Source organism: Sphingobacterium sp. SGL-16 (genome assembly GCF_011043515.1).
GTDB lineage: Bacteria > Bacteroidota > Bacteroidia > Sphingobacteriales > Sphingobacteriaceae > Sphingobacterium > Sphingobacterium litopenaei.
In genome coordinates this window covers 1-57,671 of sequence record NZ_JAAKGQ010000012.1, presented here as the reverse complement: position 1 = coordinate 57,671, position 57,671 = coordinate 1, and the positions used below count along the sequence as shown (strand labels likewise).

Below are 57,671 nucleotides of genomic sequence, written 5' to 3'. Positions count from 1 at the left end.
GCGTGTCACAATAGGCGCGTTGTCTATTGCCATAATAGCTATTCTATTATCTGTCGCTATCCTTCGAGGGTTCAAAGAAGAAATTACCACGAAGCAACGTGGTTTTTTTGGTGATATTGTGGTAACTAAACAGACATTGGCGGATTATGAGCTGATGCCAGTCTTCTTGAGTGATTCCCAAACTACTCAAATACTTTCTATTCCAAATATCGAATCCATAAACGGTTTTGCGACTAAAGTAGGTATAATCAATGTCAATTCAGAGGTCGAAGGAGTGATGTTAAAAGGCGTTGAACCGAACTATGATCAGCGTTTTTTGAAAAGCTCTTTAGTTGACGGCGAAATTTTAGATTTGAATGCAGAAAATGCTGAACAACAACTTTTAGTATCTTATTACTTAGCTAATCGCTTAAATTTAAAAGTTGGTGATGATGTCATCATGTCCTTTGTTCAGGAGAATAGAACGCGTAAGCGCAAATTTCTGATAAAGGGAATTTATCGTACTAATTCTGATGATTGGGACAAAAATTATGTGGTAGGTTCTATCGAAATTATTCGGAAGATGAATCATCTGCTTGTGAATGAAACAGGCGCCTATGAGATTCGCGTAAAAGATTTTAAGCAGCTCGAGCACTCCACTGAAGCAGTGAATGAGGCATTGCCGGTATCATTGAAAGCGACAAATGTCATAGAATATTGGGCGGATGTGTTCAATTGGCTTGAAATGCTAGATATGAATGATGATATCATATTTGTACTGATGGTAATAGTGGCAGTTATTAATATGATTTCCTCTTTGCTGATCACGATTTTGGAACGTACCAATATGATAGGAATTTTGAAAGCTTTAGGTATGAATAATACAGCCTTGCGTAAAGTGTTTATGATGAATTCTTTGTATATCATTGGGTATGGTCTTTTGATTGGAAATGTAGTGGCGATGGTAGCTTATTTTTTCCAACGAACAACACACTTTTTCAAACTAGATCCAAGTATTTATTACTTAGAGTTTGTTCCTATGCATATTGATTTTCTAACAGTAGTTATCTTAAATATATCTGTTATTGTATTGGTTTTCTTGACCACGATCATTCCTTCGATGTTAATTACGCGAATATCTCCTATAAAAACTATTCAGTTTAAATAAATACTCGATCGTTGTATTCCGAAATGCCGTCTTTTTTTTGTATTTTAACTGCGGAGAATACTTCTTCAAAGTTGAATAGAAAAAATTATAGCAGATATCGATGAATAACAAAGTATTAGACCATTTAATTCATGCTTTTCAGGCTCCGCTTACCAATCCCGTTTTAATTTTTTCTTTAGTATTACTTATTATTCTATTATCGCCTATTTTACTAAGACCGATTCGCGTTCCTGGGATTATTGGTTTGATTATAGCTGGGGTAATTATTGGTCCTCATGGTTTAAATTGGTTAGAAAAGAATTCAGCTGTTAATTTATTCTCTACCATAGGTCTGCTTTATATTATGTTTATTGCCGGACTTGAATTAGATATGAATGAATTCAAGAAAACCAAACATAAAAGCGGTCTTTTTGGATTTTTCACCTTTATAATCCCGATAATAATCGGTTTTCCTGTGTGTTTTTACGGGTTAGGGTATGATCTGTTGCCTAGCATTCTGATAGCGAGTATGTTTGCTACACATACCTTGGTTTCCTATCCAATTGTGAATCGCTATGGTATTTCGAAACACGAAGCGGTAGCCATTACTATAGGTGGAACCATTCTTACAGACACTGCAGTGTTGATTATTTTGGCTGTTATCACAGGGGCTTCACAAGGAAATATTAATCAAGAGTTTTGGGTTACATTGGGTGTATCATTTGCTGTTTTTCTTCTGATTATGTTTGGTGTAATTCCCCGCATTGCCAAATGGTTTTTCCAACGAGTAGAATCAGAGAAGACCGGACATTATATTTTTGTACTTACTGTAGTTTTCTTCTCCGCATTTATGGCCGAAATGGCAGGACTAGAGCCGATTATTGGAGCATTCGTAGCAGGTTTAGCATTAAATAAGTTAATACCGCATTCTTCAGCTTTGATGAATCGTATTGAATTTATTGGAAACGCTATTTTTATTCCTTTCTTCTTGATATCGGTAGGGATGATTGTAGATATCAGTGTACTTACCAAGGGTCCAATGGCATTGATAGTGGCAGGTACACTTACTGTCGTGGCTGTTTTAGGAAAGTTTCTTGCTGCCACCGCTACGCAATTAACCTTCAAATATTCTTCCAGTCAGCGCAATCTAATTTTCGGATTGAGCAATGCGCACGCTGCAGCTACATTAGCCGTGATCATGGTGGGGCACAGCAATGGCTTAATTGATGAAAATGTCTTGAATGGTACGATTGTATTAATATTGATAACCTGTATTATAGCCTCTATGGTGACTGAAAGTGCTTCTAAAAAAGTTGTACGAGAAGGACATCAGGATGATGAGCATATCGAGCATGTCGAAGAATCAGAAGAACAAATCATGATTCCATTGGCTAATATGAACAATATGGAACCTATATTGGATTTTGCGGCATTGATACGTTCCAAAAAATCGCACTATCCAATAAGTATAGTTAGTGTGGTGAAAGACAATGAACAGGCCGAAATAAATGTACAGGAAGCTAAACGCAATTTGGAAAGTACGGCTAAATATGCTTCTGGTTCAGAAACGGAAGTCGAATTGCTAACCACTGTAGATATTAATATTCCGGCAGGTATCGCCCGCATGTCGAAAAAAGTATTGGCTGACTGTATTATAATGGGTTGGCCTAGTGTTGCTTCCTTTGTTGAAAAAATCGTAGGAGAAAAAGCAGAAAGTATCCTGAATAATACTGATACCACGCTCTTTATGTGTAAAATTGAGAAACCTTTAATTTCTCATCGTTCCATTACTGTTTTTGTTCCGCCTTTGGCAGAGTCTGAGGTCGGTTTTGAATATTGGATGGACAAAATTTTAAAATTGGCTCGAGAATTGTCCCTTCCAATTTGCTTTGTGTGTGATTCGCGTACAGAAGAATATATTCAACAGCTGAAAAAAAGCCTTAAATCTTCTGTGAAAATGACATTTGGAAACTACGAAGATTGGGATAATATTTATGGTGTAGCTACTTATAGTAACTCCGATTCTTTACTTGTTTTTGTATCTTCAAGACAAGGTGAAGTTTCCTACAGGGATTCATTAGATGGCTTAGCAAAACGTGTAGGTCGTTATTATAAAAACCAGAATTTGATATTGATTTTCCCAAGTCGACAAGAAAATCAACATATCGACGAGTACGAATCTATTCAAACTTCGCCATTATTCCGCAAAATCACACGCGAAATTGGTAATATATTTAATAAAGAGAAATCCAACTAAAACTATTTATTATGGGCGAAAAAATCACAATGGGAAACAATGGTGTGTTAAATGTTCCTAATACACCAATAATACCTTTTATTATAGGAGATGGAATAGGACCAGACATTTGGAATGCTGCCGTTCGTGTATTTGATGAAGCAGTACAGAAAGTCTATTCTGGAGAAAGAGCGATTGAATGGAAAGAAGTTTTAGCTGGTGAAAAGGCTTTTAATACAACAGGAAGTTGGCTTCCCGAAGAAACATTAGCTACTTTCAAAGAATATTTAGTCGGAATTAAAGGACCGTTGACTACGCCGATTGGAGGAGGTATTCGTTCGTTGAATGTTGCTTTGCGCAAAGAGTTGGATTTATATGTATGTCTTCGTCCCACAAAATGGTACGAAGGAGTTCCTTCTCCCGTTAAACGACCGCAAGATGTGAATATGGTGATCTTTCGTGAGAATACAGAAGATATTTATGCAGGAATTGAGTTTGCTGCAGGTACCTCGGAGTCAAAGCAATTACAGCATTACCTCTTGAACGATTTAAATGTTGATTATTCTTTCAATGAAAATACAGGTGTAGGTATTAAAATCGTTTCGGAAGAAGGTTCAAAACGTTTAGTTCGCTCGGCAATTGAATATGCTATTACGCATAAATTACCGTCAGTGACAATTGTTCATAAGGGTAATATTATGAAATATACCGAAGGGGCTTTCAAGAATTGGGGTTTTGAGGTAGCGGAAACAGAATTTGCAGAGTATACCTATACATGGGGACAGTGGGAGAGAACTAAAACGGAAAAGGGTCAAGAAGTTGCCAACACTGAACAAAAAGAGGCTGAATTAGCTGGCAAAATCATTATTAAAGATATCATTGCGGATAATTTTTTACAACAAATATTATTAGCGCCGAAAGATTATGCTGTTGTTGCGACATTAAATTTAAATGGAGATTATATTTCGGATGCTTTGGCAGCAATGGTAGGGGGTATAGGTATTGCTCCTGGAGCAAATATCAATTACAAAACTGGTCACGCTATTTTCGAAGCTACACATGGTACGGCTCCTCGATTTGCTAATACCAATACGATGAATCCTTCATCAGTGATATTGAGTGGAGTTATGATGCTGGAATATTTGGGTTGGCAAGAAGCGGCAGATAAGATTGTTGAAGCTCTGTCTCAAACAATAAAGGATAAAACCGTTACAATAGATTTTTATAACTTGATGGAGAATGCAACCTTATTGAAAACAAGTGAGTTTGCAGATAAAATAATAGCGAAGCTTTAAAATGTTATACGAAGAATTACCTGCTTTTGTACGTGAGTCAACGGTATTAAGTGAAGAGGAAAAAATAAAACTGACAACTGTAGATTCACTTCCTTCGGAATTGGAAGTAGATTCATTTCGAATGCTTTCGAATATACAAGAATTAACAAATGCCTTTATTGGAGATGAGAGTACCAGAAATGTACATTTACAAGAAAAGGCAAAAGAATTTATTGCGGTAAATGATATTCTTTCGGCATGGAAAGTGATTTTACTATAATAATAGTAAAATCACTTTTATTAGCTAAACATATTGTCTGAATCTCTAAAGAAGAAATAATAGATAATAGCCAATATTATAATAGCAATTATAATCACGAGAATAATATTCTTACCAGCTGGCTTATCACCCTCTTCTTCATTCACAACATCAGGGACTTTTCCTTCCCAATCTTTTTGTTCATTTTTTTCTTCTTGCATAGTAGTATATAATTGTTGCTATAAATAGAACAATCTTTATGCTAAGAAGTTTGATTTGTGCTAAAAAAGAAAAAGCTCAACCTTTGAAAGATTGAGCTATATTTTTATACTTTTTTAGAATCTTAGCTTTCTTTGAAATAATGTCTTATCTCGTTTCTCAAGTTATAGTTTGAAGCCATTACTTCACCGTATGCACCAGCAGTACGGATAGCCATTAAATCACCACGTTTGCTAACTGGTAATTTTACTTCTTTGCCAAAGCAATCCGAACTTTCGCAGATAGGTCCCACCACATCGTAGTTTAGTACTTTATCTTCTGAAGATATTTCTCCAATTTTCTCAATTTTGTGGTAAGCTTGATATAAAGCAGGACGCATTAATTCAGTCATACCTGCATCCAGGATTAAGAAGTTTTTCTTTTGACCACTTTTCGTATAAAGGACTTTGCTGACTAATGTGCCACATTGTGCTACCAAGGCTCTTCCTAATTCGAAATGCACTTCATGCTGTGCGGTACGTTCCAAGAATTTGTCGAAGACGTCAAAGTAAGCTTCAAAATCAGGAATCGGATTTTCATCAGGATTTTTGTAATCTACACCTAATCCACCGCCGACATTGATTACTTTGATGTAAGTACCACGTTCTTCAAAGAAGTTTTTCCATTCGTTAACTTTCACACAAAGGCTTTTGAAAACATTCATATCTGTAATCTGAGAACCCACATGGAAATGCAATCCAATTAAATTGATATTCGCACAGTTTTTAATTACTGCAGCGGCCTTTTCCAATTCCGAATTAGGTACACCAAATTTATTCTCGTCCAATCCTGTAGTAATGTAATGGTGTGTATGTGCATCGACATTTGGATTGATGCGCAACGAAACATTTGCTTTTTCGCCAACTTGCTCTGCCAATTCATTGATCACCTCCAGCTCTTGGATAGATTCTACATTGAAAGCAAAGATTTGATGCTTTAAAGCGGAAATAATCTCTTTGTCAGATTTTCCAACACCAGCAAAAGTAATTTTATCAGCTGAAAATCCGAGCTCAATAGACTTTTCTACTTCATTACCACTTACACAATCTGCCCCAAAACCTTTGGATTGAATAACGGATAAAATTCTGTCATTGAAATTTGCTTTCAATGCATAATGAATGTGAAAATTACGTTTGTCCGCAGCTTTTTTGGCTATTTCAAGCGTACGTTCTAACAATGTTAAATCGTAGAAATAAAACGGTGTCTCTTGCTGAGAAAGACTTTCTTGTATGTGTTTATTTTGAAACATATGGTAGATCTTCAGCTATTAAAATAATCTATTGTGTAATGAACGTAAAGCTTCAGTTTTGTGTTTTGAATCTAATAAGATAGAAACATTGTAATCCGAACCACCATATGAAATCATACGGATAGGCAAGTGTTTTACAGCATCTAACACGCGCGCTGCATAACCGTGCGTATTTGCTCCAAAATCACCAACCACGCAAATGATAGTTTGTCCTTCATCTACACCTACTTTACCAAAAACTTCTACTTCTTTGATAATTTCCAATAAATTGCTTGTGTCGTCAATTGACATCGAAACAGCCACTTCGGAAGTTGTGATCATATCAATTGGAGTTTTGTAACGCTCGAAGATTTCAAATACTTTACGTAAGAAACCGTAAGCTAATAACATACGTGAAGAGTGGATGTGAATAGCTGTAATACCATCTTTAGCGGCGATAGCACGAATAGAACCTTTTTCAGCCCCATTTTTAGAAATCAAAGTTCCTTGGGCTGTAGGATCCATAGTATTTAAAAGACGTACAGGTACATTGTATTTTTGAGCAGGGAATACCGATTGTGGATGTAAGATTTTTGCACCAAAATAAGCTAATTCGGCAGCTTCATCAAAACTCAAATTCGCAATGGGTTTTGTGCCCGAAACTACGCGAGGGTCATTATTGTGCATGCCGTCGATATCTGTCCATATTTGAACTTCTTCGGCTTTGATAGCTGCTCCGATTAATGATGCTGTATAGTCAGAACCACCACGACGCAAGTTGTCAATTTCGCCGAAAGAATTTCTACATATATACCCTTGCGTAATGAAAAGTGTGTTTTCAGAGTTCTGTTCTAAGAACGGAGTTATTTTTTCTGTGATGTATTCAACAATAGGTTCGTTATCCTCGTCAATTTTCATGAAATCCAATGCTGGCAATAAAACCGATGGTACGTTGATCTCCGTAAGGTGCAAATGCCACAGGGTAGTGGACAACAATTCACCTTGCGCCAGAATGATTTTTTCTTCTGTCGGCGTGAATACGTCGTGATTTCCAAAATCCGAGATTAAGTTAAAGTGATAATCAATTAATTCTTTACCTTTTTGAAGACCTTCAGGAGTAGTGAATAATTCTTTGATTAAATCTTCGTATTTATCCTTATGTGCCTTTATTAATTCTAAAGCTTTTGACTTATCTCTATCCGAAAATGCTTGAGAAATCTCTACCAATGCATTTGTTGTGCCTGACACTGCAGACAACACAACGATCTGACGCTCATTAGGGTTTACTATATCCAACAACCCTTTGATGCGTGCTGCACTTCCTACCGAAGTACCACCAAATTTTAAAACTTTCATGTTATAATTAGTAAGTATTTTTTGAATCTGTTAAAAATATTGCGACAAATATACATATACAAAAATGCGGCACAAAATGCTAATAAGCCCTTGTGCCGCATAAGTTTTATGCGGAAGAATTACTTCTTCAGATTATCAATAAGCAATTGAGCAAGCTCTTCACCGATACGCTCTTGCGCTTCGTTAGTAGCAGCACCAATATGTGGCGTCAAAGACACCTTAGGGTGTTTCAGCAAATCAACACGTGGAGTAGGTTCGTCATCAAATACATCCAAACCTGCGAAAGCAACTTTACCCGAATTTAACGCATTGATTAATTCTAATTCATCAATTACACCACCGCGAGAAGCGTTTACTAAACCAACACCATCTTTCAATAATGCAAATTCTTCTTTACCTATTGCTGGTTTATCCAAGAAAGGAACGTGCAATGATATAAAATCAGAAACAGCGAACAAGTCGTTCAATTCCACTTGTTTTACTGGAATATCAACAGTTACATTACCTGAGAAATCTAATGTCAACGCTTTAGGTCCTTCGAACAAATCGTAGTACACTACGTCCATTCCCATACCTAAAGCAATTTTAGCTGTTTCGCGACCGATACGACCAAAACCTACAACACCTAAAGTTTTACCTTTCAACTCTACACCAGCAGCGTATTGTTTTTTCAAAGCAGCAAAATTTACATTACCATCAACCGGCATTTTGCGATTTGAATCGTGTAAGAAACGTACACCTGTTAATAAGTGTGCGAATACTAATTCTGCTACAGAGTGAGAAGAAGCTGCAGGCGTATTGACAACTGCTATACCTTTAGAGCGAGCATATTCTACATCGATATTGTCCATACCTACACCACCACGGCCAATAGCTTTGATATTTGGACACGCATCGATTAATTCTTTACGAACTTTAGTCGCGCTACGTACAGTAATAGCGTCGTATTCGTTTAATCTGTCTGCTAATTCTGCCTGAGGGATATGGTTAGTATCTACAGTGAAACCAGCATTTTCTAATATTGTTTTACCGATAGGATCAATCCCATCATTGGCTAATATTTTCATTTAATTTAGTTTTATTATTTGTGACTCTCTTCAAACTCGCGCATAGTATCCACTAAAGCATTGATTGATGTAATGCTCAACGCATTGTAAATCGAAGCTCTAAAACCACCTACCGAACGGTGACCTTTGATACCGATCAAGTTACGTTGTTTAGCCAAAGCTAAGAATTCTGCTTCTAATTCTGGTGTATCCATTACAAAAGTAACATTCATTCTAGAGCGGTCTTCTACAGCAGCAGTACCTGTGAAGAATGGATTTCTTTCTATTTCATCGTACAAAGTACGTGCTTTAATAATGTTTTCTTGCTCGATAACTTTGATACCACCTTTAGCTTTCAACCAACGTAAATTCAACATAGAAACATAGATGGAATAAACAGGAGGCGTGTTGTACATTGAGCCAGCTTTAGCGTGTTCTTGGTAGTTGAATATAGTAGGGATAGTACGGCCTGATTTACCTAATAGATCGTTTTTAACGATTACTAAAGTAACACCCGCAGGTCCCATATTTTTTTGCGCACCTGCATAGATTAAATCATATTCAGCTACATTGATTTCTCTACTCAAAATATCCGAAGACATATCAACTACTGTAGGAATAGATGTTTCTGGTTTTTCAAAAACTTCCGTTCCGTAGATTGTATTATTTGACGTAAAATGGAAATAAGTAGCATCCGAAGGAATTTCGAAATTTTTTGGAACATAGGTATAGTTGCTATCTTTTGAAGAGGCAACAATCTCAATTTGTCCAAAGTTCTTTGCTTCTTTAGCGGCTTTACTAGCCCACACACCTGTATCCAAGTATGCAGCTTTACCACCTTCAGGCAATAAGTTCATCGGTACCATCGCAAATTGTTGGCTTGCACCACCTTGCAAAAATAGAACCGAATAGTCTTCTGGAACATTTAATAATTCGCGAACTAAGCTTTCAGTCTCTGCTACAACCTCTTCAAACTCTTTAGAGCGGTGAGAGATCTCTAATATCGATAAACCTGTATTATTGAAGTCAAGAACTGCCTTTGCAGCCTCTTGAAATACCTCTTGAGGTAAGATACATGGTCCTGCTCCAAAATTATGTTTCATTACTATTTGTGTTTGTTTTAATTTTTATCGGCAAATATAACAGCTTTTTTAATTAATTGTCAAAATAAAATGGTATTCTTTGTGAAAAATTCATCAATTAATAGTTTTTTGTAAAATTAAAACATCAAAATGACAAATTGATTAGTGGACTAACTGTCCCCTAAGGAGTTATAAAACACGAAATTAGAACTGCGAAGAATATCTAAATTTCAGGCTAAATCAAAGGAAGTTTTATTACCTCAAAAGTCCTTATTGTCGATAAAAAATTGTAACTTCGCGAGGTATCGTATTATAGTAATTCGTATCAAAAAATTAGTTTTACAGATTCCTATTTAAAATATGGCTGAAGAAACAGAAAATGACAATAATTTAGTTCCTGCTAACGACAGGATCGTAAAAATCAATATCGAAGACCAAATGAAATCTGCCTACATCGATTACTCGATGTCGGTTATTGTGTCTCGTGCTTTGCCTGATGCAAGAGATGGTCTTAAACCTGTACACAGACGTGTATTATATGGTATGGATGGACTAGGAGTAACTTCTGGAAAACCATATAAAAAGTCTGCCCGTATCGTAGGGGAAGTATTAGGTAAGTACCACCCACATGGTGACTCTTCGGTCTATGATACCATGGTACGTATGGCGCAACACTGGTCTATGCGCTACCCAATGGTAGATGGTCAAGGTAACTATGGTTCCTTGGATGGTGATCCACCAGCAGCTATGCGCTATACAGAAGCACGTCTTCGCAAGGTTGCGGAAGAGATGTTAGCCGATCTGAAAAAAGATACGGTTGATTTCCAACTAAACTTTGATGACTCCGAACAAGAGCCTACTGTATTACCAACACGTATTCCTAACTTATTGGTGAATGGTGCTTCGGGTATCGCTGTAGGTATGGCGACTAACATGGCTCCGCACAATTTGACAGAAGTAATCGATGGAACTATTGCTTATATAGATAATAGAGATATTGAGATTTCTGAGTTAATGAAACACATTAAAGCGCCAGATTTCCCAACAGGAGGTGTAATTTATGGTCACTATGGTGTACGCGAAGCTTTCGAGACTGGTAGAGGTCGTATTGTAATGCGTGCCAAAGCAGAGATCGAAACTACGAAATCAGGTCGCGAAATTATTGTCGTAACAGAAATACCTTATTTGATTAATAAAGCAGATATGATTAAACGTACTGCAGAGTTGATCAATGAGAAAAAATTAGAAGGTATCTCAGAAATACGTGATGAATCGGCTAAAGATGTTCGTATTGTATACGAAGTAAAACGTGATGCAAATGCTAACGTGGTACTGAATAATCTATTCAAACATACTTCATTGCAATCCTCTTTCTCTGTGAATAACATTGCCTTAGTAAAAGGACGTCCAATGTTAATGAACTTGAAAGATATGATTCAAGCTTTCGTAGAACACAGACATGATGTAGTTGTACGTCGTACGAAATTTGAATTAGCAGAAGCTGAAAAGCGTGCACATATCTTAGAAGGATATTTGATCGCTTTGGATCATTTGGATGAAGTAATTAAGTTGATTCGTAATTCCGAAACACCAGAAGAAGCTCGTGTGGGCTTGATGGAGAAATTCGGTTTATCAGATATTCAGGCTCGCGCCATCCTTGATATGACGTTACGTCGTTTGACAGGACTAGAACGCGAGAAAATCAAAGAAGAATATGCTGAATTGATGAAGACTATCGATTACTTGAAACAAGTATTAGCGGACGAAGGTTTGCGTTATCAAATTATCAAAGACGAATTAATCGAAGTAAAAGAGAAATTTGGTGATGAGCGTCGTTCAGTTATTGTACATTCAGCTGAAGATATGACAATGGAAGACTTCATCGATGATGAAGAAGTCGTAATTACCATTTCGCATAATAGCTACGTAAAACGTACGCCACTTTCTGAGTACAAACGTCAGGGTCGTGGTGGTAAAGGTTCTATCGGATCGAATACACGTGACGAAGACTTTACAGAACATATTATTACAGCTACGGCTCACAACTATATGTTGTTGTTCACGGAATCAGGACGTTGTTTCTGGTTGCGTGCATTCGAGATTCCTGAGGGAAGCCGTACTTCTCGCGGTCGTGCATTGCAAAACATCATTAACGTACCCAAAGAGGAGAAAATAAAAGCGTACATATTGGTGAAAAACTTGAAAGACCAAGAATACTTGGAAAACAACTTCATCATCATGTGTACTAAGCAAGGTACTATTAAGAAAACTTCACTAGAAGCTTATTCTCGTCCTCGTGCTAATGGTATCAATGCTATCAATATCAACGAAGGAGATCAGTTGATCGAAGCTTGTTTGACTAGCGGAAATAGTGAAATTGTAATGGCATTACGTTCTGGTAGAGCTATTCGTTTTAATGAATCTACGGTACGTCCAATGGGTAGAACGGCTACAGGTGTTCGTGGTGTGACTTTAGCACACGAAAAAGATGAAGTAGTTGGCATGATTAGTGTTAATAGTTCTGAAGTATCTGTTTTGGTGGTTTCCGAAAAGGGCTATGGTAAACGTACGGATCTTGATGATTACCGTATCACCAACCGTGGAGGTAAAGGAGTCAAAACCATTAACGTAACAGAGAAAACAGGTGAATTGGTTGCAATTAAAGATGTGACGGATAATGATGACTTAATGATTATCAACAAATCTGGTATTGTGATTCGTATAGGTGTGGATACATTACGTGTAATGGGACGTGCAACACAAGGTGTTCGTTTGATTACATTGAAAGAAAACGATGAAATTGCATCTATCACGAAAGTTGCCCGCGAAGAAGAGGAAGAATTAGAAATAGAAGGAGAGGAAAGCGTAGAAGGCACAGAAGATTCAGCTGCAGATCAAGATAATAATTCGGTTTCAGAGGAATAAAAAAATATGAAAGCACTTACAGCTTCAATATTATTTGCATGCTTAAGTACAACTGTTGTAGCTCAATCCAATTACAAGGAGAGCTCCAACAGTTTTGCTAAGTATACTATCAAAGGTGAGTTCAAGGATTTGGAAAATGCTAAAAAATTCATTGATGCTGCCTACAAAACAAAACGTGATTCTTCATCGACAAAGAATAATATTCTTCGTGCGATGGTGTATAGCTCATTGGCTTATGCGGATTCGACACGTAAATTAAAAGGCGACAAAGACCATATCGATGCATCAATTGATGCCGTAAATCGTATTCGACAAAAAGATCGTTCTCATTACGAAAATGAGCTCAATTATGTGAATCAAAATCTTATTGCAGCTTATATTTATAAAGCAAATAAGGAGATTGAGAAAAACGAATACGAAAAAGCATACAACAGTTTTTTGGAAGTTGAACGTCTGGGATCCCAATCCGAAGATGTGTTACGTAATCTGGCATACCTATCAGCTCAAGCTGGCAAAACAGAGGAAGCTATCAATTATTACAAAAAATTAATAGTAGGTACGGAAGTAAATGCCTTGACGTACATCTCGCTTGCTAAACTTTATAAGACAAATAAGGACAACCAATCTTATTTGAGCACCTTACAAAAAGCAAGAGAACTTTATCCTGAAGACAAAACTATTCTTTTTCTTTTAGTAGAAGCATTTGCGGAAAACAAAAGCTATCAAGCAATTACACCAATCATTGCGGAAGCTATTAATTATGAGCCAGATAATATTGAATTGTATTATTTAGCAGGATTCTCCAACGAAAATGTTGGAAATATTGCGGAGGCTAAAAAATATTATAGAAAAGTTTTAGATTTGGATGATAACAATTACGATGCTAACTTAGCATTAGGTTTGATTCATTTGAATGAGTTTCTGAAAGATAAAAATAATTTGGAGGCCCAATATTCTGCTCAAGATTATTTGTTGAAAGCGAATGGTATTAAGCCTTATGCTGAAAATGCCTTAAAAGGATTAGCTTTGTTTTACGAAACATCCGATGACCAAGAACAATTAGATAGAGTGAAAACACTCTTGAATCAATTATCGAATAATTAAATACTAAACATATGAACATTAAAAAAGGAATTATTTTTACAGCCATATTCGTTTCGGCAGGTTCATTATTTGCCCAAACTGGAAATATCAAAAAGGCGCAAACTAATTTTCAAAAGTATTTTGAAGTTAAACAAGCAGGCACACCTCAATTAGGAACAACATATATCACGACAGCAAAAGAAGCTATTGATGCAGCTGTAGTACATGAAAAGACTAAAGAGTCTGCAGAAGCATGGACAATTTATTCATTAGTGTACGGTAACCTTGGCGCTGACAACAACAGCGAAGAGGATATCAATAAAGCAAAAGAGGCTATTGCAAAAGCAAGATCTTTAGATACGGATAAGAAAAACGAAGAAAACATCAAAAATAGTGAGCACAACTTATATGCTTACAATTTTAACAAAGGTGTAGCTGCCTGGGACAAACAAGATTATCCTGGCGCATACAATGCTTTCTCTGATGCATTAACCTACATGCCAGGTGATACGACATTGACTTACTATGCAGGTATCGCAGCGGTGCAAAGTCAAGACTATCAAAAAGGCTTGGAGAAATACTTAGCTTTAGTAGATAGAAAAGATTATTCAGAGCACAAAAAAATCGTTAAAGACATTCCTAACTTATATTTGTCTTTAAGCGATACTACAAATGCGTTGAAATATGCTAGAGAAGCTGCTAAAATGTATCCTGAAGATAATGAGATTGCAAATCAAAATATCAACTACAATATTGCTTTAGGTAATACTACGGGTATAATGAGTGAGTTAAAATCTCAAATAGAAAAAGAGCCAACTAACAAAACATTGTATTTCTATTTAGGTATTGCAGAATCTTCTTTGGGTAATAATGAAACAGCATTAGAAGCCTATAAAAAAGCGCTTGAAATTGATCCAAACTACGTAGATGCTAACATCAATGCAGGTGTATCTTTAGTTAATATTATCAAAGATGAACTTTCTGTAATTAATGCAGATAAAACATTGAGTAACAATCAATACAATTCAAAAGTAACTGCTCTAAAGGAAAAGGTGAAACCTGCTGAAGCTTATTTTGCTAAAGTGGTAGAAATCGAGCCAAATAACGAAAGTGCTTTGAGAGGTTTGAAAAGTGTTTACGACTTTTTACAATTAGAAGATAAAGCGAAAGCAATTCAAGATAAATTAAATGCATTGTAATACTTACATGCAGGAATAAAAAAATCGGCTTAACAAATTGTTAAGCCGATTTTTTTTTATATCTCATTAAGAAGAGATTTAGTTCAATATAATAATCTCAACACGTCTATTTTTCTGACGACCATCTGCAGTTTTATTGTCTGCAATAGGTTTGCTTGGACCATGACCTTTAGTCGAAATACGCGCACCTGCTACACCACCATCTTCTAAGAATTTCTTCACTGAAGCAGCTCTTTTTTCTGATAACCAAATATTGTAATCTTTTTCACCTGTAGCGTCGGTATGACCATCTACACGGATTTTTTTATCGCGTTGTTGATTTAATATTTTGATCAGTTTCGTTAACTCTGTTTTAGCTTTATCAGTCAGATAAGAGGAATTGGTAGGGAACAATACATCCGAAGATAAAGAAAATTTAATCCCTTCATCTGTACGCGTTGCATCGTCAAATTCTGATTTTACATTTTTTAATCCATCATCTGTACCGTCTTTGCTTACCACGGCTCCAGGTAGAATAGTTAATTGCTGTTGCTTACAGGCTTGGAAAGAAATTATACCGGCTAAAACGGGCAGTAGGAGTAATTTTTTCATATTAAATCTAACATATTATGTTCGATACTAAGATATAATTTAATTTTATAAAATTATTGCTTTTTATTTCCGAATAAGCTTTCACGAGCAGGTTTTAGTTCTGGAATTTTTTCATATAAATCCCAAATAAATCCAGTCTTTGCATTTTCGATCATCACAGCAATAGCCGCTTGATTCGAAGAAATATATTCATCCGAAACATCATCATTGCGAAGGTCTAACCACGATCTAAACCCAAATTCTGAGAACAACAAATCGCCGTATTGCTTATATAAATTAATAATAGACTGCATGCCTAAATTCTTGTCTACAAAGATCGAAGAAGCACCAATCGCTGGGTTTATTCGTGAATTACCACTGTTGTCAAAATTTTTGTAATATCCCCAGATGTCGCTGTTGGTTGCGCCTAGACCCAATTCGTTATCACGACGTTTTATATATAGCGTATAATTAGTCAATACCTCATTCCAATTTGTAAGCGAATCATTAATCGAAGATGGTCTTACTGTCATGAAAGGCTTATACAATTCCAGCAGGCTGTTACCCAGTTTGCCAAAAGCTAAATTAACACCATATTCTTGTTTAGGAGAGAAAACAGGTACTTTGATTGTTGTGTCGACAATGTGCTCTTTTCTTAGAGTTTGGAAATCTTCCTGTTCAATCTCTTCATCAAAATAATAAGGATTGATCGATTGGGTGGTATCTACCGTAATATTTTCAAATTTGTGATACACTGCATCCGTGTACGTTTCTACAGGTAGTGCATATTTATTATTACCTACAGCGAGTAGATACGTATTGATAGCCTGATGAGTGCCGCTGAGCGCTTTGTTTTTGACACCATCATTATCTAATAAAGCCAATTTAGATTTTAAGAGATTATTGCTTTCGGTAATCTCATTCCATTTTATCTGCTGATAAAGTTGCGAAATACGTGTGCGTAAATCTTTTTCTGAATCATCGTCTTCATTAAAAAATTCTCTTGCAATAAGCAAGGCTTCCATGATAGCACCTGTAGCTTTTACGTCGTAAATAGCCAATTCATTTCTATATTCAGGCACACCTTTACGCGCATCATAGAAAGAAGGGAAGAAGCCATTTTTATTTTGTGAACGCATCAAAAAGAATGTTATTTTTGATATTCTGTTCAATGCATTCTGTCGAGTCAAAAACTCATTTTTTACTCCAACTATCAACGATAAGATAGCACCTGCGGTTTCTTCGGTAGAAACAATAACTTTATTCTTACTGCGGAAAGGCATGTACATACCGCTATTGATGTCAAAATTTTCTACAAAATAATTGACATTGGCCAGTTGTACTAATTTCAAAATCTCATCGTTGCCCAATGCTGAAGTTTCCACTTCCTTAGCTGTCGATAAAGGTGATTCCTGGTAATTATAATCTACCCATGAGATTTGGTATTGATATTTTTGTCCTATTACGGGAACCATATCTAAACAAGATTGCATAGGAACTGGACGAATACCAATAGCTTTGAAATTCTTACCATCCGTAGCTCTATAAATTTTGATATAACGAATACTTGGCGAAAGTGGAAGTTGCCATTTTAAGTGAACCGCGCGATCGTAGGCTGTTGCCTCACTCAGAATTGCTGCTGAACGTAATGGAATCTCCGAATATTTAAGAGGTAAAAACTCCAATTGATCCAGTAATAAATGATGAGTGTTTGCAGAACTTGCATTTTGCGTAAATCCGACACCCAAGACGATAGCTTGTTTATTTCGTATATTGAATTTCTTCACCGGAACTTTTATATGCAACCATTTTTTGTGTTCTAATTTTACCACATAAGGTTCCAAACTGAGTGTGTCCGAAGAAGCATGTTGTTGTCTGATAATGACACGAGGCAAATCTTTGACAGTCGTATTGGGAGAGTTTACATAAATTCTTATACTCAAAAAATCTGATTCGTCAACGGTATAATTAAATTTCTGACGGTTGTAATTGATACTCGTTTCCCAATTTCCTTCATTGGAGGAAATGTATTTCAAAGATAAAGCATTTCCTGGTGTAAAGAATAGAGTATCAGATACTAAGAGATGTTTATTTACATTTTCAACCCAACTTTGTCCCGAATAAGATACCTGGCTTTTAGCATACGAGCCTTTTACAATACTATTATCAAATACTACTTCTGGATACGTATCTGCGAGCGCAGCTACAGGTAATAAAGCAAGGAATAAAATTACTTTTCTAAGAAAATGCATATACAACTGAATTATACTGAATTACAAAAATAGTTAAATCAACTGTATTAGATTGTAAAGACCTTGTTAGGTTTAATGTTTGTATTGGAAAACGATAATTCATTTTCTTAAACTATGTTAGTACCTTTGTGGCTATGTCAGTAAGTACTTCCAATACGCAAGATACTATCGTAGCATTAGCTACTTCTCCAGGTTCGCAAGGTGCCATTGCCGTGATTCGTGTTTCGGGAACAGATGCTATTAGTTTAGTCAATTCCGTTTTCAAAGGTAAAGATCTCAAAAAGCAGGCTTCGCATACCATTCATTTTGGTACAATCCGCGAAGGCGAGGAGATTATAGATGAGGTGTTAGTGTCACTTTTTGTAGGTCCTAATTCTTATACAAAAGAAAATTCAGTTGAGATATCTACGCACAATTCGAAATATATCATCGAGCGTGTAATCAATTTATTGATTCGCAAAGGGGCACGAGCAGCACGTCCAGGAGAATTTACTTTACGTGCTTTCTTGAATGGTGGACTGGATTTATCACAGGCGGAAGCTGTAGCGGATTTGATCGCTTCTAATTCGGCAGCATCTCACCAAATTGCAATGCAACAAATGCGTGGAGGCTTTTCCAATCAGTTGAAAAAGCTTCGGGAAGATTTAGTGCACTTTGCATCGTTGATTGAGTTAGAATTAGATTTCTCCGAAGAAGATGTAGAATTTGCAAACCGTGATCAACTGAAAGCGCTGATTCAGAAGATATATTCGGTAATCAATAAGTTAATAGCTTCTTTCGAACAAGGAAATGTACTGAAGAATGGTGTTCCTGTAGTCATAGCGGGTAAACCGAATGTTGGGAAATCAACACTATTAAATGCATTGTTGAACGAAGAACGTGCTATTGTATCAGATATTGCCGGTACGACACGTGATACGATTGAGGATGAAATCAATATCAAAGGGATTACTTTCCGTTTCATCGACACAGCAGGTATACGTCATACAGAAGACGTGATTGAGGCAAAAGGAGTGGAGCGCACACGCGAAAAAATGAAGCAAGCACGTTTGATTATTTACCTTTTTGATCCTACACAAGATAAAATTGAGGCTGTTCAGGAACAGATCCAGGAAGTCAAAGATTTGAATATTCCTTTTGTAACTATTATCAATAAATCAGATTTAATTACGGAATCACAACGTGCAGAATATCAGGTGTTAAATCCATTATATATCTCTGCTAAAGAGCAACTTGGTATAGAGGAGTTAAAGGATGAATTGCTAAATCAAGTGAATCTTTCTAATATCAATACGGATGATGTGATGGTGACGAACATTCGCCACGTCGAAGCGTTACAACATACCCAAACTGCTTTGGAAAAGGTATTATATGGTATTGATAATCCTGTAACCTCGGATTTTCTGGCCATGGATATCCGCCAAGCGTTGCACCACCTCGGAGAAATCACTGGGACAGTTACCACAGACGACTTATTGGATAATATATTCTCGAAATTTTGTATCGGCAAATAAATCGTAATTAACGGTAATAACGGATAATTACTAACAATATATAAACCCCTTAAAACTAATGTTTTAAGGGGTTTTTTGTTTATTTTTACTTATATTTGGTTTGTGTTCTTTGTTATGGATTTGTACGGATTTTGTACGTCGAAATTGAAAAATACAAAATCCGTACAAATTTAAATAGTGTGGTGGAATTATGAAACATCAGGAAACATCAGGAAACATCAGGAAACACGAGGAAACATCGCGAGGTGATTTCATGAAACATTATAAATTTAAATAAACATGTCAAGTAATATCAAAATTAGTCGTATCTGCGATTTTTGCGGAAATGCTTTTTTAGCAAGGACAACAGTAACTAGATTTTGTAGTAAAACTTGTAATAGTAGATTTTATAAGAAGGAAATTCGTGATAAAAAACTATTAAAATCTCTTGAAGAAACACATGAGAAATTAAAAACTCCTAAAACAAATGATTTAGGATCAAATAGACCAGTTCTCAATGTAGTTGAAACATGCCAACTTTTAGGAATTAGCCGTAGTACATTATGGAGACTAATTAAGCAAGGAAGAATAAAAACCATAATGATTGGTAGGCGTGTAATTATAGCTAGAGCAGATATTTATGAATTTATAAAATTATAACCATGATAAACGTTAAATTAAGAGAAAGTCAATTGAAAGATGGTCGTGTAAGTCTGTATTTAGACTATTATCCCCCAATTGTCAACCCAAAAAGTGGTAAATCTACCCGTAGAGAGTATTTAAAACTTTATTATAATAAGAAAACTAAAGATCCATTAGAAAGGCAAAAAAATGAAATAATAAAAGCTGCAGCAGATAAAATTAGAATAGAAAGAACTAATAGTTTACTTACTGGTGCATTTGAAGAGGGCTCTTTTTTTTCACAAGAAGAAAGCTTTTTAGATTTCTTTAAAAATGAATCTAAAAAACGCGCTACTTCAGATGGTAATTATAATACATGGAAAAGTTCATATACATATTTTAGTAGATTCACCAATAACCACTGTAAGTTTAAAGATATAACAGAAAAATTGTGTAGAGATTTCAAAATGTATTTAGAAAGAACAACTACACTTAAAAGCGAAATGAACAAATTAAGTGCTAATTCTAAGCATATGTATTACAATAAATTCAAAGCCGCTATTAAAGAGGCTTATTTGCAAGGACTAATTTCTAAAACATTTACATCAAGGATTCAATCTCCTAAGTCAGAAAAGCCATTTCGTGAGTTTTTAGAAGAGGATGAGATTAAAAGTTTAATGGAAACTCCCTGTGAAGTTGATACTATAAAAAGAGCAGCACTATTTTGTATTGTAACGGGTTTAAGGGTGAGTGATGTTTTTCCTTTAGCATGGAGTTCTTACTCTTACGATTCAATAAATAAACATAGTTTAAGATTGAAAAGCGCAAAAATGGGAGAGTATATTTATCATCCTATTTCCGAGCAAGCATTTGAACTTATGGGTAAAATAGGAAAAAGTAATGAGCAGGTGTTTAGGGGTTTAAAGTATTCTGCTAATAACAATAAATTATTGGAAAGATGGTTACATCTTGCTGGAATAAAGAAAAAAATAACTTGGCATAATTTCAGACATACTTATGCAGTAATAGTAATCGAAAAGTATGGTATTTATGCAGGAAAAGAAATGTTGCATCATAAAAATCTTAAAACAACCGAGATTTATAGCCATATGAAAATTGGTCAGCGTGTAAAAATAGCTAACAGTATAATTATATGAGCTTAACTAAGTTTTATTGCGATACTGGGAGAAATTTTATAAATATATCCATGGATCTTTGGAATGATTTTAAAAATTTTTACAACGAATATGAACCTAATGTACAATATGAGATAGTATATAAATATGTAGATCATCTGAAGTTTATATTAAAAGGATCAAATGTCATAAACGATTTTTTACAAGGTCAATTAGAAGTTGTACGCATGTTACTTGGAAAAGATGACTGGCTAGATGTTCATGAAAAGTTAATTTCCTTGAAGCAGTCTGTTTCTGAATTTGCAATAATTAAACATCTTATAACGGGGAATGATCATGTAATAGTACGAGGATATTTAGATTTTATAAATAATAATATTTTGCCTCTGTATACAATTAAAAATGATCTTTATGAGACAGAATTAAATATTAGGCATCACAGAAGTTTTGTGCGCTCAACTCCTGAAGAATTTGGTAAAGTCCAGTTTAATATGAATAACGTTATATCTCAAGATTTAGTGATCATAAAGCGATATTTAGATGTTTTAATTCCTGATTTGGGGCAAAGACTAGAATTTGAGCAAGAGTTCTTTAAAGGGAGAGTAAATAATGTTATTTATAATATTGATGTTAAAGAATCCAGAAAGTTTTGCGAGTTTTTTAAATTTTTAATTGGGGCTGGTTATTTAAACGTTGAAAAGAAATCTTTAGCAAAATGGATGCATCGAAAGTTTATAAGACTAGATAACGGTAAGAGTATTGGTACAGTAGAAACATTGAAAAAGTATCTTAATGGAGATTATGATAATCGATTTTTGAATAAATTAATTTTTTAGTTCCTTTTTGGCATTAAGGAATTTGATTAAAAGTAATTTTGTCTCATTGATTATTTGTACTTAATAATATAATATGGAACAAGTATTGATTACTAATATTAACAAGCAAGAATTTATTGATTTAATTGAACAAATTGTAAAAAGGGCAGTAGGTTCAAGAAATCCTCAAATAACTGAGATTAAAGAAAGACCTATAGGTGTATCTAAAGCGGCTCAAATATTATTGCTTTCAATACCCAGTATCTACCGTAAATCTAAAAATTTAGAAATCCCGCATTTCAAAAGGGGAAACAGACTATATTTTTATGAGACTGAATTAGAATCGTGGCTCAAAGCAGGTCAGAGACTAACCAAAGATCAACTGGATTATTTATCAGAAATTTATTTACAAAAGTAAAACAGCTGAGATTTAAAAAACATTAATATTGTTTAAATAAAGTTCGAACATTTTGATTCACATATCCAGCATAAATGCTTGTAATATAATTATTTCCATTTATTTATTAAGTTTCGTATTATAATCTATGCTTGAAAATTAAAAATATTCTTCTGATAGGTTACTCCATTTTTACAAATCAAATTAAGACTCTAATTACTATATTTCATCTATTAGCCAATAAACATTTTCTTACGCAATCTTTTGTTTATTTCGTAATAACACATTGTTTTGGCGTGTTAAAATTATAATATAAATATTTAATAGTGTTAAGTATTATTAAAATTATAATGCATGGTTCTTTCTAATAATTTTTCAACCTAATTTTGAGGAATAAATTTACCAATTATAGATGAACAACATGTTAACAGATTGCTTGACTCAATTCGAGAAACAACAAGAGGAATGCCTAACCATCACACTTTTAGCAAATAGCCTATGGAAAGACCGTAAGGTACTTTGTTTGTATCATGGATATAGCTTAGTAGATGAGAAAGTAGAATATCTGCTAAATTTTCACCGGCAATCCGTAGCTGAACTTACTCCATATAAGCTGCATAACATATTGGAGATAATAAAAGATTTAATGTGCCTACCGGAATTACCTGCTGTAATTGATATTGGACTATTAAAGGATAGTTTTGATGAAAGTCAGCTAATTAACAAAGAGTCTTTAATCGCTAAATTATGGTCTATACACTTGCAGCATACTCTGAAGTAAAGGATGTTGTTTTATATGGATTTGGACGTATTGGTAGGATTTTAGCGCGTGAATTATGTACTGATCCAGCTTTAAAAGTACAGCTTAAATTATGTGCTGTAGTGACGCGTGATCCCATAAATTTAAATACGCTGCAAAAAAGAGCATCCTTACTTGCTAAAGACTCTATACATGGTGCATTTAGAGGTAGAATTGACATAGATGAACAGTCTCATAGTTTAATTATTAATGGCTTGCAGGTGCGATTTATAGCTGCACAGCATCCTAATGAAATAAATTATAAAGATTATGGTATTGAAAATGCCTTATTAATTGATAACACAGGTATATGTAGAGATAAGAAAAATTTAGCAAAGCATCTTACTTGCGGAAGTATCGCCAAAGTAATTGTTACAGCTCCAGCAAAAGATATACCTAATGTAGTTTATGGTGTTAATCACAAGCAAAGTAAGATGACTGATCAACAATTATATTCGACAGCTTCCTGCACCACAAATGCAATAGCACCGGTGTTAGAGGTTTTGGAAAAGCAATATGGTATTCTTAAAGTGCACATTGAAACGATTCATGCGTATACAAATGATCAAAACTTGGTAGATAACATGCATGCAAAAGCGAGAAGGGGACGTGCAGCTGCTTTAAATATGGTGATAACTGAAACAGGTGCTGGGTCGGCTATAGCAAAGATTATTCCGCAGCTTAAAGATAAGATAACAGCGAATGCTATCCGTGTGCCTATACCCAATGGTTCTTTGGCTATACTTGTAGTCGAACTTAATAAGAATATAGCAATACCAGATGTTCATCAGTTGTTTATGGGGTTTTCATTAAAGCCAGCTAAACATAAACAGATAGGCTTGTGTTTTGATGAAGATCTCGTTTCATCCGATATTTTAGGTAATCCTGCAACAGGTATAATTGATGCTTCTTCAACTTCTTTATCATCAGATGGCCGAACATTAACACTCTATGTATGGTATGATAATGAATATGGTTACACTATGCAGGTGCTTGGATTTGCTGGGTATTTAGCAAAGCAGCATATGGATCCTAAGCCTGTTCATGATTTAAAAGGTAAACAGCTAGGTTTAATGACGTATTCTAACTAGTTACTGTATAGTATGATATGTGATACAATTAGCCAGCACTTGAACAAGGATGTTCAAGATGCGGTAATTACCCCAAATTTATCATCTATGTTAATGGATATTGTTTCTGCATCGAAAGTCATTAGTGGATTGATAAATAGAAATATTTTTGATACACTGTCTAATAGCGTTGAAACCTTAAATACGCACGGAGAGAAGCAACACAGGCTTGATATAGAAGCGCATAATGTGTTTTTGTCTTTTCTCCAAAAGGGAAATCAATGTCATTATTTAATTTCTGAAGAATGTGAAGATACATTAGAGCTCAATAATATAAATCATCAAGGGACCATATACACCGTATGTATGGATCCTTTAGATGGCTCCTCTAATATTGATGTTAATGTGTCTGTTGGTTCTGTATTTTCAATTTATAGCCAGGAACGCAAATTATATGATGGTTATCCTTGTATAAAGTCTGGACGTGAGCAGAAGTTAGCTGGGTACGTTATTTATGGTACTTCCACCATGCTGGTAATAGCTTATGGTACTTGTGTGTATGGCTTCACTTTGGATAGTATCTCAGGAGAATATATGCTTACACACCCCAATATAAGACTTAGCAAATCGGGTAATACGTATGCAATAAATGAGGGGAACTGTGAAGATTTTCCATACCAGATTCGTGATTTTCTAGCATTTTGTAAGCAATCTGACTCTGAGAATAATTTTCCCTATAAGTCTAGGTATGTAGGTTCTATGGTTGCTGATATGCACCGTACCCTTATGCAAGGTGGAATATTTCTATACCCCTCAACACGCAAGCACCCTAAAGGAAAACTTAGATTGCTTTATGAATGTAATCCAATGGCTTATATAATAGAGCAGGCAGGGGGATTAGCGATTGATGGTATGCGCCCTATACTGAGTGTTCCTGTTGTAAAGACGCATCAAAAAGTTCCTTTTATAGCAGGTAGCTATAATATAGTGAAGTATGTACTTAGCCTTTATAAAAATGAGAGTATTAATAACCATGTATTTTATAGCTGTTAGCTTATTTAAAGAATAAGATTATTGTTTAATTTTTGTTTAGTTTGGTCCAGACTTGTGCTGGGCCTTTAGTGTAAAATGAATTAATTGTGCACAAAATAAAACTGCAAATGATTTTGTTGGTATAAAAGTTTTGAATTTGTTTATGATGCATTATGCTATTTAATTGGTGATAATAGTCAATTCTCTTTCTGCATACGATAATAATTTGGTTGGATTAAAGTTAAAGATATGGGCTATATTTAACTAAAATCATAATTTGATCACTCATTTTAATACAATCCCATATGAAAAAAATGGATCTAACAAGAAAAGAACTGTATAGTCTTATTTGGGAAAAGCCGCTTAAATATATTATTGATACTTATGGTGGAACATATCAAGATGTTAAGGATTTACTCAAAAAATATGATATTCCGTCCCCTGAAAATGGTTATTGGTCAAGAGTAAGATCTGGACATACTATTGAAATACCATCACTCCCCATTCTAATACGAGAAGATGCAGAAAAAGTCAGTTATGAACCAAAAGAAGTAAAGAAAAGGGTAAAATTTAAAGATATTACTAATGCTAATGTAAACCTACCTATTCGAAAGGTTGGAAAGTTAGATGAATTGGTCATTGATGCAAAGAAGGCTTTTCAGAATCAAAGTAAGGGGAATACGGATAATAAGCTCATCAGTATTGCTTATGACGTATTGAATATCAATGTTAGTCCAAAGATGATAGATAGAGCGCTGTCGTTTTTCAATATGCTAATCTTAGGAGTTAGACGTATAGGAGGGAAGGTCGAAGTAAAACAGCAACATTCTACGATAATATATAGTGGCGAAAGATTGGAAATATCGCTGCGAGAAAGGCAAAATCGTATTGAAAAGCAAAATCCAAAATACTCTTGGGAATCTTATGACTACATTCCATCAGGTAACCTCTATTTTAAATTGGGAGAGAATTCTTGGAGTTCAAAGGAGTGGAAAGATACAGCTTATACCATATTAGAAGATAAAATAGAAGATATTCTGGAGTATATTCCAACTGTAGTGCTTAAAATACAGGAGTTAAAAAGAGAAATTGAACAACGTAGAATAGCGCAAGAAAAAGAACGTCAACGGCAACTAGAGATAGAAAAACAACAAACCACTGAAATAAACAATTTTTTAGCAATTAAAACCAATGCTGAATTATGGCAAAAAGCTACTTTAATGAGAGCATATTTAACAGCTATGGAAGAAAATGCTATAAAGAACGAAACTTTTGATGATCAGATGAAACAGTATCTAATTTGGGCTAGAAGAAAAGTGGATTGGTATGATCCTCTTGTTGAGCTTGAGGATGAACTGTTTGAGAAATTAGATAAAATAACCTTGACTTTACCGAAAAAATATGGATGGTAGAGTTTTTTTCCTGTTCTTATTGGGGTAGGGTATATGTTGCAAGCTCTTATTGAAATGAGGATTTACAGGGCAATCCCTCACGCAGATTTAGTTAAGATAAACCTAGTAACTGCATTGGTTAATTTTAGTCGCAAGTGTGTATTATAGAAATAGTTGCTTTCAAAATGGGGGATGGTTTTTATATAGAGAAAATTACATATCTTAGTTAGTATGTTATACGTACCTTTTGAGCAATTGACACATAAATTATTCAATGATTTAATAACACGAGGATACAAAGACTATGTACTGCAAAAATTTGATTGGCCAGGTGTAAACCATGGTAAAGGCTTTCTATTGTCAGCTTATGAAAATAAAGAACGCGCAAATCAACATGCTGTAGAATTAGACGTGAAAGAAGGAAAGGCATTACATCTTCCGGAGGACTTTGAAAAAATAGAGAAGCTTCTTGAAGTAAATTCAGGCTACCGGATTTTTCTAAATAAGATTCGAGATTTGGATTGGGAAAAGCGTATGCTAAAGTATTATAAAGTAAATATTGTTAATTATTTAAGGTTTAATACAAGATTCAAGCGAAAGGATCCAGTCGATATCTTATTTACCTTAGAACATGGCCGTGTAAAGGCTGTTATAGAAAGTGCCGGACTTCGCAAAGAAGTGAAGGCTTATGATTTAATTAAAAACTAGAATTATGTGTTGGGATATTTCATTGCATACAGACATAGAATTGGTTAAGGTTTCTTATCCAAAAATTAGAGATGAGCGTAAGAAAAAGGATTATAATTATGATTATTTTGAAAACGTTCAAGCTATTACATTTCCAGAATATCCGATTATCATGAAAGATAAGGACAGTGATGGATTAGCTTTGGTTGATATGGAATGGGGTGTTTTGCCAACATATATCCAGGATCCGAAACTACAAGATAATAGACGCAGAAGTATGGTGAATGCGCGCAGTGAAAGAATTCTAGATGATAAAAAATCTTATTGGTATAGACTTCGAAATCAGCGTTGCTTAATTCCCGTTTCGGGAACGTATGAGCACCGAAAAATAAACGGTTGGAAAAAGAAAGTGCCTTATTACATCGCTGAAAAAGGAAGAGATATTTTTTATATACCAGGTTTGTATCAATGGCATGAAACTGTTGATCAGGATGGTGTAGTAGAAAAATTAGGAAGCTTTGGGATGCTTACGCGTGCTGCAAATGATGTAATGGCTCAGATCCATAATGATGGTCCAAACAAACATCGAATGCCATTATTCTTGCCTGAAGATTTGGAGAAACTTTGGATTTCACATAACATAAGTGAGGACGATATGCGTGCTATATTTCATTTTGAAATGCCAAAGGATAGTTTAATATATCATCCAGTTTATACATTGAGAGGCTATCCCAATAGACCTGATGATAAGCACCGTTATGAGCCATTCAACTGGGATGGTTTACCACCATTAGGTAAGGATAAACCTGTAGAGAATACCTTATTTTAGTTATTGAATATTGCTGTTAATTTATTCAAAATTATAAATTTAAATTTTTGACATTCATTTTGCTAATATTTTTAGTAAAATTGCAGAATGAAAATTGAGTTATATACTGTAGACATCCTTAAATCTTTATTTCTTCCTTATGTAGAAAGTGGAATTAGTGCGGGTTTTCCAAGTCCTGCATTAGATTTTGAGGATACTAAAATAGATCTCAACAAAGAAATTATTAAACATCCACTATCTACTTATTATGGGCGTGTGCGTGGTGTATCCATGAAAAATGCAGGTATTGATGATGGAGATATCATGGTCATAGACAAAAGCATTAAGCCTACCGATGGATGTATCGCTATATGTTTTATTGATGGTGAATTTACAGCAAAACGACTTCTAATTCGAAAAGATGAAATTATCTTGATGCCGGAGAATGAGGATTACAAACCAATTTGTGTTACAAAGGATAATGAGTTTATTGTTTGGGGTGTGGTAACACATGTGATTAAAGCATTCTAGTTATGTATGCGCTTATTGATTGTAATAATTTCTATGCTTCCTGTGAGCGTGTCTTTCGGCCTGACCTCATTGGTTTACCTATTGTTGTTCTTTCCAACAATGATGGTTGCGTGATAGCGCGGAGTAATGAAGCGAAAGCTTGTGGTATTCCTATGGGCGCACCAGCATTCCATTATAGTGAATTATTCAAAAAGCATAATGTCCAGGTATTCTCGGCCAACTTTGCTTTATACGGTGACATGAGTAATCGGGTTATGCAGACACTTTCAAATTACTGTATCGATCAGGAAATATACAGTATTGATGAGTGCTTTATGAAGCTTGACGGATATGATTATGTAGATCTGAAAGAATATGGGATTAAAATGCGTCAGGAAGTAATCGATAATACAGGGATTCACGTGAGTGTCGGCATAGCACCGACTAAATCACTGGCAAAAGTGGCCAATCGTATTGCAAAGAAATATCCTGATGAATCTAATGGATGTCATGTCATGCGTACAACTGTTCAAATTGAAAAAGCATTAAAGTGGTTAGATATTGAAGATGTATGGGGTATTGGTCGTCAGCATGCCAAGCGTTTATTTCAGCTTGGTGTAGATTCAGCTTATGACTTTACTCGGCTTAATGATCAGTGGGTGCAAAAGCATTTGTCTATAGTAGGGTTGCGGTTAAAAAGGGATTTGTCGGGCATTCCAACTCTAGATTTAGAAGGGCTGGAGAACAAAAAGAATATAGCGAGCACGCGTAGCTTTGATGTGAATTACACCAAGTTTGAAGAGGTGCAAGAACGTGTGTCTACATTTTCGAGTTCCTGCGCTGAAAAGTTAAGAAAGCAAAATTCTTTTTGTCGGTCCATTACCGTATTTCTGATGACCAATAGGTTTAGAGCGGAACAGCAGCAGTATCAAAATTCAATAACTATTGACCTACCTTTTGCCACGAACTCGGCTATTGAACTATCCAAGTATGCTACTATTGCATTGCGTCGTATATTTAAAGAGGGCTATGCCTATAAAAAGGCGGGCGTCATTGTTGCTGATTTCTTACCAGCAGATGTGGAGCAAATGTCTTTATTTGAGGCTCGTGATAAAAGACACGATGCACTGATGAAGGCTTTGGATAGTATGAATAAGCAGTATGGACAGCATACCATTCGATTAGCTTCTCAAGGTAAAAAGAAATGGACTATGCGCCAAGAGAAGTTATCTCCCTGCTATACCACAAAGCTACAGGATATCATTACCATTAAACTGTAAACAAAGGTCGATGTGTGTTGTTATTAACAAAACACTTCATTATGATCTTTGTAAAATTAAATCATCCCATTTTGATGAAGCTGAAAATGCAGGGGTATACCATTCTGCGTTCTAATACTCCCTTAACAGATGATAATCCAACATGGATACCGGAGAAGGTAGATATGGATAAATTCTTTGATTTAGATTCCAAATGGATTGCGAATGCTTGTATTCCTATGGAAGAATTACATCTATTAGTTATTGAGGATGCGTTGTATAATATACGAAATGGAGATTTATTTGGTGAGGTATTGTTAGGGTAGATGTTATGTGTATGGGTAGTTTAATTATGTTATTATAATTTCTTGATTAGTAAAGTGTTAATACTTTTTAGTTTAAGTGGTTGTTAGGATGTTTGTGTTTAAATGTCTTAGTCCTTCTAAAAGGAAAATCAAATAGCTAATAATCTTTAGTTTGCTTGTAGCTAATGATTATCAACTTATCATTTTTTTAGTTTGCATCTAACAGGAAAATATATGTAAGGTTTTAGCTTTGGCGTGCCCTTTCAAGGACGGGCTTTTTGTTTCAATCTCTTCTGGATTAGAGGATTTTCACGGCAATCCCTCACGCGTTATAATTACATTAGTTTAATTTTATGGTATTCTTACATCTGGGATAACAACTACAGCCTAAGAAGTTTCCGTACTTTCCACTTTTTCTAATCATATATCCACTTTGACATGAAGAACACATAATGCTATTATTAAGTATTTCTAAATCTTTAAATGTTTGATTACACATAGGATAATGTGAACAACCTAAAAATTGTGATGCATTGGATGTATTCTTTCTGATAATAAGTTTTCCTGATTTACAATACGGACATGTCGTAGTTTTAAGTGATTCGCCATTTGATGTAATCACATAATTGTTATCCATGAGTAGTTCTTCGACAAATAGAGACGTATCTGAAGGAGTTAGTAATATTACTTCATTCTTAGTCCGTGTTAGTGCTACATAGAATAACCTACGTTCTTCTGCAAACTTATATTCTTCATTATCACTAAGTAATAGAGATATGATGGGGTCGTCTGTCATTTTGTTAGGGAAACCTAGTAGGTCATTTTGAAGTTTTAAAACAATGACATTATCTGCTTCTGTACCTTTAGATTTGTGAACAGTTAGATATTTTATGTCCATTTGCTCGAAGCCTTTGATTTCTAATTTTCCTGAACTTTCATAATATTTTATAGTGTTAGCTGAAGTTAGTGTGATAATTTCATTGATGTCAAAGCTATGTCTTCCGAGAATTAATATGGATTTATTTCCGTATTTATGAACTAATGAGCTTATTTCATCAATTAATACATTTTTAATATCTCCTTCATTATAATTTACAAATTTTATAGGATTTGCTAAGTTCTCTTTTTGAGATTTAGGTTTCTTTTTAAGTTGTATTGGATTTTTAAGTATGTATTTTGAGGTAATATCGATTAGACTTTGTGAATTTCTATAAGTTTGTTCTATTAATAACTGCTGATACTCTCCAACATATTTGCCAAAATTACTAAACAGAGATATGTCACTACCAGCAAATCTATAAATTGATTGCCAATCATCTCCCACACATATCAATCTCGCATTGCATAAATCCCTAATTTCTTTAATTAAATTAAACCTAGAAAATGATATGTCTTGATATTCATCTATAATAATATGTTTGTACTTATATCTTGGTTTATTTGCTATTATTAAATCTGTAGCTAGGTTTATCATATCATTGAAATCTAGTTCATTCCTTTCCTTCAATGTGTTGTTGTATTTTTCAAGAATGGGGAGAACAAATTGTAAGAACATGCCTTGACGTTCGTACATAAAATCATTCTTTTTGCTTTTTTTATTTAAAAATATACTTACTAATTCATTGCTGCTTAACCTTCTAGATTTACTCAGGTTGATAAAACTTTCAATTAATCTTATTATTTCGTCTCCTAAATGCTGATCATTACTCGTCACTTTAGCATAGATATCTTTTACGTCTCTAGGCCTTAATGTCACTTGCTCGGCTGTCAACATTTCTTGTAGCTTCTGTAGCAAGATTTTGTCTCTATTATAGTAAGAATATGTTTCTATGAGCTTGGTGTTGTAGGTTTTGTGCGTTTCCCTTTTTAAATGCATTTCATCCACGTACTTTTGCTCATTTAAAGGTGTAAGCCATTGTGCACGATTGTGTTCATTTACACCAAAATGTTCTAGATAAATATCATAATCTTTAAGGTAGAAATCTGGACGATACATGGTGTCACCATGTGGGTAAGGTTTCTCATATTCATAATTTATTCCATGAAGATAGAAGAAATTAGCTATCATGAGCTCTTCTACACTTTTAACCCTTTCTCCCTGAATTGTGTCGTGTTTTGCTTTGGCGACAATATTTAGCGGTTCACATTTTGATTTTAATGTTTGGAAATCAATGCCCTTCTCCATGTCAATTTTTTCACCTAAGGAGTCATAATTATCATACTCTTCAGGAATATTCATATAACAAGTTACATATTGAATAAAGGATTGTAGGGCAGTAGTATTCTCCAGAATATCTTTTTGCAAATAGGATTTTATCACATTAGTCAACGTGTTTTCATTCGTAACAGCAGGTGTATTTGAAAGATGGGTTTTTATAGTGTCAAATCCTAATTTATGAAAGGTGGTTGCTTGCGTGCTAATATTTATATTCTTTAATCTTTCGTTGAGTTCTGAAACAGTTTTTTGTGTAAAGGACAATAGCAAAATCTCATTTTCAGGAATATTTTTCTGCTCAATAAGGTATTGAACTTTACCAAGAATAGTTAATGTTTTGCCAGATCCGGCCCCTGCAATTATTAAATTTGAATATTCATCAGTTATTACTGCATTACGCTGTTGAACATCTAGCTTTTTACCCTCTATATTATCAAAATAATCTTTTAGCTGTATTTGTTTAGTTTTAACGTAATTCTGGTTATACTCAACAATATAGTTATCAAAATCTTCAAATATCTCGTTAAAATTTTTGACAGTACTCTCTTTCTTATAGTAATTGGTTTTATTCCGAAAGAACTTGCCAACTTTAGCATATTCTGCTTTTAAATGATCACGATGCACCCAAGTAACATAATCATTTAATGAATGAATTATATCAAGAAATGACTTAATTATTTCTAGATTTTTTTGGTATACAACATTCTCATATTTTTTTCTGTCTGTAAAATGTTTGTATACAATTCCAGCAATAATTATTACGAATAAAATGATAAGTCTCAAACTCATATCGAATTATTTATAGTAATATATAGCTAATAATTTCCTTTACTAGGAATGACATGTCTTACACCACCTCTTGGGTTTTCCATGTCTCCTTTGTAGCGTGGAATTAAATGGCAATGAAAATGAAATACTGTTTGACCTGCATATTCTCCACAATTCATTCCGATATTAAAGCCATCTGGAACATAGTCCTTTATAATTATTTCTTTTGCATTGTTTATTGCTATTGGTAAAGCCAATTTTTCTTCTTCAGTTAGAGCAAAATAGTCGCTTCGTACTTCATTTGATATGATTAAAAGATGGCCTGGATTAACTGGAAATCCATCATAGATCATAAAGAAATAATCGTCTCTGTAGATTATAAGTTCTTGTGCAATTTTTGTAAAATCTTTCATTAGAAAAGTGGCTCGTGTTCAACTTTTGGAATCCATTTCTGAATGGATAAATTTAATGATAAATCATATTGTTTTTGCAAAAAGTTACGTCTTTGCTGCGGGGTATTACCTGTTTGGTTTACGATGGTTTCACCTAAAGGATGTTTACTGGCTATATAAAAGTCATTTCTTTTATATATTCTTTCTAGGTATTTCAACTCCGGAATTTTTGCACTTTTATCCAAGTTGACAAGCTTATCTGCTAAAACTAAGTTCCAAATACCATTAACATTTGAACCCGATTGATGTATACTAATCTTGTGTACATGTGGAAAGAAATGATTTACAGCACAAAGGTTTTCATCACCCGTAACAATGGAAATATCCTGAAATGAATAGAAACATTTACCTTTTTGATATCCATTCAAAGAGGCTCTGGCTGTTGTTATATCCTTCCTTTTCATAAAATCATGTTCTATGAAAAGAGTTTGTAAATTATCATCAATTTTAACCTCTAGAAGATTCGGATTGATCTGTAAATTCCATGCTGTCTCTACTAAATTCCATCTTGCATCAACTTCTTTATTTAAATTCAAGAATTGGTAGCTTTCTTTTAAGCGTAATAAATCATCCGTGATTATTATATTTTTTGAATTTCCATTATAATCCTTATGGTAGAACTTATTTGGAATGATTCCTCCATTTACATTTTGAAATGCATCTACAACATTATTAAATCCATGCTTTTCGGTAATACTTAAAAGGTTATCATAGGTTATTTCTTCCTTATTATATTTCCTGCATGCTTCCAAAAATGTACTTGAATTAGAATTACTTTGTTTGTCGTTCGTTTTTAGATGTTCTAAAATACTTTGAACGAAAATAGGAGATAATTCTTTGATTGATATTGAATTTGATTCTTTTGAAACTAGTTCTAATAAAGCTTTCCCAAAAGCAAATTTGTAGCTAGCAGAATTCTTTCCAAATAGAATAATTGCTCTCCATTGGGATTCTAAACTAAGGTCGTTTTCTTGGAAATGGATAGACATTTAGAATTTTTTAGTAGCTAAACTTATTAAATGAATTCTTATTGTCTGAAAATTAATATCATTATTTTAGTTTTAAATCCTTAGTAATTGTCAAGTTATTTTTATAGTTTATTACACATTAGGAAATTATTTTTTAATTAATTCTAACTTTAAACACTAAATTCTTTGTAATTAAGAGACTTAAAAATCTGTTGAGATAGGAATCAAAAAAATGTTATTTTTGTTACCTATGGTGGATGAGAAAAATAGTAATTTATTACCCTCAGAGTATGCAGATGAGTTGGGAAAGAAGTATACAGAGACAGTGGAAAAGGAACACAAAAAGAAGTTGGGTCAATACTTTACGCCTCGAGAAATTGCTATTTATCTGGCTACTTTTTATAAACTACCTACAGATAAGACATCATTGCGAATTCTCGACCCCGGTTGTGGACTTGGAGTACTTTCTTGTGGCTTGTGTGAATATGTTGCTTTAGAGAGTTCGATTAGGGAGATTCATTTAGATGTATTTGAAATGGATTTGAAGTTAATTGAAATGACAAAAGATGTGCTTAATTATTTGCAAGAATGGTTACAACACAAAGGTGTACAATTCAATTATCATGTATGCGTTAATGATTTTGTCCTACATAATACTTCCATATTACAAGGTGGAACGCCTCCTGATACTTACGATGTAGCAATTTCCAACCCTCCATATTTTAAGATTTCGAAGGAAGATCCGTTACGGAAATTAACTAAATCCATTTTACATGGTCAACAAAATATTTATAGTATTTTTGTTTTTTTGATGGTCAGATTGCTAAGAGATAATGGTAGAATTATTTTTATTTCTCCACGAAGCTTTACTTCTGGAGGTTATTTTAAAACGTTTAGAGATTTCATTTTTACAGAATTGAAAATTGAAAAAATGCATCTATTCCATTCTAGAAAAAATCTCTTTAAAAGAGACAAAGTGCTACAAGAAAATATTATTGTGAGTGCAAAAAAAAGGGTGACAAATTCGAAATATCAAGCAGATTTATTTTTAGAAATGGACCAAATAGTTGTATGTCAGTCTGCAGGAATGCAAGATATAAATACTAGAACATCTAAAGTGTACTCAATTGCAGATTTGGTAAATCTATCATCTAATCAAAAAATTCTTCATATTCCAATGTCTGATGAAGACGAAGAGGCTATATCTATATTTAAAAAATGGACAAATACTTTTAGCGATATTGGAATAAAAGTATCAACAGGACCTGTTGTATCTTTTCGAGCCAATAATTATATTGTAAAAAATCAAACGGAAAACACTGTACCTCTTATTTGGCTTAATAATGTCAATAAAATGGATTTAAAATGGCCATTGTTCGATATTAATGAGGTTAGACCACAATATTTAGTTCAAGATTGTGATGCTAAGTCTCTTTTTGTCGATAATCAAAATATGGTTATTATAAGAAGATTTAGTTCAAAAGATGATAATAGTAAGTTAATAGCAGCACCATTTTTTAAAAAGGATTTCAAATATAAATGCATTGGCTTGGAAAACCATGTAAATTATATTTATGGTAAAGAAGAGCAATTAAGCATATTTAGTGTTTGGGGTGTCGCAGCATTACTTAATAGTACTCTATTCGACGTATATTTTCGTACATTTAATGGTAATATTAATGTTAGCGCTACAGAACTTAGAGATTTACCTTTGCCAGATATTGATATTATACTAAATTTGGGGAAATCAATTAGCAAAGTAACCAATCTAGACCAGTATAAACTGGATAAAATTGTTAATAAGACTTTTAAAGTAAAAAATAAGAATAATTAGTAATGAGTATTGAATCTCGTCTGGACGAATGTGAAATCATTTTAACAGATTTGGGTCTACCTGAGTCTGTTTGTAAAAGAAAAGTCGCTAAACTAACCTTTCTTGCGCTTTGTAATATCAAGCCTGATTCTGAATGGCTGTATGCTACAAAGAAGAGTATGACGTTGAGTAAGGATATCATGAATTTTGTTAATGAATATTATGAAGAAAGGTATGCTACAAACTCTAGAGAGTCTTTTCGTAAACTTGCTTTAAAAATTTTCCTTGATCAAAATATTATTCAATTGAATCCAGATGATTCATCGCTTAAACCAAGTAGTTCTAATACACATTATGCGATTACTGATTTGGTCTTAGACACTGTAAAGCAATTCAATACAAAGAGTTGGTCACAAGCTGTAGGAAATTTTAAGTATAAACAATTTCCTGAAAATGAAAAAAATAATTTTCTTATCAATGGCTTGAAAATCAATAATTTTAAGTCTATTATTGATGCAGATATAGAGTTGGGTCTAATTAATGTATTTATTGGAGAAAATGGTTGCGGAAAATCTAATATACTAGAAGCCGTGGCTTTAATTTCAGCAAGTAAATCAGATGATTTAAATTTTGATGGACTATATAGCAAAGGAGTTCGTATTGCTAGACCAGATTTAATGGTAAGTTCATTTTTAGAGAAAAAACAAAAAGACTCAATTGATTTATTTATCTCTCTGAAAATTAATGAGACCAACATTGAATATAAAATTGAATTAGAACCAAGTGATCCAAACGACATATATACAAAATGGGTAGACAAGAGTCAATCTAATTCTTTAAACACAAAGCTTTCGAAAATAATTGGAGATTATATTAGTAATGATATAGATTTTCAAAAGGGATTTGAAGAGTTTAATGTTTTAATCGATAAACTTAAAATGAATCCAGATGCCTTTAAGTCTACTGATAGCGAACTAATCAATAAAATACTTTCAGAATATGGAATTTTCGATTTAAACACCAAATCTTTGCGTGGAATTGTTCCAGTGGACAGTAGGAAGACGCCATTAGGACTTAATGGTGAAGGCTTAGATTTACTTATTTCCTCACTTAATTCATTTGAAAAGGCAGAGTTACTAAGTTGTGTGGATTTATTTTCTTGGTTAGAAGATATTAAATCTGATAAAAATGAAAAGTATAAGATGGATGGTTTAAAACCTGGGCGTAGTTTATCGACGTTATATTTTTCAGATAGGTTTATGCAGAAGCAGAATAACATTTTATCTGCTGAGAATTCAAACGAGGGCATTCTACATGTATTGTTTTATTTAACTTTATTTATAAGTAATAAAACACCAAATTTTTTTGCTATCGATAATATAGAGACTGCATTGAATCCAAAACTTTGTCAAAAACTTATTAAAATATTGGTAATACTGGCTAAGAAAAGAGGTAAACAAGTGCTTATAACTACCCATAATCCTGCGATTTTAGATGGACTTAATTTAACTGACGATGATCAACGCTTATTTGAAGTTTATAGGACATCAGAAGGAAGTACTCGTATAAGAAGAATAAAATTCAAGTCTGATTTGAGTGACAAAAACCTTAAACTTTCCGAGATGTGGATGAATGGAGCTTTGGGGGCTGTTCCAACGAATTTTTAAAATCAGCTATGAATGATAATACTATTATTGGAGTTATTTCTGAAGGTCCAGCTGATCGAGCGGTTATTACTAATGTTTTAAAATGCACATTAGGTATAGATGATGCTAATATTCGAGCATTATTACCAATTAACAAAACAGATGAAACAGATCGAGCTAGGATTAAGGGTAATGATGAATTTGGAGGTTGGAGTTCAGTTAAGAATGAATGTATAGAGAAAAAGATAATCAATCAGTTTCTAGCAATTGATGGTCAAGATTTTATTATCATCCATTTAGATACTGCTGAAGCCAGTCAATATGGGGTTCTTAGAATTCCCGAAAAAAATGATAATTATGCTGTTAATTTGAGAGAATTAGTTGTGGAAATAATTGATGGTTGGTTAGAAAATCAAGAGGTTATTGATAGTACTTTACATGCAGTCGCTGTGGAAGAGATTGATGCTTGGCTATTAACCATATATGATGTGGGTAAAGATTCGTGCAAATCAACTGATCCCAAAAAAAAACTAGGATTTATTTTAGGTAAAAATCAGATAAATTCCACTTCAGATTATGATAATTATCTTAAATTGAGTAAACCTTTTTCAAAACCAAAAGAGGTTAAAAGAAATAAATTTTCTGATTTTAACGCTAGTCTTAAAGAATTTATTAATGAAGTTATAACGAAAACAAAAAGTTAAGGAATGACTATAGTTGAACAAAATGAATTGCTTCTTAAAGAAATTGAAATAGTTCGTAAAGAGATTAAAACAGATAATTTTAGTATGGCTATCCGGGAACTTGTACAAGTGTATCGTGATGGTGATTTAGAGTTATTTCCTTCATATCAAAGACTTTTCAGATGGGATGATAATCAGAAAACAAGATTTATTGAGTCATTATTAATGGGGATGCCTACACCACCAATATTTATTGCTCAAACCAAAGGTTCCAAATGGACTATTGTTGACGGTTTACAGCGTATGTGTACTGTTTTAGAAACAATGGGACTTCTTAAAAAAAGCAAGCATGAAGAGTCGGTACTAGCACCTTTAAATTTTACTCATACAGAAAAGTTACCCTCAATCGAAGGCTTAAATTGGATTACATTGAATGCCGATGCGCAAAGAATAATCAAAATGTCCAAGTTAGACCTAAAAATTATACTAGTAGAAGATAATGTCCAAGCTCAATATGAGCTATTTAAAAGATTAAATACAGGAGCAGTAGTATTGCAACCTCAGGAAATTAGAAATTGCCTAATTATAATGGTAAATGAAGATTTTTACAATCATATTGAGGACTTAAAGACATTTCCACCATTTGTTAAAGCAATTAATATTTCGGACGCAAAAACAATTGTTGAATTTCCAATGGAGTTAATTTTAAGGTATTTTATATCAAAAAAACAAAATCTAGACTTTTCTGAATATAATATATCAAATGAATTATTGTCTGACTTCATTGATAAGGAGACAATCAAGCTATTAAATGATAAGAATTTTAATATTATTGATGAAATAGCTCTTTTTAAAAGAGTATTTAAATTATTAAATCAATTATTGGGAGAAAAGACATTTAAGAAATATGTAGAGGACAAAGACGAGTTTGAAGGTGCTTTTCTACAGTCAAGTTTTGAAGCTATTTTACCAGGCCTAAGTCATAATATTGAATTTTATGAGAATGAGGGAAAGGTTTTGTTGCTTGATAGAATCAAGAAAATGTACAGTCAACCACAATTTATTCAGGGGGCATTAAGAGGTAAAAAAGCTTTAGTACGGATTAAAGAGTTGAAGGATTTTTCACAGAATTATTTTGCAAATGACAATTGAAAACTTTGAAGACCATTTAATTAATGATTGGCTTTGGAGAAAAAGAGAAATTTCAGAATTAATATTAATAGCTGAGCAGTCAGAAAACTCCGTGATATACAAAAGTTTTCTTCTACTATTGTATGCACATTGGGAAGGATATATAAAGAAAAGCTGTAAAACATATCTTTATTATCTAAGTAAGAGTGAATATAAGTTCTGTGATTTAACTGATAATTTTAAAGCACTATTGGTTAAAGAGATGGGAAAGGTTTTAGATGCTTCAAAGTATTCATTAACAATTGAGAATGAGCTTAGTTTAATTAGTAAACTAAATTCACTTTCCAATTTGAAAATTTCAAAAAAACTAAAAATTAATCTGAATAATGAAAAAGACAAATCCTATATAAATACTCAAGATAATTTAAGTACGAATGTGCTAAAGAATATTCTAAAATTAGTTGGTTTAGAATATAAAGAACAATATGATTTAAAAAAAAGCCTAATCGATATAAAATTTTTAGGTAATCGTAATTCTATAGGACATGGAAGCATAGAAATAGATGAAGAGGATTTTGAATTAGAAATAGTCACAATGAAAAAACTTAGAGATACAGTTGTATTAATATTGGAATCTCTTAGGGACGAATTATTGGAATTCGTAAGAAATGAGTTTTTTCTTAACACAAAAGGTGAAGAACGTGTTGTATGTATGGAAAAATTTAATGAAGAGCTTAGAGTCGGCTTTGCCGAAATAGAATCTAGGTATTCTTAAATACTATCATATTATGTCTACTTACTCCTTTTTTATTAAAATTTATTTAGTTGACTGCCGTTAAAATTATCTTTTGTTGATATATTATTCACTTATTTAGATTATTTATTTCCGGATGTTAAAGGTGTGGTCTTAGCATTAGGGTTTTTAAGTTGATTTTTTAAGTATTTTTCTCTTTAATTGATAGCCTTTGTTTGTAAAAGTTAAGACATTGATCAGCATAGATGTCGAATTCGTAAATTTCTGTTTTTAACTTGTCATGATTTTTTAAGTAATCTCAGGCAAAGTCCCATGCTTCCTCATCGCGTTTTAAGATGATTTCATTTGTTAAATCTATCCTTTTAATCGTTCAAGACAAGTGATGGCCAAATTCATGTAGAATTGTCCAGATGATTTCTTTAGGATTTTGTGTAAATCTTTTTAGTGGAATTCTTATAATGCATTGTCCATTATTATTCTGAAATTCGTGTATAGAGGGACCATTATCATATCTTGCACAAATCTTGCAATTGTTACTTTGAATAGTTGAAAAAATCTCATGAAGTGTAGATCTATATTTTTCAAGGTTGCCTTCAAAACAAAATTAGTTTACTTTTTTTTAGTATCATCCATTATTTTAACGTTTCTATTCTTTTTTTAATTATCTATATAAGCTTTTATGTTATGTAAGAGCTCTTTGTACAAATTCTTTATAATAGCTTTTATAATACGCTATTCTTGTATATAATATATTATTGATAAATCTTATTTACATAGTTTATCTTAGTAAATAAGATCTTTGAACATTAATTCCACCAGCTAATAAGTTTTTTACTAGTCTTCGATCTTTAGATTTCCAAGCACTAATATTTAAAATTTGATTTAATTTAAAACTATTAATTTTGAGTATATAATTGTTTTTTCGCCATAATAAATTACTTTCCCAAAATATCTGTGGATATTACGGTTTGAATAGGTTCTTCTTCAATTTTGGTGAAAGTATGTTAATTAATTACACTTTACGAACTAAACCTTTTTTCTTTTCAAATACAATTCCAACCTTTTCGAGCAAGTTATAGACTTGTGCCTTTTGATATGATAAGCCATATTCTTTATCAATCCATTGAGCCAAAATAGGACCTGTCCACTTTACAGGTTTATATCCATGATCCGAGGGTTTTTCGTTTATGACCAAGTTTTTGATTCTTTCGAGTTGTTCGTTTGATAAATTGCTCCGTCTACCGCGCCCTTTCTTGTCTTTCAATCCTTCAATACCTTCTTTTTCAAATCTATGAACCCAATTTGTTATCTGCTTGAAGCTGATATTATGTAGTTCAGACAGGCGTCTGCTCGAATAACCTAATGCAACAAGATATACCATGTATAGCCTTATACCAACAGTATAAGCATCATTTGTATTTAATAACTTCTTTATCTCTGATGCGTCGGATCGCTGAATTTGTAAGACTGATTTTCCCACTGTAATTTATTTTTTAAAACAACAAATATATAAATTATTATGTGTAATTTAATATTATACTTTTAATTATGATTCCAGAATTTATACTTCCTCACAATTTACAGTTAAAAGCTGAAACAATGTATACCTCTCTAGGAGAGCTTTATATTAGTACGTACGCTTATCAAAAACACTCAACATGTCCTATTTGTGGCATTACGAGTAAACGGGTTCATAGTAGATATTTCCGAACTCTTTTAGACCTTCCTGTTTCCGGATATATAGTAAAAGTCAAGCTCAGGGCTAGGAAGTATTTTTGTGATAATTCAATCTGTCATCGAAAGGTTTTTACTGAACGCTTCGATTGTGAAATCAGACCATATTATAGAAGAATGATTCGTTCAAATGATCTTCTTTTTAAAATGGGACTTGAATTGGGAGGAAATAGAGGTTCAGCAATTAGTCGCTATGTTGGACTGCCGGTTAGCTCCTCCACTATGTTAAGAGTGATTCACGGAGTAGATATACAACCTAAGGCTTTGACATCTGGGGTAATTGGCGTAGATGATTGGGCATTCAAAAAAGGAAGTACCTACGGAACCGTTATTGTTGATTTAGAACGGAAAGAAGTGATAGATTTACTTCCGGATCGTGAATCGGATACACTGGCAGAGTGGCTGAAGAATCATCCAGAAATAAGAGTAGTATCCAGAGATCGCTATGGTCCATATGCTTTGGGTATAAAAACAGGGGCCCCTGATGCCATTCAGGTAGCCGACCGCTTTCACCTAATTATGAACTTAGGGGAAGCAGCTAAAAAAGTCATACAATCAAAAGCAAAAGAATTGAAGGAAATATTTAAACTTTATAATGATCCCAAAAGGAAAGCCCCTACATTAACGGAAGTTAGCGGGCCTGTTGAAGCAAATTTAGAAGTTGTAGCACCAACGATTTCTACAGCAAACATTGGTGCTCATAAACAATATCTATTCGACAAGGTTAAAGAGCTATATGCCAATGGTATTACGCTAAGACAAATTGCCAGAATTACAAAGCTGGATCGAAAAACAGTCGCAAGGTATGTGTCCATGGAAAAACTTGAGAAAAGACAATCCAGAAACTCCACCAATCTGGAATCCTTCATTAATTATCTTTTGAGCGAAGAGAACAACGGAAAAACATATCGAGAACTGCATAACACTATTGTTCAGATGGGGTTCAATGGTAAGTATACCCAGTTTTGCCACAAGATGAATGAAGTTTATAATATGCCTGGGCTTAGGAGAATGAAATATGAGGCGCAGGTGGTGGTAGCAAAAACTTGGTCACCAACCAAATTATCCTTACTGCTCTATAGGGAGTCAAAACACCTTAAGGAAGATGATAAAGAATTTTTAGAATTATTATTTGAAAAGCTTCCTAAAATAAAACAAATGGAGCAGTTGATAAAGGACTTTAAACAATTGTTTCTTATCAAGAAAGACGGAATGTTACAAAAATGGATTCAGGAGGCATCAACATCTGAATGCGGCCTTAAAAATTTTGCTAAAAACCTTTTAAGGGACTATGAAGCAGTGAATAATGCCGTAGTAACAATGGTAAGTAACGGCCAGGTTGAAGGACAAGTGAATCGAATAAAAAATATAAAAAGAAAAATGTACGGAAGGGCAGGATTTCAGCTGTTGAGGAAAATGATACTTGCAAAATCAGCTTAATTCACCAAAATTGAAGAAGAACCCATCCCTACGAAATACCCAATCTGAACTTATTATATCTTTCGACATGGTCATTTGATAGATATTTTTTGTAATATTTTAGCTAGTAATATATTTGAAAAATCATTTTTGAAATTCTTACTGAATTAATTTCTATTGAAGCTTTGGAATTTCGGATTAAAAATTTAATAATTCTGGTATACTCAACTTTAAATTATCAGCTATTTTTTTTAAAAGAGAAATTGATGAATTGGTTTCGGCTTTCTCAATACGTCTTAGTTGTCTACGATCCAATCCACATAGCTTAGCAAAATCATCATATGATTTTCCGCTTTTTACTCTATATGATTCAATGTGCTTCCCCAATTTAATTAAATATTCTTGATCTTTGTATTGTGTATTAGACATATAAGCGAAAATTTATTTGGACATATTTGTCCATATTGTAATTATTTATTATCTTTGAAATAGTTATATAAGCGACAGTTATTTATGTGAGATTTTCTCACTTTTTACGGTGTCACTCATGAAAGAAAACCGTCAAAATTTCCACATGAGACAGCCGTGGGTTCGCCATTTCTATTAGATTTTTATATCTTCGTGATATAGTCTAATAGGGCGAACTTCATGTAGGTCTTTTGTGGAACTATAACTTAGGTTATAGGGGTCTTGACGGTACCGCTTTCAAAAGCATTGAAGTTCGCCCTATTGGTTTTACCTGCCAACAGTGCTTTCCTCTTTACTTCTTGAGTTTCATCGTTTTCCAAATAACCATTTTAAACAAATGATCTATGAGAACGAACAACGGTACCACCAAAATCCATCCTTTGATATTTGATCAAAGTGAGATTTCAATCCAATTTTTGTATAAGAACGTAATTCGCTCGCCTGAATAGCATTTTTTAATAATACAGCTTATAAACAGCCATGGGCATAGCTGTCCAGACTATTGTCTAAACAGTAAAACCTCAGGATTTTAATCCTGAGCTCATTTGTAGCTGTAACCGACTCATTGTACCTTATGGTATTATAAATTAGATTGTATAAGTTATGTAGAATCGGTTTGTGCTTTTTAAGCTTGTCACTCTAAAGATACAACTCTTTTTATATATCTGAAAGATGATTTACGTCATTATCGTTATCTATTTTCCATAGGTGCAAGGTCGGTTTTTCCTGAATTTGATACTCATTTGATGTATTAGTTAATTGAGACAGTAGATATAGCTCTTATACAATGTGGCAGTCTCATTCTAATTGATATTAATAGCCTTTAAAATGAAGAATTTTTAGGGTGATGGGTAAGCTATGTTTTGATTTTTGAGACCTAATTAATAACCAATTTGTATTACTGTGTAGGATATTGTTGTAGGTAATGCCATTGATAGTCTCCAAAAATCATATAATAAATTTAAAAATTATTGACTTTATAAAATTATGATTTACCTAAAAAAGATATTGAAACTTATGTTGAGCGTATTATTGAAGATACCAATATTTCACGTTTTATTAGTGAATATAGAACAAATTCTGCTGTTTATTAAATCAAAATGTGATAGTGATAAGTTAGTTAATAAGAAGGAAATTGAAGCCTATACTAAATATTTAGCCTCTCTAATTTATGAACATCAATTGCGATTGAAGTATGAAAGTGGTCAGTATAAGGAGGCTTTAGACTCGGAAAAGAAATCAAAATATTTTAAAATCATAGCAACAGTCTTAGTTATTTATCTTCTTAAAATAGTTATTACTGTACCTAGAGTTTATAATAAATTTACTTTTAAGCCTTGTACACTCTTTTTATTGTTGACCTTATTTATTACGAATATTCAAGGTCAGGTTGTCGAAAATAAAGAGGTTATTTTTGGTGGTAAAAAGTTGGATGAAGAGAAGTTTAAAAATGTTGATTTAACATTTGATGTATCTTACCACTACCATTTTGAGCCTGAAAATTATAAACATACCCTTAAAATATACCCATGGGCTGATTTAGTTCGCTATCCGCTGATAAGCTACAATTTAAATTATGAAAAAACACCAAATGTTCGAATTGGTGACAGTATACCATTTATTGTTGGGTCTCTACCGTTTCAGTATGTAGATGCGAAAGGTGTGGTAAATATTGGGACATTATCAGATTTTTCAAACAATAAACTTTTGATATTAGATTTTTGGGCGACTTGGTGTGCTCCTTGTGTAAAGTCAATGGATAAGTGGAACGAAATTGTTAAAGAGCTACCTCAAGAGGTGGCTGTTATAGGTGTCATGCTAGACTTTGATTATAAAGCTCAGCAATTTGGGGTACAACGAAATTGGCATTCTCCAATTATGTTTGGACCACAGGCTTATATTTTTAATAGCTTTTTCTTTAGCCAGCAAACAGTAAGCCGAATAGCCTGGGTCAAAGATGGAAAACTAATTACAATAACTGGAACTCAGGGCTATGATATTCAACTCATTAAAGATTTCCTTTCTGGAAATAAAGTGAATTTACCTACGGAATTAGACTGGACTTATTCTGTTCATACCAATTAACTTATGAAGATAAATTTTATTTTTTTATTGCTGCTTCTATCAATTTCTGTAAAGGGGCAAATTACAGGTGTAGTTTATAATGAACAAAATGAACTTATTCCTGGCGTGACCGTGACTTTAAAGAAAGCAAATAGAGTTACTATCACCAATCACATTGGAGCTTTTAATTTTAAAGATATTCCTAGTGGAGATACCTTATTATTTGAACATGTAGGGTATCAAAAGCTACAATTGTTTAAAGGATTAGATATTGGACCTCTAGAAATTATTCTATTAAGAAATGATAGAATGATTCAAGAGGTAGAAATAATTAATACCGGATTTTATCAAATTCCTAAGGAACGTGCAACGGGTGCTTTCGAGGTGATAGATAATAAACTATTGAATAGAGCTATTGGCGGAAATATTTTGCAACGTATGGAAGGAGTGATCTCTGGGGTTCAATTTGTTAATGCAGGAGGCAAGAATGCCTCAGATATACGTGTACGTGGATTAGCAACAATATTATCTGATTCATCACCTTTAATAGTTATAGATAACTTTCCTTACGAGGGTGATATTAATAGCATTAATCCAAATGATATAGAAAATATTTCAATTCTTAAAGATGCAGCAGCAGCTAGTATTTGGGGAGCACGGGCAGGAAATGGGGTAATCGTTATTACTACCAAACAAGGCGGCTATAAACAAAAAGGAAAGTTATCGTTTAACAATAATTATACTGTTGGTATGAAACCTGATTTATTGTATAGCCGCAATCGTTTACCTTCTGATGTTGTAATGCAGATTGAAAAGAATAAATATGATCTTGCAAGTTTTTATCGTGATGACACCCGACAATTTGCTTTTCCGTTATATGTAGAAATGTTAATCGACCTTAATAAAGGTACAATATCAAAAGATGAATTTGATATAAAAGAATCTGAGTTGCGAAATACAGAGGTAAGGGAGGAGGCAATGAATTATTTGTACCAAGAGTCATTGTATAAACAATATGCAATAAATGCAATGGGAGGAGGAGATAGTTTTACCTATTTTATTTCTGCTGGATATGACAGAAATCGAATGGATGTTATAGGTAATAACAACACGCGGTTAAATCTTAATATGCAGAATACATATATGCCCGCTAAAGGATTTGAAATACGTAGTAGTATTTGGTACAGCGAACAAAGTAATTTAAATAATGGGGTAAATATTGATGATATTAAAGGTCACACCACTCACGTTGGTCTTTCTCCTTATACGAAGCTTGCTGACATAAATGGTAATGCCCTTTCTATAATCAAAGATTTACGTTATCCTTATGTTTCGAATGCACAAAATAATGGTTTACTTGACTGGGATTACCGTCCTCTTGAAGATAGAAATTTAGTAAAAAAAACTGGTCGTATGAAGGAGATGCGAGTTAATCTAGGTATAAACTATCAATTCCTAAATTACTTTACTTTCAATGGTTCATATCAGTATATCAAAGGAGATGGAACTAATTCAGTTCAATATGATAAAGATAGTTTTTATGTTAGAGATCTGGTAAATCGTTATACACAAACAAACGGTACTCAGGTAATTCCATACGGTGGTATAGATATGCTCCTAAATCCGAATGAATCGAATACACATTCAGCTAGGATGCAACTAAATTATAACCAGAATTTTGGTCAACATCACCAAGTGGTAGGATTGATAGGAGGCGAGAAACGTGAATTTGTGCAAGAATCTTTACCTGGGTATACGCTCTACAATTATGATCCAGATTTATTAACAGGGACAAATCTATTTTCTTATACTGAATTTTATCCTACACGTCCATCTGGTGGAAGATTGCGAATTCCACAGCCTGATTATGTGAAAAGAAAATTTACTGATCGTTATCTTTCTTATTTCGGAAATTCAAGTTATACCTTTAAAAGAAGATATGTAGCCTCTGCTTCTATACGATGGGATGGTTCAAACCTTTTTGGGGTGAAAACCAATCAAAAAGGAACACCATTATGGTCAATTGGCGGTAGCTGGAACCTTGGAATGGAGGATTGGTTCAATGTATATTCTTTAAATCACTTGCGTCTTAAAGCTACCTATGGTTCTGCCGGTAATGTAAATAAGTCTGTCAGTGCTTACCCCACAATTAGACATTTGGGAATAGATGAATTTAAAAACATGAATTATTCTATTGTAAACAGTATAGGAAACCCTTCGCTACAATGGGAAAAGGTTAATACAGTTAATTTTGGATTAGAGAGCAAATGGTTTCAAAATCGATTATCACTTGAATTAGATTATTATATCAAAAATGCAAATGACTTAATTGGTGCAGAAATACTTCCTCCTAGTACAGGTATTTACATAGGAAGTTCAGCAGAGCGTTCCAATTTAGTGAATTATGCTGATTTACAAACGAAAGGCATAGATGCTCAGTTATCAACCAAAAATTTAACGGGTGATTTTGTATGGAATACAGTTCTACTTCTGAATTTTGCAAAAAATGAAGTAAAAGCTTATAAGGCGAATAATTTACTAAAAGCTTTTGAATACCTTGATGGTAAAACACCTGTAGTTGGGCAAAGTAGGGATATGCTTTTCTCATTGCCGTGGTTTGGCTTAAATCCAGAAAATGGTGACCCTGTGATTTATCAAAATGGAGAGATTAGTCAAGATTATACTAACTATTATAATAACCTAAAATTTAGTGATTTGGTCGCTTCAGGAATGAAAGTTCCTCCATTTTATGGTTCATTGCGTAATGAATTTTCATGGCGTGGATTATCTATATCAGCGTTGTTTACTTTTAAAAGTAATTATGTATTTAGAAGGAAATCATTAGATCCGAGTTCTGTTAATACATCGCACTTGAATTACCATATGGATTATTTTAATCGATGGCAGAAAAAAGGTGATGAATTATGGACCAATGTTCCATCACAATCTACTGTGTACAATGCAGGGAGAGCACAAACATACCTTTCATCAGAGGCTCTAATTACTAAAGGAGATCATATACGATTTCAGGATATTAATATATCCTATTCATTGCATAAAGATATTGTACAAAGACTCAGGTTACAACAGATTCAGTTTTATGCCTATGCACGAAATTTAGGAATAGTTTGGAAGTCAAATAGCAATGCTATTGATCCTGATTATGCAGATTCGGAATATGTTGCTCCAAAGTCATTCGCTTTGGGAATACGGGTTGATTTTTAATTTTAGATTTTACAACTATGAGAAAATATTATATCATTTTAGCAGCTATAATCGGTATTACCATCGGATGTGGCAAAGAATTCTTAGATATTAAACGTGATGCGAACCAAGTTGTACCGAGTAATATTAAAGATTATATGACGATTCTAAATCGTGATATAATGCTTTACACTTCAAGTGATTTACATTTTTTAAGTACAGATGAGTATTTTATAAAAAACGAAGCAGATTTAATAGCGGCTTCTAGATTTTCGCCTTACCATAGAAATGTATACACTTGGGCAGACCGTGTTTATCATGACGATGAGCGAGATATTAGAGATTGGCATGAGGCATATGAAAGAATAATGTATGCTAATTTAGCACTAGATGTTGAAAAAATAAGTCCATCAGATAGTGAAGTAAATCAATGGAATCAAATAAGAATAGCTGCTCGTTTTCACAGAGCATGGAATTTCTACCATCTTGCTCAATCATTTTGTGAAGTTTATGATCCTGTTACAGCTGCAAATAAATTGGGATTGCCACTACGATTAGATTATGATGTTTCAATAGAATATACGCGTGGTAGTTTAAAAGAAGTTTATGACCAAATTCTAAAGGATTTAATTGATGCTGAAAATATCCCTGTAACTTCGCAGGAGAATATTTATCTGCCTGGAATTAGTGCTGTACAAGCTCTCTTAGCAAGAGTATATTTACAAATGGGCGCGTATCCTGAAGCCTTAGCTTACAGCGAAAAAGTGCTTCAAAGAAAAGATTCGTTATTAAATTATAATTCACTTACGGGAAATGTTTCCAGTATATACAGTAGTTTGTTTGAACCCTATGGTAAAAATAATCCATCAATAATTTTATATACCTCCAGACAGGTTGGTGGAATAATGATACCTAATCGAATTATAGCTGATACGATTTTATACAAGTCATTAAGGGATGACGATCTTAGAAAAAGAGTTTATTACTTTTCTCGTCCAGACGGCACTCGCGTATATGTTGGGTCGTACTGTGGTATGGGGGGACTCGAGTATTTTACTGGATTAAGTGTTGAAGAAGTATTACTTACACGGGCAGAGTGTTTTACGAGACTTAATAGGTATGATGAAGCTGTCGCAGATTTAAATAAATTAAAAAGAAATCGATATATCAATTTTATTTCAGAAAACCCTCAAAGTGCTAATCTCTTAGAGATAATATTAGCGGAAAGAGAAAAAGAATTGTATATGCGCGGAAGGCGATGGGAAGATGTACGTAGATTAAACCATGAAGGTGTTTATGTCACTTCATTTAGACGAAAAGTAGGTGATGAGAGTTTCATATTAGAGAAAGGTAGCGCTAAATGGAAATGGCCAATCCCAGAAAATGAAATTACCAATAACCAACTACAACAAAACGATAGATGATTAAAAGGGAGGTGTTAACCTCCCTTTATCATGTACTAACCCTATATGAGTTTGTTAATAATATTAATCTTGTTTTTGTCTCTGAACACTTGTGTCTATATTAAGAGCGTTTGCGTCAGAAATTGTTGCAGGGATAGGTGCTCCTTGTAAATCCATTTGTACAGCACAAATTTCACCAGGGGAGGTGTTACATTCTGCTCCAGGTGTTGAACCTGGCGTACTTCCAGGAAAAAGTCCTAGAATATGCTGATTTTTTTCAGGATCAGGATCACTTCCAGATACGCTTACTTCGTACCATTGTGGTGCTAGAGAAATTTTACTTTCTGTCCATGATATTGTAATTAATGCAACTGCAACCAAAATTGTTAAAGCTCCTGTGTTCAAATTTTTAAATATGTTTTTCATAAAATAAATTTAAAATATGTTAGCATGTTTTGATTTCATCAGGTCCATCGCATGACCTGCTCATTGACATTCTAAAGGCTAATGCCAATTTGAGAGTCCGTTAAAACAGCTATAGCCTAATAGCTGCCTCGGTAATAAATTCATATTGAGATGTTATCCTCCTTTCTGCAGATTCTGTAAGCGACGTCATCTTGCAGTCTGCTTTTATGGGTCAATACCAATGCTATTACACCTATTAAAATAAATAGTATGTTAAAAAATATATGTTCTAAATGTCCCATATTGCTCAGAATACCACCACAAGCACACGGAATTTTACCAAATGCTTTACTTACAGCCAAAAATAGATAGCCCGTAAAAAAAGTGAGTAAAAAGATTGATAATTTTATGCCGCGTAGTAAAGTATTTCGATTTATAAGGAGTAATACAATAAAAAATTCTATAACTGGAACCAACCAAAAAAGTATATCAGCTATCCAATTTGCAAAAGGTTGTAAATGCATTTCACGTTTACTAATCTCCCAATTCCACAACTTAATTGTTGCGGAATAACCCCACAAAATAATATAACTGTATTGTGCTATATACAATATGTATTTTCTTCTATTCATAAGGGTGTTGTTTTTTTACTATTGTTACTATTTCAAATTTGAGGAAGGATTTTTATAGATAATTAATCCTTGCGGATTCAATTATCTTGTATGTTTACCTGTAAGTAGAAAAAAGGATACTCTTCGGATGGTACTTCTAGATATACCTAATAAATCTTGCTGTTCAGTTTGGCTCAATAAGTTCACTAATTCAGGTAGATTATTTGTAAAACGTATATAGGCAGTTTGTGGATCATGTACAGCATCTACTTGCCGAAGTCTGCCTAATTGTCGTTTCTTTTTATTCAACATGGCTGAAAGCAAAACTGCTAAACTATAATCCTCCCGTATAAAATTTTTAATTTTTTCATAACTGAATATAAGTACCTGACTCGGTCTTAAGGCAATTATTTGTCCAGGACCTTGCGTATTCGAATAGAGATGGTCCGTAGTCATCATCGACATTAAGGGTAGGCCAATAGAGAGTATTGTTCGTTTTTCCTTTCCTGTTTTTTTGTCAATATAATAATCAACGTGTCCAAGAAGACCTTTACATACATAAAATAGTTTTTTATTACCCCAATTCGAATCATAAATACAGTTTCCTCGAATATAAGTTGAGAAGCTACTATGTTGGTATAGCCATGTTTTATGATAAGGTTGTATCGCTATGAATCGTGACCAGTGGTTTAATAAAAGATCTATTGATGCGCGATGTGTTTTGCTCAGTCTATTCATAATTAATACATTAATTGTTTGCTTAGTTTATAGGTTTTACAACACTAACAAAAGAATAGTAATACTTCAAATTCAATCGTATAAAGCAGTTTTTAAGGCGCGAACTGCATTATTATGGCGTGAAAGAAATGAATTGTTGATAAAATATGGATTAATTAAGTGTCAATATCTCAAATCAATTAAGTTGTCGTATACGCTTTATTTGAGACTTTGTACGATTTTATTCGTTAGCAATTAAAATGTTCACAAGTTTTGAACTGTTGAATTCAGCATGATTAACTAATGTAAGCTCTAAAGAGTAGGTACCACCTTGAGAGTATACGATTTTTTAATACTAAACTTAAATAAGATGAAAAATCTTCGAAACATGATGAACAAAAAGCAGGACCTTCAATATTCAGAAATTCTAAGTTGGGATAAAATTGTACCCTTATTAGGTGATACCAACACACCTCCAAAAGAGCGGTGTCCAATATTTACATTTTAATTTGCTAGGGAAGATTTAGCAAAATCTTCCCTAAATCCTACTAACATAACTAATTAAGCTATACCTGTTAATTATATTAATGGTTGCGATAACGTCTTTATATCAACCTAATTTATACTTATACCCCTATGAAATACATGAATTACGATTGGCCAAAGGCTATATTCAGTGCACATTTGCATCATTTTTTACCACATATATCATGGAGGAATCATGAGGATATCTATGATAAATTTTTAAAGTTCCATAAACCTAGATTACATACCGAATTTCGAATAGAGGACAATGTTGAGAAAGATTATCTCCTAAATTTAGCACCTAGTATACTTTGTATTTTTCATTTGGGTTTCCATTTTGAAACAGTCTTAGCACTAGGAGAAATAGGGTTAAATTTTGATATCTTGTTAGATAGAGACGTATATGATATAAACCAGACTTTATTCTTAGATATGCAATCCAAACTTAATAATTCTAGTCATGTACATAATTTTCTGTTTAGTGATGACAGGACAGTTCTTTTAAAAATAAAATCAGCGATAAAAGAAGGAAGGCATGTAGTCATTTTTGCAGATGGGAATTCTGGTGCAAACGTTAATAATAACCAATTTATTAAAGTTCATTTTCTAAATGATTGTTTATTGGTTCGTAAAGGAATACCTATGATAAGTCATATCTTAGGTGTTTGCATTATTCCATTAGTTCTTGAAAAAAGAAACGAAAATTTTGCATTTAGCATAGGAAATATAATAAATCCCAAGCATTGTGATAACAGATTGGAATTCGTTAAAATTGGAATGCAACAACTTTATGATTTTCTCACAACTCAAATTGAGTTTTCACCATGGAAATGGGAATGTTGGAAATACATGCATAAAAATGGTAGTTTTAATCCTGGGCAAGTAGGAAAGGGATTAAAGATTTCAATAAACACTTCAGAGCTTGAAAATGAAGCTCTTGTTGCAGTTGAGTTTCAAGAAAAGCAAGTTGTTTTTAATCGAGCGAACTATATGTTGTATATGTAAAACATTTTTGATTCTAGCGAAAAAAGGGTTAATTTTAGTAACCATCTACTAGAATCCAATAATGAATAGCCTTAAATTATACACTGTAATTACAGCTATATTCTGGATCGTTGTACTTTATACAGCGTTAGTAGTCGTTAATAAATCATACGCAAATGAAGTTGTTCCATATAAACATGTGGTTGCTGTAGGTGCATTATATACTATATATTATTGTTTTAACGTTTTATTTCTTTACTGGGGTCTTTCAAAAAAGTGGTTATTTCGAATAATTGCTGGGCTAGGGTTTTTCATACTTTTTTGTACACTTTTTCCATTTATGTATTATATTATACAGGAAGTCATGCCTCGTTTGGACTTACAACTTTTTAGTGATGATGTACCTTACGATAAAGTTTATTTTCAACGGCGGTTAATAAGTGCATATGCTTTTGTATTGATTTCGGCGCTATTAACTGTAAGTATTGCACTATTTATCTATAGACGTAGAATCTACAAGTTGCAAATTTCTGAATTGATAAAATTACAAGAAAAATTAGTTAGTAAGGATATCAAAACTCATTTTCTTAAAAACCTATTAAGCACAAATTTTGGTATTATATTGCTGCAATCTAAACCTGAACAGAAAAAGAATATCCAAAATACCATCGGATTACTTGCTTATTTCATGCGAATAGAAAGTGAGACTGAATATTTAGTATCCATAGATGATGAGGTCAATGAGTTGAAGAGATTCATTGGTCTTTTAAAGCAGTATTATGGGGAAATGACAGTGAAATTGATTGGTGAATATCCTAAAGGAAGTTATTTAATTCCATTGGGAATACTTCTATTACCACTTGAAAATATTCTTAAATATGCAAAAATAAGTAATAACAGTCCAATTCATATTGCAATACAACTTAGACAAAATGAATGTCTTTTTACTTTTAAAAGTATGATTGATAATTATAAGGTTAACAGCTATAAAAGTAGTGGTACAGGTATAAAAAATATGAACAAAATAATTGAGATGCTTCAATTGAATATTGAAATCAATACCCATAAAGAGAATGAAATATTTGTGTTTAATATTAATTTAAAACACATTTAAAATGAGAAAATCAATGTATACAGTTGGTATAGTGGATGATCAATTGTCTAGCACAACATATTTAAAATTAGCACTTCAAGAATTTCCTTTCTTGAATGTTATGTATGAACAAGACAATCCTCTGCAAGCATTAGAATATTTGCGTACACATAAATTGGATATACTTTTTCTTGATATGGATATGCCTCAGATAAATGGAGAAACAATGGTTAGTATGCTTAAGAGTCCCCCTGTTATCGCTATTTGTTCCAATTATGATAATTATGGTTATGTAGTCTCACGAATTCAAGCAAGAGGTTATATATCAAAAATGCCGAGTTTTGAGTTATTAGAGCGACTTGTTTGGGATTTATTAGCAGAAGTTGATCGACGTGAAGAAAGTAATAGTAAACCAAAAGTCCTAATGATTATGGATATAAACAATAGAGAACAGGCATTGCATGTGAATGAACTCCTCTTTATATCTTGTGATGATAAATTGCTAACTATAGTTACTGAAAGGAAAACATATACTGTACGTATGTCGCTTTCTGCACTGATTAGATTGTTACCAATTGATGGATTTTGTCAGGTTCATCGTAGTTATGTAGTGTCCTTAGCTGCTGTAATTGCACGTACGAGTACTGAATTAATAATTGGTGGAAACGATACTGTAATACCATTGGGAAGAATATATAAAGAAAACTTTCAAAAAGCAATAATGACTTTTGAGATGCAAAAAAGACGATGATGATAAAAATATATATTAAACACCTAAAAAATAGTTACATATATCTTCAGTGATTTTTTTATACTATTAATCTACCCACTCATCAACCTATATCTTTTAAATTTATGAACTCTTCACAAATAGAATCTTTATATGAAGGAATGCTTAATGAGTTACGTCTACTAAATAATCCTCAAATAAATACTATAATTGATTTACCAAACTCACTAAAGATTACAACCAATACATTAACTCAACTTCGAAATATACTATATTCAATATCTTTTGAAAATGATAAAGCAGAAATTTTTTTCTTTAAATATATTAAGCCAAAATTTCAAAGCTGGCATATATATATCATTAAATTGCATCATATCATTGAACTTATACCTAACAGTACTGATAGCGTTATTAAGAAATATTACTTGCATGAATTGAAAGTTATCAATAGATTTTTTAGAAGATATGCTTTTTATTACCAATATTATTTAGCCAATGAAAATAGTAAAGATGCTGAATACTTCTTAAGTCGCAATTTGAAAGATTTACCATCAGAATTGAATTTAATAGCTAAAATAGATAGATTTTCAAGTAGTTTAGATTTTCTATTTGCTAAGTTTAAAGCCTATGAAATGTTACGAGACTGTTTAGTGCGTAAAGTGAAAAGTTTGGAGAAAAATAAAGATATTGAATTATTGGAGAAAGAACTTGCATATCAACGAAGGTGGTGGTCGGGAAATAAAATAGAATTGGTGGAGTTAGCATATGGCTTGTATCATTCCAAAAGAATAAACGGAGGAAAAGCTGAACTTGGTGAAATTATTTCTTGGTTAGAAAGTAGTTTAAACACAGATTTGGGACAATCTTATCGCATGTTCATCGATATAAGTAGACGTAAACTAGTAAGCCATACAAAGTTCTTGGATGAAATGAAAGTTTGTTTAGTCTCTCATATTCATAATAGTTTTACTGGAAAGTCTAATAGAGATAAAGTATAATTGCATAATATATATTTATTACAATGGGTTATTTATTTAATGATGCATAAGTTGTTTTTCAAGATTTTTAATCGACTGTTGTATTTAAAGACACCTTAATTAATCTACGAAATAAACTGCATCATGAGGAAATGACTGTTCTTGATAATCTGAACAAGCGTTAAAGTATTAATACGGTTAGACTAGGTGTGCAAGACAAGAAAATATGACGAAAACTACATGATTTATTGTCTCAATAATACACAATATTATAAGATATTATTACGTTGTGGGTCTGTGGGGTAACTAAAAAATTAGAAATTTAGTATTTAATTTATTGATAGTCTGATAGTAAGTCAGTTGTATTTGATGATTCAATAACGAAATTTGCGACTAGGTGAAAACTCATCAAATACTGATAATATTCCTTTGTATTCCACAACTAAATTTTCACTCAAACAGACACTTTCTCTCTGATTTTCTAAACCAGGGTTTAAGTGAATTGAAAAAGCATAACCAGGCTTTTCCATGAATTCCTTTTTATCAACTTGGCATAAGACTAGATTTTCTTCCAATAGTTTTGAATCTTTCTTATCAATAGCAGACCAATATGCTGAAAACTTTCTTCCATTATTCTGAGATTCCATTGTAACCCTCCCGATTTTCGGACTGGCATCCAGGCGAGTTTTC

50 protein-coding genes (1 of these 50 running past the window's edge) are annotated in these 57,671 nt (G+C 33.3%); 34 read left to right on the top strand and 16 right to left on the bottom strand.

Features of this window, described 5'->3' with window-relative positions:
- The 4 genes from G5B32_RS06390 to G5B32_RS06375 all read left to right on the top strand — a co-directional run.
- Positions 1–1,147, top strand: the 3' portion of a protein-coding gene (locus G5B32_RS06390; protein WP_317166094.1) for an ABC transporter permease. It extends 2 nt beyond the left edge of the window; the window shows 1,147 of its 1,149 coding nt (coding positions 3–1,149); its start codon straddles the left edge of the window (only 1 of its three bases is visible, at position 1); its stop codon occupies positions 1,145–1,147.
- A gap of 100 nt (positions 1,148–1,247) precedes the next feature.
- Positions 1,248–3,383, top strand: coding sequence for a cation:proton antiporter (locus G5B32_RS06385; RefSeq protein ID WP_165290716.1), 2,136 nt, complete (start codon positions 1,248–1,250; stop codon positions 3,381–3,383).
- An 11-nt stretch (positions 3,384–3,394) separates the two neighbouring features.
- Positions 3,395–4,657 carry an NADP-dependent isocitrate dehydrogenase gene (gene icd / locus G5B32_RS06380; RefSeq protein ID WP_165290715.1) on the top strand — a complete coding sequence of 421 codons (1,263 nt, stop codon included), beginning with the start codon at positions 3,395–3,397 and terminating at the stop codon, positions 4,655–4,657.
- Position 4,658: 1 nt separating this feature from the next.
- Positions 4,659–4,916 carry a hypothetical protein gene (locus G5B32_RS06375; RefSeq protein WP_165290714.1) on the top strand — a complete coding sequence of 86 codons (258 nt, stop codon included), beginning with the start codon at positions 4,659–4,661 and terminating at the stop codon, positions 4,914–4,916.
- A gap of 20 nt (positions 4,917–4,936) precedes the next feature.
- Here G5B32_RS06375 and G5B32_RS06370 read toward each other — a convergent pair whose 3' ends face one another.
- From G5B32_RS06370 to serC, 5 genes are all read right to left on the bottom strand, one after another.
- Positions 4,937–5,116 (bottom strand): hypothetical protein, encoded by a 180-nt coding sequence (locus G5B32_RS06370; protein WP_165290713.1) that lies wholly within the window; start codon positions 5,114–5,116, stop codon positions 4,937–4,939.
- 122 nt (positions 5,117–5,238) lie between these two features.
- Entirely contained in the window at positions 5,239–6,402 is a 1,164-nt protein-coding gene (gene lysA, locus G5B32_RS06365) for a diaminopimelate decarboxylase (RefSeq protein ID WP_165290712.1), read from the bottom strand.
- An 18-nt stretch (positions 6,403–6,420) separates the two neighbouring features.
- On the bottom strand, positions 6,421–7,737 hold the full coding sequence (locus G5B32_RS06360; protein ID WP_165290711.1) for an aspartate kinase: 1,317 nt from the start codon (positions 7,735–7,737) through the stop codon (positions 6,421–6,423).
- Between the two features lie 119 nt (positions 7,738–7,856).
- The gene (locus tag G5B32_RS06355; protein WP_165290710.1) at positions 7,857–8,804 is read right to left on the bottom strand and encodes a D-2-hydroxyacid dehydrogenase; all 948 of its coding nucleotides are present in this window, start codon (positions 8,802–8,804) and stop codon (positions 7,857–7,859) included.
- Between the two features lie 14 nt (positions 8,805–8,818).
- A complete protein-coding gene (serC, locus tag G5B32_RS06350) occupies positions 8,819–9,886 on the bottom strand; it encodes a 3-phosphoserine/phosphohydroxythreonine transaminase (RefSeq protein WP_165290709.1) in 1,068 nt (355 codons plus the stop codon).
- A gap of 339 nt (positions 9,887–10,225) precedes the next feature.
- On the opposite strand from serC, the gene gyrA reads away from it, so the two are divergent.
- The 3 genes from gyrA to G5B32_RS06335 are packed head-to-tail and all read left to right on the top strand — an operon-like array spanning position 10,226 to position 15,072.
- Positions 10,226–12,790: a DNA gyrase subunit A gene (gene gyrA / locus G5B32_RS06345; RefSeq protein WP_165290708.1), complete on the top strand. Its 2,565-nt coding sequence runs from the start codon at positions 10,226–10,228 to the stop codon at positions 12,788–12,790.
- A gap of 6 nt (positions 12,791–12,796) precedes the next feature.
- Positions 12,797–13,894 carry a tetratricopeptide repeat protein gene (locus G5B32_RS06340; protein ID WP_165290707.1) on the top strand — a complete coding sequence of 366 codons (1,098 nt, stop codon included), beginning with the start codon at positions 12,797–12,799 and terminating at the stop codon, positions 13,892–13,894.
- Between the two features lie 11 nt (positions 13,895–13,905).
- Entirely contained in the window at positions 13,906–15,072 is a 1,167-nt protein-coding gene (locus G5B32_RS06335; RefSeq protein ID WP_165290706.1) for a tetratricopeptide repeat protein, read from the top strand.
- A 78-nt stretch (positions 15,073–15,150) separates the two neighbouring features.
- Here the strand turns inward: G5B32_RS06335 and G5B32_RS06330 are convergent, their stop codons facing one another.
- Positions 15,151–15,663, bottom strand: coding sequence for an OmpA family protein (locus G5B32_RS06330; protein ID WP_165290705.1), 513 nt, complete (start codon positions 15,661–15,663; stop codon positions 15,151–15,153).
- A gap of 53 nt (positions 15,664–15,716) precedes the next feature.
- Positions 15,717–17,894, bottom strand: a complete 2,178-nt coding sequence (locus G5B32_RS06325) for a glucoamylase family protein (protein ID WP_165290704.1) — start codon at positions 17,892–17,894, stop codon at positions 15,717–15,719.
- 134 nt (positions 17,895–18,028) lie between these two features.
- Here G5B32_RS06325 and mnmE point away from each other — a divergent pair, with 134 nt between their 5' ends.
- From mnmE to G5B32_RS06255, 14 genes are all read left to right on the top strand, one after another.
- A complete protein-coding gene (gene mnmE / locus G5B32_RS06320; RefSeq protein ID WP_165290703.1) occupies positions 18,029–19,408 on the top strand; it encodes a tRNA uridine-5-carboxymethylaminomethyl(34) synthesis GTPase MnmE in 1,380 nt (459 codons plus the stop codon).
- A gap of 279 nt (positions 19,409–19,687) precedes the next feature.
- Positions 19,688–20,047, top strand: a complete 360-nt coding sequence (locus G5B32_RS06315) for a helix-turn-helix domain-containing protein (RefSeq protein ID WP_165290702.1) — start codon at positions 19,688–19,690, stop codon at positions 20,045–20,047.
- Positions 20,048–20,049: 2 nt separating this feature from the next.
- Positions 20,050–21,165 carry a tyrosine-type recombinase/integrase gene (locus G5B32_RS06310; RefSeq protein WP_165290701.1) on the top strand — a complete coding sequence of 372 codons (1,116 nt, stop codon included), beginning with the start codon at positions 20,050–20,052 and terminating at the stop codon, positions 21,163–21,165.
- Positions 21,162–21,980: a hypothetical protein gene (locus G5B32_RS06305; protein ID WP_165290700.1), complete on the top strand. Its 819-nt coding sequence runs from the start codon at positions 21,162–21,164 to the stop codon at positions 21,978–21,980. The genes G5B32_RS06310 and G5B32_RS06305 overlap by 4 nt, the downstream gene beginning before the upstream one ends.
- Positions 21,981–22,053: 73 nt before the next feature.
- The gene (locus G5B32_RS06300) at positions 22,054–22,377 is read left to right on the top strand and encodes a helix-turn-helix domain-containing protein (protein WP_165290699.1); all 324 of its coding nucleotides are present in this window, start codon (positions 22,054–22,056) and stop codon (positions 22,375–22,377) included.
- A 400-nt stretch (positions 22,378–22,777) separates the two neighbouring features.
- The gene (locus G5B32_RS06295; protein ID WP_206366809.1) at positions 22,778–23,137 is read left to right on the top strand and encodes a hypothetical protein; all 360 of its coding nucleotides are present in this window, start codon (positions 22,778–22,780) and stop codon (positions 23,135–23,137) included.
- Complete coding sequence (locus G5B32_RS06290; RefSeq protein WP_165290697.1) at positions 23,104–24,246, top strand: glyceraldehyde-3-phosphate dehydrogenase; 1,143 nt, start codon at positions 23,104–23,106, stop codon at positions 24,244–24,246. Before G5B32_RS06295 ends, G5B32_RS06290 begins: the two co-directional genes overlap by 34 nt.
- Positions 24,247–24,258: 12 nt before the next feature.
- Positions 24,259–25,278: a class 1 fructose-1,6-bisphosphatase gene (locus G5B32_RS06285; protein ID WP_206366808.1), complete on the top strand. Its 1,020-nt coding sequence runs from the start codon at positions 24,259–24,261 to the stop codon at positions 25,276–25,278.
- Between the two features lie 284 nt (positions 25,279–25,562).
- Positions 25,563–26,669 carry a hypothetical protein gene (locus G5B32_RS06280; RefSeq protein ID WP_165290695.1) on the top strand — a complete coding sequence of 369 codons (1,107 nt, stop codon included), beginning with the start codon at positions 25,563–25,565 and terminating at the stop codon, positions 26,667–26,669.
- A 210-nt stretch (positions 26,670–26,879) separates the two neighbouring features.
- Positions 26,880–27,356, top strand: a complete 477-nt coding sequence (locus G5B32_RS06275; RefSeq protein ID WP_165290694.1) for a hypothetical protein — start codon at positions 26,880–26,882, stop codon at positions 27,354–27,356.
- Positions 27,357–27,360: 4 nt separating this feature from the next.
- A complete protein-coding gene (locus G5B32_RS06270; protein WP_165290693.1) occupies positions 27,361–28,164 on the top strand; it encodes an SOS response-associated peptidase in 804 nt (267 codons plus the stop codon).
- Positions 28,165–28,251: 87 nt separating this feature from the next.
- Positions 28,252–28,674 (top strand): LexA family protein, encoded by a 423-nt coding sequence (locus tag G5B32_RS06265; RefSeq protein ID WP_165290692.1) that lies wholly within the window; start codon positions 28,252–28,254, stop codon positions 28,672–28,674.
- Between the two features lie 2 nt (positions 28,675–28,676).
- On the top strand, positions 28,677–29,933 hold the full coding sequence (locus tag G5B32_RS06260) for a Y-family DNA polymerase (RefSeq protein WP_165290691.1): 1,257 nt from the start codon (positions 28,677–28,679) through the stop codon (positions 29,931–29,933).
- A gap of 41 nt (positions 29,934–29,974) precedes the next feature.
- Positions 29,975–30,238, top strand: coding sequence for a hypothetical protein (locus G5B32_RS06255; RefSeq protein ID WP_165290690.1), 264 nt, complete (start codon positions 29,975–29,977; stop codon positions 30,236–30,238).
- Between the two features lie 319 nt (positions 30,239–30,557).
- On the opposite strand, the gene G5B32_RS06250 is transcribed toward G5B32_RS06255, so the two are convergent.
- The 3 genes from G5B32_RS06250 to G5B32_RS06240 are packed head-to-tail and all read right to left on the bottom strand — an operon-like array spanning position 30,558 to position 34,641.
- Complete coding sequence (locus tag G5B32_RS06250; protein WP_165290689.1) at positions 30,558–33,221, bottom strand: UvrD-helicase domain-containing protein; 2,664 nt, start codon at positions 33,219–33,221, stop codon at positions 30,558–30,560.
- Positions 33,222–33,247: 26 nt separating this feature from the next.
- Complete coding sequence (locus G5B32_RS06245; protein WP_165290688.1) at positions 33,248–33,613, bottom strand: HIT family protein; 366 nt, start codon at positions 33,611–33,613, stop codon at positions 33,248–33,250.
- Complete coding sequence (locus G5B32_RS06240) at positions 33,613–34,641, bottom strand: HNH endonuclease domain-containing protein (protein ID WP_165290687.1); 1,029 nt, start codon at positions 34,639–34,641, stop codon at positions 33,613–33,615. Before G5B32_RS06240 ends, G5B32_RS06245 begins: the two co-directional genes overlap by 1 nt.
- 229 nt (positions 34,642–34,870) lie before the next feature.
- Between G5B32_RS06240 and G5B32_RS06235 the strand changes: the two genes are divergently transcribed.
- From G5B32_RS06235 to G5B32_RS06215, 5 genes are read left to right on the top strand one after another with little or no spacing between them, the layout of a single operon-like run.
- Entirely contained in the window at positions 34,871–36,454 is a 1,584-nt protein-coding gene (locus G5B32_RS06235) for an Eco57I restriction-modification methylase domain-containing protein (RefSeq protein WP_165290686.1), read from the top strand.
- 2 nt (positions 36,455–36,456) lie between these two features.
- Positions 36,457–38,100: an AAA family ATPase gene (locus tag G5B32_RS06230; RefSeq protein WP_165290685.1), complete on the top strand. Its 1,644-nt coding sequence runs from the start codon at positions 36,457–36,459 to the stop codon at positions 38,098–38,100.
- A gap of 8 nt (positions 38,101–38,108) precedes the next feature.
- Complete coding sequence (locus G5B32_RS06225) at positions 38,109–38,783, top strand: hypothetical protein (RefSeq protein ID WP_165290684.1); 675 nt, start codon at positions 38,109–38,111, stop codon at positions 38,781–38,783.
- Between the two features lie 3 nt (positions 38,784–38,786).
- Positions 38,787–39,914, top strand: coding sequence for a DUF262 domain-containing protein (locus G5B32_RS06220; RefSeq protein WP_206366807.1), 1,128 nt, complete (start codon positions 38,787–38,789; stop codon positions 39,912–39,914).
- Positions 39,904–40,668 carry an MAE_28990/MAE_18760 family HEPN-like nuclease gene (locus G5B32_RS06215; RefSeq protein ID WP_165290683.1) on the top strand — a complete coding sequence of 255 codons (765 nt, stop codon included), beginning with the start codon at positions 39,904–39,906 and terminating at the stop codon, positions 40,666–40,668. Before G5B32_RS06220 ends, G5B32_RS06215 begins: the two co-directional genes overlap by 11 nt.
- A 991-nt stretch (positions 40,669–41,659) precedes the next feature.
- Here the strand turns inward: G5B32_RS06215 and G5B32_RS06210 are convergent.
- Positions 41,660–42,127 (bottom strand): helix-turn-helix domain-containing protein, encoded by a 468-nt coding sequence (locus G5B32_RS06210; protein WP_410528461.1) that lies wholly within the window; start codon positions 42,125–42,127, stop codon positions 41,660–41,662.
- A gap of 68 nt (positions 42,128–42,195) precedes the next feature.
- On the opposite strand from G5B32_RS06210, the gene G5B32_RS06205 reads away from it, so the two are divergent.
- On the top strand, positions 42,196–43,821 hold the full coding sequence (locus G5B32_RS06205) for an ISL3 family transposase (RefSeq protein WP_165290681.1): 1,626 nt from the start codon (positions 42,196–42,198) through the stop codon (positions 43,819–43,821).
- Positions 43,822–43,998: 177 nt separating this feature from the next.
- On the opposite strand, the gene G5B32_RS06200 is transcribed toward G5B32_RS06205, so the two are convergent.
- Positions 43,999–44,229 carry a helix-turn-helix transcriptional regulator gene (locus G5B32_RS06200; RefSeq protein ID WP_165290680.1) on the bottom strand — a complete coding sequence of 77 codons (231 nt, stop codon included), beginning with the start codon at positions 44,227–44,229 and terminating at the stop codon, positions 43,999–44,001.
- A 1,056-nt stretch (positions 44,230–45,285) separates the two neighbouring features.
- Between G5B32_RS06200 and G5B32_RS06195 the strand changes: the two genes are divergently transcribed.
- The 3 genes from G5B32_RS06195 to G5B32_RS06185 are packed head-to-tail and all read left to right on the top strand — an operon-like array spanning position 45,286 to position 50,960.
- On the top strand, positions 45,286–46,353 hold the full coding sequence (locus G5B32_RS06195) for a TlpA family protein disulfide reductase (RefSeq protein ID WP_165290679.1): 1,068 nt from the start codon (positions 45,286–45,288) through the stop codon (positions 46,351–46,353).
- Positions 46,354–46,356: 3 nt separating this feature from the next.
- Complete coding sequence (locus tag G5B32_RS06190) at positions 46,357–49,557, top strand: SusC/RagA family TonB-linked outer membrane protein (protein WP_165290678.1); 3,201 nt, start codon at positions 46,357–46,359, stop codon at positions 49,555–49,557.
- Positions 49,558–49,574: 17 nt separating this feature from the next.
- Positions 49,575–50,960, top strand: a complete 1,386-nt coding sequence (locus G5B32_RS06185) for a RagB/SusD family nutrient uptake outer membrane protein (RefSeq protein WP_165290677.1) — start codon at positions 49,575–49,577, stop codon at positions 50,958–50,960.
- A gap of 63 nt (positions 50,961–51,023) precedes the next feature.
- On the opposite strand, the gene G5B32_RS06180 is transcribed toward G5B32_RS06185, so the two are convergent.
- The 3 genes from G5B32_RS06180 to G5B32_RS06170 form a co-directional block, all read right to left on the bottom strand.
- Positions 51,024–51,365, bottom strand: coding sequence for a hypothetical protein (locus G5B32_RS06180; protein WP_165290676.1), 342 nt, complete (start codon positions 51,363–51,365; stop codon positions 51,024–51,026).
- A gap of 140 nt (positions 51,366–51,505) precedes the next feature.
- Positions 51,506–51,976 (bottom strand): MauE/DoxX family redox-associated membrane protein, encoded by a 471-nt coding sequence (locus tag G5B32_RS06175; RefSeq protein ID WP_165290675.1) that lies wholly within the window; start codon positions 51,974–51,976, stop codon positions 51,506–51,508.
- Between the two features lie 81 nt (positions 51,977–52,057).
- A complete protein-coding gene (locus G5B32_RS06170; RefSeq protein ID WP_165290674.1) occupies positions 52,058–52,693 on the bottom strand; it encodes a hypothetical protein in 636 nt (211 codons plus the stop codon).
- A 615-nt stretch (positions 52,694–53,308) separates the two neighbouring features.
- Between G5B32_RS06170 and G5B32_RS06165 the strand changes: the two genes are divergently transcribed.
- From G5B32_RS06165 to G5B32_RS06150, 4 genes are all read left to right on the top strand, one after another.
- Complete coding sequence (locus tag G5B32_RS06165; protein WP_165290673.1) at positions 53,309–54,202, top strand: hypothetical protein; 894 nt, start codon at positions 53,309–53,311, stop codon at positions 54,200–54,202.
- Between the two features lie 61 nt (positions 54,203–54,263).
- The gene (locus G5B32_RS06160) at positions 54,264–55,295 is read left to right on the top strand and encodes a hypothetical protein (RefSeq protein ID WP_165290672.1); all 1,032 of its coding nucleotides are present in this window, start codon (positions 54,264–54,266) and stop codon (positions 55,293–55,295) included.
- A gap of 1 nt (position 55,296) precedes the next feature.
- Positions 55,297–56,025 (top strand): LytR/AlgR family response regulator transcription factor, encoded by a 729-nt coding sequence (locus G5B32_RS06155; RefSeq protein ID WP_165290671.1) that lies wholly within the window; start codon positions 55,297–55,299, stop codon positions 56,023–56,025.
- 104 nt (positions 56,026–56,129) lie between these two features.
- Positions 56,130–57,002, top strand: coding sequence for an RteC domain-containing protein (locus tag G5B32_RS06150; RefSeq protein WP_165290670.1), 873 nt, complete (start codon positions 56,130–56,132; stop codon positions 57,000–57,002).
- Between the two features lie 353 nt (positions 57,003–57,355).
- On the opposite strand, the gene G5B32_RS06145 is transcribed toward G5B32_RS06150, so the two are convergent.
- Positions 57,356–57,671 (bottom strand): hypothetical protein (locus G5B32_RS06145; RefSeq protein WP_206366806.1); only part of this gene is annotated, 316 nt, incomplete at its 5' end.

What these genes read in the sequence shown, in the direction of transcription:
- G5B32_RS06220 (WP_206366807.1), top strand. Translation starts at nt 38,787, where the DNA reads ATGACTATAGTTGAACAAAATGAATTGCTTCTTAAAGAAATTGAAATA.
- G5B32_RS06165 (WP_165290673.1), top strand. Translation starts at nt 53,309, where the DNA reads ATGAAATACATGAATTACGATTGGCCAAAGGCTATATTCAGTGCACAT.
- G5B32_RS06315 (WP_165290702.1), top strand. Translation starts at nt 19,688, where the DNA reads ATGTCAAGTAATATCAAAATTAGTCGTATCTGCGATTTTTGCGGAAAT.
- G5B32_RS06280 (WP_165290695.1), top strand. Translation starts at nt 25,563, where the DNA reads ATGAAAAAAATGGATCTAACAAGAAAAGAACTGTATAGTCTTATTTGG.
- icd (WP_165290715.1), top strand. Translation starts at nt 3,395, where the DNA reads ATGGGCGAAAAAATCACAATGGGAAACAATGGTGTGTTAAATGTTCCT.
- G5B32_RS06230 (WP_165290685.1), top strand. Translation starts at nt 36,457, where the DNA reads ATGAGTATTGAATCTCGTCTGGACGAATGTGAAATCATTTTAACAGAT.
- G5B32_RS06205 (WP_165290681.1), top strand. Translation starts at nt 42,196, where the DNA reads ATGATTCCAGAATTTATACTTCCTCACAATTTACAGTTAAAAGCTGAA.
- G5B32_RS06195 (WP_165290679.1), top strand. Translation starts at nt 45,286, where the DNA reads ATGTTGAGCGTATTATTGAAGATACCAATATTTCACGTTTTATTAGTG.
- G5B32_RS06335 (WP_165290706.1), top strand. Translation starts at nt 13,906, where the DNA reads ATGAACATTAAAAAAGGAATTATTTTTACAGCCATATTCGTTTCGGCA.
- G5B32_RS06180 (WP_165290676.1), bottom strand. Translation starts at nt 51,365, where the DNA reads ATGAAAAACATATTTAAAAATTTGAACACAGGAGCTTTAACAATTTTG.
- G5B32_RS06295 (WP_206366809.1), top strand. Translation starts at nt 22,778, where the DNA reads ATGTTAACAGATTGCTTGACTCAATTCGAGAAACAACAAGAGGAATGC.
- G5B32_RS06260 (WP_165290691.1), top strand. Translation starts at nt 28,677, where the DNA reads ATGTATGCGCTTATTGATTGTAATAATTTCTATGCTTCCTGTGAGCGT.
- G5B32_RS06155 (WP_165290671.1), top strand. Translation starts at nt 55,297, where the DNA reads ATGAGAAAATCAATGTATACAGTTGGTATAGTGGATGATCAATTGTCT.
- G5B32_RS06300 (WP_165290699.1), top strand. Translation starts at nt 22,054, where the DNA reads ATGGAACAAGTATTGATTACTAATATTAACAAGCAAGAATTTATTGAT.
- G5B32_RS06185 (WP_165290677.1), top strand. Translation starts at nt 49,575, where the DNA reads ATGAGAAAATATTATATCATTTTAGCAGCTATAATCGGTATTACCATC.
- G5B32_RS06215 (WP_165290683.1), top strand. Translation starts at nt 39,904, where the DNA reads ATGACAATTGAAAACTTTGAAGACCATTTAATTAATGATTGGCTTTGG.
- gyrA (WP_165290708.1), top strand. Translation starts at nt 10,226, where the DNA reads ATGGCTGAAGAAACAGAAAATGACAATAATTTAGTTCCTGCTAACGAC.
- G5B32_RS06225 (WP_165290684.1), top strand. Translation starts at nt 38,109, where the DNA reads ATGAATGATAATACTATTATTGGAGTTATTTCTGAAGGTCCAGCTGAT.
- G5B32_RS06290 (WP_165290697.1), top strand. Translation starts at nt 23,104, where the DNA reads ATGGTCTATACACTTGCAGCATACTCTGAAGTAAAGGATGTTGTTTTA.
- G5B32_RS06150 (WP_165290670.1), top strand. Translation starts at nt 56,130, where the DNA reads ATGAACTCTTCACAAATAGAATCTTTATATGAAGGAATGCTTAATGAG.
- G5B32_RS06200 (WP_165290680.1), bottom strand. Translation starts at nt 44,229, where the DNA reads ATGTCTAATACACAATACAAAGATCAAGAATATTTAATTAAATTGGGG.
- G5B32_RS06175 (WP_165290675.1), bottom strand. Translation starts at nt 51,976, where the DNA reads ATGAATAGAAGAAAATACATATTGTATATAGCACAATACAGTTATATT.
- lysA (WP_165290712.1), bottom strand. Translation starts at nt 6,402, where the DNA reads ATGTTTCAAAATAAACACATACAAGAAAGTCTTTCTCAGCAAGAGACA.
- G5B32_RS06190 (WP_165290678.1), top strand. Translation starts at nt 46,357, where the DNA reads ATGAAGATAAATTTTATTTTTTTATTGCTGCTTCTATCAATTTCTGTA.
- G5B32_RS06235 (WP_165290686.1), top strand. Translation starts at nt 34,871, where the DNA reads ATGGTGGATGAGAAAAATAGTAATTTATTACCCTCAGAGTATGCAGAT.
- G5B32_RS06270 (WP_165290693.1), top strand. Translation starts at nt 27,361, where the DNA reads ATGTGTTGGGATATTTCATTGCATACAGACATAGAATTGGTTAAGGTT.
- G5B32_RS06255 (WP_165290690.1), top strand. Translation starts at nt 29,975, where the DNA reads ATGATCTTTGTAAAATTAAATCATCCCATTTTGATGAAGCTGAAAATG.
- G5B32_RS06360 (WP_165290711.1), bottom strand. Translation starts at nt 7,737, where the DNA reads ATGAAAGTTTTAAAATTTGGTGGTACTTCGGTAGGAAGTGCAGCACGC.
- G5B32_RS06370 (WP_165290713.1), bottom strand. Translation starts at nt 5,116, where the DNA reads ATGCAAGAAGAAAAAAATGAACAAAAAGATTGGGAAGGAAAAGTCCCT.
- G5B32_RS06305 (WP_165290700.1), top strand. Translation starts at nt 21,162, where the DNA reads ATGAGCTTAACTAAGTTTTATTGCGATACTGGGAGAAATTTTATAAAT.
- G5B32_RS06170 (WP_165290674.1), bottom strand. Translation starts at nt 52,693, where the DNA reads ATGAATAGACTGAGCAAAACACATCGCGCATCAATAGATCTTTTATTA.
- G5B32_RS06355 (WP_165290710.1), bottom strand. Translation starts at nt 8,804, where the DNA reads ATGAAAATATTAGCCAATGATGGGATTGATCCTATCGGTAAAACAATA.
- G5B32_RS06240 (WP_165290687.1), bottom strand. Translation starts at nt 34,641, where the DNA reads ATGTCTATCCATTTCCAAGAAAACGACCTTAGTTTAGAATCCCAATGG.
- G5B32_RS06275 (WP_165290694.1), top strand. Translation starts at nt 26,880, where the DNA reads ATGTTATACGTACCTTTTGAGCAATTGACACATAAATTATTCAATGAT.
- serC (WP_165290709.1), bottom strand. Translation starts at nt 9,886, where the DNA reads ATGAAACATAATTTTGGAGCAGGACCATGTATCTTACCTCAAGAGGTA.
- G5B32_RS06325 (WP_165290704.1), bottom strand. Translation starts at nt 17,894, where the DNA reads ATGCATTTTCTTAGAAAAGTAATTTTATTCCTTGCTTTATTACCTGTA.
- G5B32_RS06160 (WP_165290672.1), top strand. Translation starts at nt 54,264, where the DNA reads ATGAATAGCCTTAAATTATACACTGTAATTACAGCTATATTCTGGATC.
- G5B32_RS06385 (WP_165290716.1), top strand. Translation starts at nt 1,248, where the DNA reads ATGAATAACAAAGTATTAGACCATTTAATTCATGCTTTTCAGGCTCCG.
- G5B32_RS06375 (WP_165290714.1), top strand. Translation starts at nt 4,659, where the DNA reads ATGTTATACGAAGAATTACCTGCTTTTGTACGTGAGTCAACGGTATTA.
- G5B32_RS06265 (WP_165290692.1), top strand. Translation starts at nt 28,252, where the DNA reads ATGAAAATTGAGTTATATACTGTAGACATCCTTAAATCTTTATTTCTT.
- G5B32_RS06250 (WP_165290689.1), bottom strand. Translation starts at nt 33,221, where the DNA reads ATGAGTTTGAGACTTATCATTTTATTCGTAATAATTATTGCTGGAATT.
- G5B32_RS06245 (WP_165290688.1), bottom strand. Translation starts at nt 33,613, where the DNA reads ATGAAAGATTTTACAAAAATTGCACAAGAACTTATAATCTACAGAGAC.
- G5B32_RS06310 (WP_165290701.1), top strand. Translation starts at nt 20,050, where the DNA reads ATGATAAACGTTAAATTAAGAGAAAGTCAATTGAAAGATGGTCGTGTA.
- G5B32_RS06285 (WP_206366808.1), top strand. Translation starts at nt 24,259, where the DNA reads ATGATATGTGATACAATTAGCCAGCACTTGAACAAGGATGTTCAAGAT.
- G5B32_RS06340 (WP_165290707.1), top strand. Translation starts at nt 12,797, where the DNA reads ATGAAAGCACTTACAGCTTCAATATTATTTGCATGCTTAAGTACAACT.
- mnmE (WP_165290703.1), top strand. Translation starts at nt 18,029, where the DNA reads ATGTCAGTAAGTACTTCCAATACGCAAGATACTATCGTAGCATTAGCT.
- G5B32_RS06330 (WP_165290705.1), bottom strand. Translation starts at nt 15,663, where the DNA reads ATGAAAAAATTACTCCTACTGCCCGTTTTAGCCGGTATAATTTCTTTC.